Source organism: Leptolyngbya sp. AN02str (assembly GCF_050565595.1).
GTDB lineage: Bacteria > Cyanobacteriota > Cyanobacteriia > Elainellales > Elainellaceae > Kaiparowitsia.
On the sequence record NZ_JBNXVR010000043.1, the window covers coordinates 1 to 57,671 of the forward strand.

The 57,671-nt window shown below is 51.9% G+C and carries 48 protein-coding genes (1 of these 48 running past the window's edge); 31 read left to right on the forward strand and 17 right to left on the reverse strand.

The window, feature by feature from the left end; all coding sequences use genetic code 11:
* Nucleotides 1–75: 75 nt before the first annotated feature.
* Nucleotides 76–1,680 (reverse strand): gluconokinase, encoded by a 1,605-nt coding sequence (locus tag ACQ4M4_RS23365; protein ID WP_430686882.1) that lies wholly within the window; start codon nucleotides 1,678–1,680, stop codon nucleotides 76–78.
* A 258-nt stretch (nucleotides 1,681–1,938) separates the two neighbouring features.
* Between ACQ4M4_RS23365 and msrB the strand changes: the two genes are divergently transcribed.
* From msrB to ACQ4M4_RS23405, 8 genes are all read left to right on the forward strand, one after another.
* Complete coding sequence (msrB, locus tag ACQ4M4_RS23370) at nucleotides 1,939–2,352, forward strand: peptide-methionine (R)-S-oxide reductase MsrB (RefSeq protein WP_430686883.1); 414 nt, start codon at nucleotides 1,939–1,941, stop codon at nucleotides 2,350–2,352.
* A gap of 388 nt (nucleotides 2,353–2,740) precedes the next feature.
* A complete protein-coding gene (gene purB, locus ACQ4M4_RS23375; protein ID WP_430686884.1) occupies nucleotides 2,741–4,036 on the forward strand; it encodes an adenylosuccinate lyase in 1,296 nt (431 codons plus the stop codon).
* A gap of 373 nt (nucleotides 4,037–4,409) precedes the next feature.
* Nucleotides 4,410–5,555: a tetratricopeptide repeat protein gene (locus ACQ4M4_RS23380; protein WP_430686885.1), complete on the forward strand. Its 1,146-nt coding sequence runs from the start codon at nucleotides 4,410–4,412 to the stop codon at nucleotides 5,553–5,555.
* Nucleotides 5,556–5,757: 202 nt separating this feature from the next.
* Nucleotides 5,758–6,825, forward strand: a complete 1,068-nt coding sequence (locus tag ACQ4M4_RS23385) for a hypothetical protein (RefSeq protein ID WP_430686886.1) — start codon at nucleotides 5,758–5,760, stop codon at nucleotides 6,823–6,825.
* Nucleotides 6,826–7,102: 277 nt separating this feature from the next.
* On the forward strand, nucleotides 7,103–7,891 hold the full coding sequence (locus tag ACQ4M4_RS23390) for a histidine phosphatase family protein (protein ID WP_430686887.1): 789 nt from the start codon (nucleotides 7,103–7,105) through the stop codon (nucleotides 7,889–7,891).
* 268 nt (nucleotides 7,892–8,159) lie between these two features.
* Nucleotides 8,160–8,660, forward strand: coding sequence for a cytochrome b (locus tag ACQ4M4_RS23395; protein WP_430686888.1), 501 nt, complete (start codon nucleotides 8,160–8,162; stop codon nucleotides 8,658–8,660).
* Nucleotides 8,647–8,829, forward strand: coding sequence for a hypothetical protein (locus ACQ4M4_RS23400; RefSeq protein ID WP_430686889.1), 183 nt, complete (start codon nucleotides 8,647–8,649; stop codon nucleotides 8,827–8,829). The genes ACQ4M4_RS23395 and ACQ4M4_RS23400 overlap by 14 nt, the downstream gene beginning before the upstream one ends.
* Nucleotides 8,802–9,056, forward strand: a complete 255-nt coding sequence (locus tag ACQ4M4_RS23405) for a hypothetical protein (protein WP_430686890.1) — start codon at nucleotides 8,802–8,804, stop codon at nucleotides 9,054–9,056. The genes ACQ4M4_RS23400 and ACQ4M4_RS23405 overlap by 28 nt, the downstream gene beginning before the upstream one ends.
* Nucleotides 9,057–9,415: 359 nt before the next feature.
* Here ACQ4M4_RS23405 and acs read toward each other — a convergent pair whose 3' ends face one another.
* Both acs and ACQ4M4_RS23415 read right to left on the reverse strand, forming a co-directional pair.
* A complete protein-coding gene (gene acs, locus ACQ4M4_RS23410) occupies nucleotides 9,416–11,386 on the reverse strand; it encodes an acetate--CoA ligase (RefSeq protein ID WP_430686891.1) in 1,971 nt (656 codons plus the stop codon).
* A gap of 486 nt (nucleotides 11,387–11,872) precedes the next feature.
* Nucleotides 11,873–12,655 (reverse strand): ABC transporter permease, encoded by a 783-nt coding sequence (locus ACQ4M4_RS23415; protein ID WP_430686892.1) that lies wholly within the window; start codon nucleotides 12,653–12,655, stop codon nucleotides 11,873–11,875.
* Between the two features lie 1,098 nt (nucleotides 12,656–13,753).
* Between ACQ4M4_RS23415 and ACQ4M4_RS23420 the strand changes: the two genes are divergently transcribed.
* Nucleotides 13,754–15,424, forward strand: a complete 1,671-nt coding sequence (locus ACQ4M4_RS23420; RefSeq protein ID WP_430686893.1) for a heparin lyase I family protein — start codon at nucleotides 13,754–13,756, stop codon at nucleotides 15,422–15,424.
* Nucleotides 15,425–15,608: 184 nt separating this feature from the next.
* Here ACQ4M4_RS23420 and ACQ4M4_RS23425 read toward each other — a convergent pair whose 3' ends face one another.
* Nucleotides 15,609–15,944, reverse strand: coding sequence for a hypothetical protein (locus tag ACQ4M4_RS23425; RefSeq protein WP_430686894.1), 336 nt, complete (start codon nucleotides 15,942–15,944; stop codon nucleotides 15,609–15,611).
* 154 nt (nucleotides 15,945–16,098) lie between these two features.
* Between ACQ4M4_RS23425 and ACQ4M4_RS23430 the strand changes: the two genes are divergently transcribed.
* A complete protein-coding gene (locus ACQ4M4_RS23430; RefSeq protein WP_430686895.1) occupies nucleotides 16,099–16,575 on the forward strand; it encodes an Lrp/AsnC family transcriptional regulator in 477 nt (158 codons plus the stop codon).
* On the opposite strand, the gene ACQ4M4_RS23435 is transcribed toward ACQ4M4_RS23430, so the two are convergent.
* On the reverse strand, nucleotides 16,572–17,894 hold the full coding sequence (locus ACQ4M4_RS23435; RefSeq protein WP_430686896.1) for a hemolysin family protein: 1,323 nt from the start codon (nucleotides 17,892–17,894) through the stop codon (nucleotides 16,572–16,574). The genes ACQ4M4_RS23430 and ACQ4M4_RS23435 overlap by 4 nt on opposite strands.
* A gap of 72 nt (nucleotides 17,895–17,966) precedes the next feature.
* On the opposite strand from ACQ4M4_RS23435, the gene ACQ4M4_RS23440 reads away from it, so the two are divergent.
* Entirely contained in the window at nucleotides 17,967–18,152 is a 186-nt protein-coding gene (locus tag ACQ4M4_RS23440) for a hypothetical protein (protein WP_430686897.1), read from the forward strand.
* Nucleotides 18,153–18,214: 62 nt separating this feature from the next.
* On the forward strand, nucleotides 18,215–21,694 hold the full coding sequence (gene mfd / locus ACQ4M4_RS23445) for a transcription-repair coupling factor (RefSeq protein ID WP_430686898.1): 3,480 nt from the start codon (nucleotides 18,215–18,217) through the stop codon (nucleotides 21,692–21,694).
* Nucleotides 21,695–21,777: 83 nt separating this feature from the next.
* Here mfd and ACQ4M4_RS23450 read toward each other — a convergent pair whose 3' ends face one another.
* The 3 genes from ACQ4M4_RS23450 to ACQ4M4_RS23460 form a co-directional block, all read right to left on the reverse strand.
* Complete coding sequence (locus ACQ4M4_RS23450) at nucleotides 21,778–22,986, reverse strand: ferrochelatase (protein ID WP_430686899.1); 1,209 nt, start codon at nucleotides 22,984–22,986, stop codon at nucleotides 21,778–21,780.
* A gap of 300 nt (nucleotides 22,987–23,286) precedes the next feature.
* Nucleotides 23,287–24,414, reverse strand: a complete 1,128-nt coding sequence (locus ACQ4M4_RS23455; protein WP_430686900.1) for an aldo/keto reductase — start codon at nucleotides 24,412–24,414, stop codon at nucleotides 23,287–23,289.
* A gap of 95 nt (nucleotides 24,415–24,509) precedes the next feature.
* Nucleotides 24,510–25,013 carry a bifunctional nuclease family protein gene (locus ACQ4M4_RS23460; RefSeq protein WP_430686901.1) on the reverse strand — a complete coding sequence of 168 codons (504 nt, stop codon included), beginning with the start codon at nucleotides 25,011–25,013 and terminating at the stop codon, nucleotides 24,510–24,512.
* Nucleotides 25,014–25,589: 576 nt separating this feature from the next.
* Here ACQ4M4_RS23460 and ribE point away from each other — a divergent pair.
* Entirely contained in the window at nucleotides 25,590–26,291 is a 702-nt protein-coding gene (gene ribE / locus ACQ4M4_RS23465) for a riboflavin synthase (RefSeq protein WP_430686902.1), read from the forward strand.
* A 195-nt stretch (nucleotides 26,292–26,486) separates the two neighbouring features.
* Here the strand turns inward: ribE and ACQ4M4_RS23470 are convergent, their stop codons facing one another.
* Nucleotides 26,487–28,046 carry a peptidoglycan DD-metalloendopeptidase family protein gene (locus ACQ4M4_RS23470; protein WP_430686903.1) on the reverse strand — a complete coding sequence of 520 codons (1,560 nt, stop codon included), beginning with the start codon at nucleotides 28,044–28,046 and terminating at the stop codon, nucleotides 26,487–26,489.
* Nucleotides 28,047–28,392: 346 nt separating this feature from the next.
* Nucleotides 28,393–29,211, reverse strand: coding sequence for a biotin--[acetyl-CoA-carboxylase] ligase (locus ACQ4M4_RS23475; protein ID WP_430686904.1), 819 nt, complete (start codon nucleotides 29,209–29,211; stop codon nucleotides 28,393–28,395).
* A 252-nt stretch (nucleotides 29,212–29,463) separates the two neighbouring features.
* On the opposite strand from ACQ4M4_RS23475, the gene pgeF reads away from it, so the two are divergent.
* From pgeF to ACQ4M4_RS23500, 5 genes are all read left to right on the forward strand, one after another.
* Nucleotides 29,464–30,300 (forward strand): peptidoglycan editing factor PgeF, encoded by an 837-nt coding sequence (pgeF, locus tag ACQ4M4_RS23480; RefSeq protein WP_430686905.1) that lies wholly within the window; start codon nucleotides 29,464–29,466, stop codon nucleotides 30,298–30,300.
* A 197-nt stretch (nucleotides 30,301–30,497) separates the two neighbouring features.
* Nucleotides 30,498–34,598 (forward strand): PAS domain S-box protein, encoded by a 4,101-nt coding sequence (locus ACQ4M4_RS23485; protein ID WP_430686906.1) that lies wholly within the window; start codon nucleotides 30,498–30,500, stop codon nucleotides 34,596–34,598.
* 574 nt (nucleotides 34,599–35,172) lie between these two features.
* Nucleotides 35,173–35,628: a response regulator gene (locus ACQ4M4_RS23490; protein WP_430686907.1), complete on the forward strand. Its 456-nt coding sequence runs from the start codon at nucleotides 35,173–35,175 to the stop codon at nucleotides 35,626–35,628.
* A 378-nt stretch (nucleotides 35,629–36,006) separates the two neighbouring features.
* Complete coding sequence (locus tag ACQ4M4_RS23495; RefSeq protein WP_430686908.1) at nucleotides 36,007–38,226, forward strand: GAF domain-containing protein; 2,220 nt, start codon at nucleotides 36,007–36,009, stop codon at nucleotides 38,224–38,226.
* A gap of 45 nt (nucleotides 38,227–38,271) precedes the next feature.
* Nucleotides 38,272–38,508 carry a hypothetical protein gene (locus tag ACQ4M4_RS23500; protein ID WP_430686909.1) on the forward strand — a complete coding sequence of 79 codons (237 nt, stop codon included), beginning with the start codon at nucleotides 38,272–38,274 and terminating at the stop codon, nucleotides 38,506–38,508.
* Nucleotides 38,509–38,670: 162 nt separating this feature from the next.
* Here the strand turns inward: ACQ4M4_RS23500 and ACQ4M4_RS23505 are convergent, their stop codons facing one another.
* Nucleotides 38,671–42,051 (reverse strand): phycobilisome rod-core linker polypeptide, encoded by a 3,381-nt coding sequence (locus tag ACQ4M4_RS23505; protein WP_430686910.1) that lies wholly within the window; start codon nucleotides 42,049–42,051, stop codon nucleotides 38,671–38,673.
* A 531-nt stretch (nucleotides 42,052–42,582) separates the two neighbouring features.
* Here ACQ4M4_RS23505 and ACQ4M4_RS23510 point away from each other — a divergent pair.
* The 12 genes from ACQ4M4_RS23510 to ACQ4M4_RS23565 all read left to right on the forward strand — a co-directional run bounded on the left by ACQ4M4_RS23510 (nucleotide 42,583) and on the right by ACQ4M4_RS23565 (nucleotide 52,274).
* Nucleotides 42,583–43,125, forward strand: a complete 543-nt coding sequence (locus ACQ4M4_RS23510; RefSeq protein ID WP_430686911.1) for a hypothetical protein — start codon at nucleotides 42,583–42,585, stop codon at nucleotides 43,123–43,125.
* Between the two features lie 2 nt (nucleotides 43,126–43,127).
* Nucleotides 43,128–43,694, forward strand: a complete 567-nt coding sequence (locus ACQ4M4_RS23515; RefSeq protein ID WP_430686912.1) for a hypothetical protein — start codon at nucleotides 43,128–43,130, stop codon at nucleotides 43,692–43,694.
* A gap of 582 nt (nucleotides 43,695–44,276) precedes the next feature.
* On the forward strand, nucleotides 44,277–44,549 hold the full coding sequence (locus tag ACQ4M4_RS23520; RefSeq protein ID WP_430686913.1) for a hypothetical protein: 273 nt from the start codon (nucleotides 44,277–44,279) through the stop codon (nucleotides 44,547–44,549).
* A gap of 374 nt (nucleotides 44,550–44,923) precedes the next feature.
* A complete protein-coding gene (locus tag ACQ4M4_RS23525) occupies nucleotides 44,924–46,141 on the forward strand; it encodes a class I SAM-dependent methyltransferase (protein ID WP_430686914.1) in 1,218 nt (405 codons plus the stop codon).
* An 86-nt stretch (nucleotides 46,142–46,227) separates the two neighbouring features.
* Nucleotides 46,228–46,665, forward strand: a complete 438-nt coding sequence (locus ACQ4M4_RS23530; protein WP_430686915.1) for an ATP synthase subunit I — start codon at nucleotides 46,228–46,230, stop codon at nucleotides 46,663–46,665.
* A 52-nt stretch (nucleotides 46,666–46,717) separates the two neighbouring features.
* Nucleotides 46,718–47,473, forward strand: coding sequence for a F0F1 ATP synthase subunit A (gene atpB / locus ACQ4M4_RS23535; RefSeq protein WP_430686916.1), 756 nt, complete (start codon nucleotides 46,718–46,720; stop codon nucleotides 47,471–47,473).
* A 174-nt stretch (nucleotides 47,474–47,647) separates the two neighbouring features.
* A complete protein-coding gene (atpE, locus tag ACQ4M4_RS23540) occupies nucleotides 47,648–47,893 on the forward strand; it encodes an ATP synthase F0 subunit C (protein WP_088893994.1) in 246 nt (81 codons plus the stop codon).
* A gap of 97 nt (nucleotides 47,894–47,990) precedes the next feature.
* Entirely contained in the window at nucleotides 47,991–48,482 is a 492-nt protein-coding gene (locus ACQ4M4_RS23545) for a F0F1 ATP synthase subunit B' (RefSeq protein ID WP_430686917.1), read from the forward strand.
* A gap of 25 nt (nucleotides 48,483–48,507) precedes the next feature.
* Nucleotides 48,508–49,089 carry a F0F1 ATP synthase subunit B gene (locus ACQ4M4_RS23550; RefSeq protein ID WP_430686918.1) on the forward strand — a complete coding sequence of 194 codons (582 nt, stop codon included), beginning with the start codon at nucleotides 48,508–48,510 and terminating at the stop codon, nucleotides 49,087–49,089.
* Nucleotides 49,086–49,643, forward strand: a complete 558-nt coding sequence (gene atpH / locus ACQ4M4_RS23555; RefSeq protein ID WP_430686919.1) for an ATP synthase F1 subunit delta — start codon at nucleotides 49,086–49,088, stop codon at nucleotides 49,641–49,643. Before ACQ4M4_RS23550 ends, atpH begins: the two co-directional genes overlap by 4 nt.
* Before the next feature lie 79 nt (nucleotides 49,644–49,722).
* Nucleotides 49,723–51,240 (forward strand): F0F1 ATP synthase subunit alpha, encoded by a 1,518-nt coding sequence (gene atpA, locus ACQ4M4_RS23560; RefSeq protein WP_430686920.1) that lies wholly within the window; start codon nucleotides 49,723–49,725, stop codon nucleotides 51,238–51,240.
* Between the two features lie 83 nt (nucleotides 51,241–51,323).
* The gene (locus ACQ4M4_RS23565) at nucleotides 51,324–52,274 is read left to right on the forward strand and encodes a F0F1 ATP synthase subunit gamma (RefSeq protein ID WP_430686921.1); all 951 of its coding nucleotides are present in this window, start codon (nucleotides 51,324–51,326) and stop codon (nucleotides 52,272–52,274) included.
* 327 nt (nucleotides 52,275–52,601) lie between these two features.
* On the opposite strand, the gene ACQ4M4_RS23570 is transcribed toward ACQ4M4_RS23565, so the two are convergent.
* The 6 genes from ACQ4M4_RS23570 to ACQ4M4_RS23595 form a co-directional block, all read right to left on the reverse strand.
* On the reverse strand, nucleotides 52,602–53,339 hold the full coding sequence (locus tag ACQ4M4_RS23570; RefSeq protein ID WP_430686922.1) for a cobyrinic acid a,c-diamide synthase: 738 nt from the start codon (nucleotides 53,337–53,339) through the stop codon (nucleotides 52,602–52,604).
* Between the two features lie 575 nt (nucleotides 53,340–53,914).
* Entirely contained in the window at nucleotides 53,915–55,078 is a 1,164-nt protein-coding gene (gene mutY, locus ACQ4M4_RS23575) for an A/G-specific adenine glycosylase (RefSeq protein ID WP_430686923.1), read from the reverse strand.
* Nucleotides 55,079–55,100: 22 nt separating this feature from the next.
* Nucleotides 55,101–55,451, reverse strand: a complete 351-nt coding sequence (locus ACQ4M4_RS23580) for a DUF760 domain-containing protein (protein ID WP_430686924.1) — start codon at nucleotides 55,449–55,451, stop codon at nucleotides 55,101–55,103.
* A gap of 130 nt (nucleotides 55,452–55,581) precedes the next feature.
* A complete protein-coding gene (locus ACQ4M4_RS23585) occupies nucleotides 55,582–55,974 on the reverse strand; it encodes a RidA family protein (RefSeq protein ID WP_430686925.1) in 393 nt (130 codons plus the stop codon).
* Between the two features lie 77 nt (nucleotides 55,975–56,051).
* The gene (locus ACQ4M4_RS23590) at nucleotides 56,052–56,483 is read right to left on the reverse strand and encodes an NUDIX domain-containing protein (RefSeq protein ID WP_430686926.1); all 432 of its coding nucleotides are present in this window, start codon (nucleotides 56,481–56,483) and stop codon (nucleotides 56,052–56,054) included.
* A gap of 165 nt (nucleotides 56,484–56,648) precedes the next feature.
* On the reverse strand, nucleotides 56,649–57,014 hold the full coding sequence (locus ACQ4M4_RS23595) for a response regulator transcription factor (protein ID WP_430686927.1): 366 nt from the start codon (nucleotides 57,012–57,014) through the stop codon (nucleotides 56,649–56,651).
* Nucleotides 57,015–57,608: 594 nt separating this feature from the next.
* Between ACQ4M4_RS23595 and psbV the strand changes: the two genes are divergently transcribed.
* Nucleotides 57,609–57,671, forward strand: the beginning of a protein-coding gene (psbV, locus tag ACQ4M4_RS23600; RefSeq protein ID WP_430686928.1) for a photosystem II cytochrome c-550. 429 nt of this gene lie beyond the right edge of the window; only the first 63 of its 492 coding nucleotides appear in the window; it begins with the start codon at nucleotides 57,609–57,611; its stop codon lies off the right edge, out of view.

Consider the following 57,671-nt stretch of genomic DNA (forward strand, 5'->3'; position numbering starts at 1 on the left):
CCCCCCCCCCCCCACAACACCAACACACCAGATTTAGTGGGCTTGTGTAAGTTCTGCGTTAGTTAAACCAACGGTTTAACCAACAGTTCTTTGAAACTGGGCGATCGCGCTAAATTCCTCCACCAGATTGGCATATAGCCTACGGTAAATCGGGTGTAGCGTTTGATAAATGAGCATTGCTTCTGGAGTGGGGCGATGGCGATGGGCATGATTTTGTGGCGATCGCCCATCCTCCAGGTTGGCTATGGCTCCAACGGCTAGCATGGCCAGCTGAGCTGCACCCAGGCCGCTCGCTTCATACACTTCTGGAATGATGACCTCATAGCCAAAGACATCGGCCATCATTTGCCGCCACAGGCTGGATTGAGCAAAGCCGCCTGATGCCCAAATTTGAGGAGATCGCTCGGCATCATCCACCAAAATTGACACAACATCGTACACGCTAAAAAGAATGCCTTCTAATACGGCACGTGCCACATGATGACGGCGATGGTGATATGCCAGGCCGAATAGAACTGCTCGTGCATCGGCGTTCCAATGGGGAGCCCGCTCTCCGGTTAAAAACGGGAGAAAAATTAAGCCATTGGCTCCAGCGGGTGCTTGTTCTGCTAAGGCCATGATCAGGGGATAAACGCTAAGGTTTTGCTGTTGAGCCTGGATTTGCTCAGGTTCACAAAAGCGATCGCCAAACCAGCGCAAGGCCAACCCGCCGTTGTTGGTGGCTCCTCCCACCAACCATTGGTGATCGGTAACGGCATAGCAAAAGGTGCGACCGTTGGCGTCAAATATGGGGGTTGGGCGCAACTGCCGTACGGCTCCACTGGTGCCAATGGTGACGGAAATGGTATTGGGAGCGATCGCCCCAACCCCAATGTTGGCGCAGGCTCCATCGCTACTTCCAACCACAATCGGCATATCGCAACACAGACCCATCACCCTAGCTAGGTCGGGTTGAAGCCCAATCAACCTATGAGTTGGAGCGACCACCTCGCTCAGCTGCTGACGGTGAATCCCTGCCACATCCAGAGCGATCGCATCCCAGGTGCGCTCTTCCACATGCAGCAACCCCGACGCCGACGCCGTGGCGTAATCCACCACATACGCTCCACACAGGCGATGCAAAATATACTCTTTGATGGAAATCCATTTAGCTGCTTTTGCTAGCGTTTCGGGCTGGTGTTGGTGAAACCACAGCAGCTTGGTGAGGGGCGACATGGGGTGAATGGGCGTTCCGGTGTGGTGGTAGAGCGTAATGGCTGCATTGGTTTGCTTGAGCTGGGCGGCTTGCTCGGCACTGCGGGTATCGGCCCAGGTTAGGCAAGGGGTTAGCGGTTGGTGGTGCTCGTCTACCGCGATGAGGCTGTGCATAGCAGTGCTAAATCCCAAGGCGGCGATCGCACTTGAGGCGACATTGGCTTGCTGCACCGCCTGCCGCACGGTCTTAACCACTGCCGCAAAAATAGCGTCGGGCTCTTGCTCGGCCCAGCCTGGATACGGAACTTGGAGCGTGTAGCCCTGAGCCGCCATGCTGATCACATTGCCCCGCGTATCCACAACCAAGGCTTTGGTGCTTGTGGTGCCCACATCTACCCCGACAAACAAGGGCAACTGGATTGGGGTTGGGGTAGAGATTGATGGGATTGGGTTGGGGGTTCGCTTGGGCGTTGGGGGTGTCGGCATTGTGCGGCCAGCTCTCATCCTCCCCACAGCTTACGTTAAGTTAGAAGACGTAAGGTCTGTAGTAGGTGAGATGCGATCTCGCACCTCGCTCCCCTACAGCCCGTAACAGAACACTCAATGAACCGACGAAAACTCCTCGAGGCGAGCGCGTTTGTATTGGGCGGAACCTGGTTGCTGAGCAAGCTCGTAACCGAGATGGCCGCTTCTAACTCAACCGAATTCGCGACTCTCCCATCAACCTCAACTACTGACACTGATATGACAACGTCGAACGAACAATTTGCAGTCAACAAAACTGAGCAAGAGTGGCGCGAAATCCTCACCCCAGAACAGTTTCATGTGTTGCGCAAGCACGGTACTGAGCGCGCTGGCACTAGCCCGCTCGACAAAGTGTACGAACCCGGTATCTATAAGTGCTCGGGCTGTGGCACGCCGCTGTTTAAATCGGAAACTAAGTTTAACAGTGGTACTGGCTGGCCCAGCTTTTATGCACCGATTGATGGGGCGATCGCCACAACCGTCGATCGCTCTCTGTTCATGACTCGGGTAGAAGTTCACTGCGCTACTTGCGGCGGACACCTGGGCCACGTCTTTCCCGATGGCCCTGCCCCCACCGGACAACGCTACTGCATGAACGGCGTTTCGCTAGAATTCGTTCCTGCCGAAAGCTAAGTTTCCTAAGCAGGTGTTTACTCAAAACTGGGTTGCACCATGGTGGCAAAGGATGGGTGATTGCCCATCCTTTGCTGTTTTTGGGCTAAATTCTGCGGTGTTCAGCAATCGGAATTATCGGAATTTCATCATCTGTTTGATTGCTTTCAGAGCCATTTTACGGGTTGGGCAATGCCGATCGCTAGTCAAGAAATTGCCGCTGATTGAGTACTCAGGCTAGGGCTGGAAATTTGGCTCCAAGCGACTGGTGAGGCCAGCGCAATCGCTTAGCAACCTTAAGTTCGCTATCAAAAATTGGGGGAGAAATCGCATAGCCCGGATATCCCCATCCTTAATCGTTGCCTTGCAGTAGTAAAATGTATCGGTTGTTTTTGTTAAGTGATTAGCCTTGATTGAGCGGTATACTCTGCCCGAAATGGGCAACCTTTGGACTGATGACTATAAGCTGCAAACCTGGCTGCAAGTAGAGATTGCGGTTTGCGAAGCCCAGGCAGAGTTGGGATACATCCCCCAAGACGCAGTCGATACCATCAAGGCAAAGGCAAAATTTGACCGGGCGCGTGTGCTGGAAATTGAAGCCGAAGTCCGCCACGATGTGATCGCCTTTTTGACCAATGTGAATGAGTACGTGGGTGAAGCGGGTCGTTATATCCACTTGGGGATGACCAGTTCGGATGTGCTGGATACGGCGCTGTCGCTGCAAATGGTGGCTAGCCTGGATGTGATCATGACTCATGTAGAGAACCTGATTCAGGCGATTCGCTACCAGGCGCAAAAGCACCGCGATACGATTATGGTGGGACGATCGCACGGCATTCATGCGGAACCGATCACCTTTGGCTTTAAGCTGGCGGGTTGGCTGGCGGAAATGTTGCGCCATCGCGATCGCCTGTGCCGTTTGCAAAAGCAAATTGCAGTTGGCAAAATTTCGGGTGCAGTGGGTACCTATGCCAACGTGGATCCCCGCATTGAGGCGATCGCTTGCCAGAAGTTGGGTCTGGAACCGGATACGGCTTCGACTCAGGTGATCTCGCGCGATCGCCATGCCGACTATGTGCAGGTATTGGCGCTGGTGACGGCCTCCATTGAGCGGTTCGCGGTGGAAATTCGTAACTTGCAGCGGACGGATGTGCTGGAGGTTGAGGAGTTCTTTGCTAAAGGGCAAAAGGGATCTTCGGCAATGCCCCACAAGCGCAATCCCATTCGTTCAGAGCGGTTGACGGGAATGGCTCGCCTTGTGCGGGGTCATGCGGTGGCCATGATTGAGAATGTGGCGCTATGGCATGAGCGCGATATTTCCCATAGCTCGGTGGAGCGGGTGGCACTGCCGGATTGCTGCATTCTGACGCACTTCATGCTGGTGGAAACGACAGATCTGATCAAGAATCTGCTGGTGTACCCCGAAAATATGAAGCGCAATATGAATGTGTATGGTGGGGTGATCTTTAGCCAGAAGGTGCTGTTGGCGCTGGTGGATAAGGGGTTGAGCCGCGAGGAGGCTTACGCCATTGTACAGTCGAATGCTCATGCGGCGTGGAATACGCTAGATGGGGATTTTCGCGCGTTGATTGAACAGGATGAGCGGGTGACGAAGCACTTGTCGCCTGAGGCGATCGCCACCTGTTTTGATCCGCAGCAGCATCTCAAGCATTTGGATGTGATTTACCAGCGGCTCAATATTTAAGCTCGCAGGGAAATTACATTTCTAAGATTTTTGGCCTCTTTTTCGCGGTTTTAGCGCTGAAAAAGAGGCCAATTGCGTTAGTTATGATGCCAATCCGCCCACTGGGTTAGGGCTGGGGCGATGTACCACACGGGCGCGGATTGGGGCTTACACTCGACCCCTCCCTCCCTCTAGCTCTTCCCGATTCCCTGCTCCCGACTTCCCATTCCCTCCCTAGCCCCTAGCCCCTAGCCCCTAACCCCTCCCTCTCTTCCTCGGCGCATTCCTGCTCCACCTTGTACAGTGAAGCTAGTGTTTTCGCGGGCGGCACAGGTGAGGTGCTTGAGCGGCCGATCGCTGTAGGTTGCAGTGTTGTAGGGGCATGCGTTCACTGATGAGTAGTTTTTCGGGATCATTTAACCTGATTGGGTTGATTGGGCTGGCGGGGGCTGTTCAAGCTCTGTTGCGGCTGCGAAAAAACTGGCAAGAATTTTGGAGCGATCGCATTACGCCAGAAGATCGAGTGTTGGCCCAACAAATCGCTTTCTTTTGGCTGGTGCCGTTGGGAGTGCTGCTGCATGAGGTGGGGCACAGCCTTGCCACCTGGCAAGTTGGCGGCATTGTTCAAGAATTTTATTGGGGTTTCTTTTGGGGCTATATTCTGCCGGTGGGCAATTTTCGTCCGATGGAGCTGTGGTGGATTGCCCTAAGTGGCAACTTGGTGTCGGTTGCCGTTGGCCTGGTGGTGGTTCCGTTCATTCCCCGAGTACGCCGCACGCTGGCAGAAATTCTCTATGCCTTTGCTCGCATTCAGTTGGTGTATGCGCTGATTGGCTATCCGCTGTTTTCGCTGCTGCTGCGTCGGGGAGATTGGCTCATTATTTACAACGTGATTACGCATCCCTATGCGTGGCTGTTGTTGGTGGCGCATGTGGGATTGGTGTGGGGGTTGTGGTGGCTGGATCGCAGTCCACAAGCGCTGAACTGGCGGCTGGCGCGATCTCCCCGCGTGGTGGATGAATGGCGATCGCTACGAGACAAGGCGGTCGCCCATCCTGACGAGGCTTCGAGGTATATGGACGTGGTCGATTTTTTGCTGCGCCACCAAGAGGTGCAGGCGGCACAACAGGCCATGCAGCGAGTGCGACAGTTGGCCCCAACCGATGCGCGATCGCAGGTGTTAGAGTTGGCGATTGAGTACAGTCGGCAAAAATTTCGCCAACTTGTTCGGCGTGGCAAACCGTTGTTGGAGCTGGATTTGCACCCGGCGGATCGGCTGCGGCTGCATCGGTTGCTGGCGGCATCCCTATTTCAGCTACGGCAACCTACCGAAGGGCTGCGCTATGCCTCGGCTGGCTTGGAGCAAGACCCGAATGATTATCGGTTGCGCTACATGCGATCGCGCTTATATATGGCGCTACGACGACCCGAAGAGGCCCGCCTGGATTTGGAAGCTGCGTTGGAAAGTGCTCCAGAGGATATGCAGCCCGAATTGCAGCGGTTGCTTGCCCAGGGGAAGGGGCGATCGCCCGCTCCATGACTCTGGATGGGGCTCTAATTTGATTTCCTCAGAGTGTGTAACGCTATTTAGCGGTTACGTAACGTTGGGTAAGGCAGTGCAAGGAAATATCAAAAATTCCTTAAATCCGCACAGTCGGTTCCCTGGATAAGAAGAAGCTCCGCATAATAGACCCATGCCATAGTGCTGCGGGCGCTAAAGTGTTCGTGATTGTTCGATAGGTTTGGGCGGCCCTCGCTACGTTAAGGGCTGGCAAACATCAATTTCGTTAACGGTGCGATCGCTACCACCTGCATCAGTACCACCTGTATCAGTTGGTGCATCGCTTGCCCCGGTGTTATGGCACCACCAAGCCCCGTGTTGGGATTTTCTGGCTATGCTCGATGCCACATTGACCCGCTGGTTTGAAGAGCCGTCTGATGTGATCTCGATACGCGATCGCGTTCAAATTGCTCTTGCAACTGCCGAAGAAGATATTCTGAAGTCGCTGTTGCTCAACTGCACACCGCCCCTCACGCAGCCCCACCGCCTGGGCTCGGTATCGGCCAAGGTTGGGGTGCCGATGGAGTCTCACCGTACGGCAGATGGCGTGATCTCGTTTGAAGCGGTGAACTGCGTTTTGGCGCGATCGCCCGATGAAATTGAGGAATATGTGGCCGCAACTGCCGAGCCGCATTTGCGTCAGCGTGAATACCTGATGCTGACCCGCTACGAGTCCGAAACCTACACGCTGGGCCAAAATGTATCGCTGGCCCAGGCGATCGCGCTGCTGGCCCAGTCGGGCTTTTCTCCCCAGCAAATTGACGACATCACCCACCTCCCCACCGAGGCATGGCATCGCTCGTGGTGGTATGTGGTGGATGCGTTGGGGAATTTTTCGGTGCCATTTTTGCGCACCATGCGCACGCTGCATTACCCCGATGGTACCCTCACGCTGCAATACAAAGACTTCTATTCGCAAGACAAACCGCCCTGTTTTGCCCGCCACGAACAGCGAGTGCTAGTAGAGGTTCGCTCCGAGCAGCGCAGCTTCCGAAAAACGTTGGAGCGCATCAACCTATTTCGGGAGCACTTGGGCACCACCCATGCCATTCTCATTTGCGATGAGCTGAGCGATTTAGAAACTCGCGGCTTTATGAGCCAAGGCATTAGCATTTACAGCACGAAAGAAATCACGGTTCACACGCGCGCCAACTGTGCCCACTGTGCCAACTCTGGCTGCGCTTTGAATGGAAATACTGACACAGGCGTACTCATGTGCGATCGCTTTTGCCTGAATGAATTGGGCTAATCCCTGAACTTCGAGCAGCACAAAGTGTGTGACTGGGCGCAGCCAAACAATGCTTCGACCCAACGATTCCCTGCAAGCTTGGTGCGGTGGAATTGAATTCTTGTTTGCGCGATCGCCCAAAGTTGTTCACAATGGGAACTGTTTGCGCCAATGTAAAGACTTGTAAAGAGGGCGATCGCGCTCATCGATTCGAGACGTCTGTTTAGGGCGATGTCGTTCAGCTTGTTTGGCGATTGTCCAAATGTGCATTCGTTGAAGTCGCTTTTATGTCGCTTTCATGTTGAGATCCCATCAAAAGGAGCAATCGGTGGCAGTCGGCGATCGCTCTATACCTACTCAAGGTTGGACTGATGCGCGCAGTTGTGGGCGTGTGTTTGTGCTGGCGATCGCCGTTTTGCTGTCTGGATGTGCTGGACTGCCAGCGGACTTATCCCCCTCATCTACCTCTGTTTCACCGACCCAAACGCCTGCCCCTCAGGTTTCACCTCGGGTTGAGCCTACCGCTTCTGCTCCCCAGGTGATCGCCGCCACCTCTGCCGATCCCGTTCCTGCAACATCGGCAGAACTGTGGGCTTTGCTGCAACAAGCCCAAACTCGCAGCTACGCCCTGCTGTTGCGCCATGCGATCGCTCCTGGAACTGGAGACCCGGCCAATTTTCAGCTCAACGACTGCTCAACCCAACGCAATTTATCGGAGGAAGGACGACAGCAGGCGAGGCAGCTTGGGCAAGCGATGCGCGATCGCGCAATTCCGGTAGCGCGTGTGCTATCGAGCCAGTGGTGTCGTAGTTTAGAAACCGCAGAACTGTTGGATGTGGGAGGGGTTGAGCCGTTTCCTGTGATCAATTCGTTCTTCCAAGATCGCAGCAATGCCACTCCACAAACCAACCAACTGCGCCAATTTTTGATAGAAAACCAGGCAACGCCGGGAGTCATTGTTTTGGTCACTCATCAGGTCAATATTACTGAGCTAAGCCAGATTGTGCCGCAGTCGGGTGAAGCCGTCGTGATGCGCGTCGTAGATGGCGATCGCTTGCAAGTATTGGGACGCCTGCCTCCGCCCTAGTTGGTCTGCCATGTGGACGTTTTGAGCCTTTTAGAGGTTTCAAGATTTTCCAGATTCAGCTGTTTGTGTATGTTCCCTGGTTTGACGTTTTCGATTCAGCCTTTGAGTGAACTTCATCGCTCACCTCCAGCACCATCCTGTTCACCTGAATATTCATCCGACTATGAGCCACACTATCCTTCCTCCATCTTCCAAACATCAGTCACCAAAATCTCCCAAGCCTCAGTGGAACCATGCATTCAAACGCCTTTGGAGCGTTCATTGGGTGATGGCTGGTATCTTCCTGGCAATTTATGGCCTGGGTATTGTGATGACTCGGTTGCCACGTGAAATCATCATTCGTGGTTCCATGTACAATTTGCACAAATCTCTAGGAGTGGTTATCCTCGCGTTGTTGTTGTTGCGGGTATTGACACTGCTACAGGTCTATCGCGGCAAGTATTTCAACCGCAAACCCAAGGCAACTACGACTTGGCTGCGCAATGTGCTGCTGCATACGTTGCTGTATGGTTTGATGCTGGTGGTGCCTGTGAGCGGAATTTGGCTCTCAAATTCCGCAGGACGACCGATTCCGCTGTTTTTCTTCAAGTTGCCCGGCTGGTTCCCGACAAACCCTGTGGTGACAGACTTTGCGCGGGATATGCACTTTTGGCTGGCGTACATGCTGTTAACGCTGGTGGCGGCTCATGGGCTGGTGCAGCATAAGTATGTGCTCAAGCAGTGGAAGAAGTGGACGAAAGGCTTTTCACAGCTTGGTGAAAGATTCTAGACTAGAGCTAAGCCAATGGGCTGAAGCGGTGGGTGAACGGCACAGTGCTGCTCAATGCATTGCTCCGCTTGGCGTTGGCCGATGCGATAACCGAAGTATGCGCATCTTTTTTTCAAACTGTTACTCGAAGGCGATCGCCCCATGGCACGACACACCCAAGCCCACTTAACTCGCAAAATTGAGCGATTTCGCTCCGAAGATTACAAGCAGCTCAAAAAAGAGCAAATGGAATATTACATGGGTGCCAAACTCCTGGAGGTTGGTGTTGATCCCAAGTCGGTGATTTACCGATGGAGCATGGAGCATAAGGGGAAAGACGAAGAGTGGACGATCAGCGCTTATTGGGGAGATTCCAAAGATAAAGTGCTGCAAGAGGAACAGGAATCGAACGCTTAAACGCAAAATCAATCCCGGCTCCCTCCTTCACAACATATGATTTGGGATGAGTGCTGGTTACCGATTGCTGCTTGGCAATTGCTGGTTTGCGATAAGGGTGCACGTTGATGATGCGATGATGATGCGATCGCCATGTTCAGCCAAAAAAACGAGCACAGAAGAATGGCTTCTGCACTCGTTTATGAGCAACTGTTGTGGTAAATGTGAGTTTTGAATACGCGAAAGCCCCATGATTGCGTGCGCGTTACGCCCCAGTCATGGGACTTTTTTGAGGTTTGTGCATTGCGTAAACCTCAAAAAAGCCCTTAACCGAATCTCAGGTCGGTTCAATCGGCTTGAGCCGTGTGCAGTTGGCAGGTTTAGCTGCCTTCACGCAGCTTATCCAGCACAGAGCGGTCTTCTAGCGTTGAGGTATCACCCGAAACTTCTTGCCCCGATGCCAGGTTACGTAACAAACGCCGCATAATCTTGCCCGAGCGCGTCTTGGGTAGCGCATCGCTAAAGCGAATTTCGGCAGGACGAGCCAACGCCCCAATTTCGCCTACTACATGTTGCTTCAGTGCCTTAACCAAGTCGTCGTTAGGAGCGGCTGTTCCTTCTAAGGTGACAAAGGCGACAATTTCTTCACCCTTCAGTTCATCGGGCTTGCCCACTACCGCAGCCTCGGCCACTGCTGGATGCGACACCAACGCTGACTCAATTTCCATCGTGCCCAAGCGATGACCCGATACGTTGATTACGTCATCGACCCGGCCCATAATCCAGAAGTAGCCATCCTCATCACGCCGAGCGCCATCCCCGGCAAAGTAGAGGTATTGGCCATCTACCGGGGCAATGTGCTCCCAATAGGTGCGGCGGAAACGATCATCATCGCCAAAGACGGTGCGCATCATTCCCGGCCAGGGATGACGCACCACCAAATAGCCACCCTCGTTTGTCCCAACAGAGTTGCCATCCAAATCCACCACATCGGCCAAAATGCCAGGGAAGGGGAACGTGGCAGAACCCGGCTTGGTGGGAACGGCACCCGGCAGGGACGTGATCATGTGGCCGCCAGTTTCGGTTTGCCACCAGGTATCTACAATGGGGCAGCGCTCGCCACCAATCACTCGGTGATACCACATCCAGGCTTCGGGGTTGATGGGTTCGCCCACGGTGCCCAATAGCCGTAGCGATGACAGATCGCGAGCATTGGGATGCTCTTCGCCCATTTTGATAAAGGCGCGAATGGCGGTGGGTGCGGTATAAAACACCGTTACACCATACTTTTCAATCACATCCCAAAAGCAGCCCGGATTGGATGCGCGGGGTGCGCCTTCATACATGAGCGTGGTGGCACCGTTGGACAAAGGGCCGTAAACGATGTAGCTGTGGCCGGTAATCCAGCCAACATCGGCGGTACACCAGTACACGTCGGTATCTTGAATATCGAAGACCCACTTGGTGGTCATGTGAGTGTACAGGTTGTAGCCGCCTGTGGTGTGAACCACGCCTTTGGGCTTGCCGGTGCTACCCGAGGTGTACAGCACAAAGAGCAAGTCTTCGCTGTTCATGGGTTCGGCGGGGCAATCGGCAGAGGCCTGTTTTTGCAGCTCGTGCCACCAGTGGTCGCGGCCCGATTCCATGTGTACGCCTTGCTTGGTGCGCTCTACCACCAGCACATTTTTGACGGTGGGCACGACCCCATCAGCCAATGCTTTATCCACCTGATCTTTTAACGGAACGATCGCATCTTTGCGCCAACCACCATCTGCGGTGATGACGGCAGTTGCTTTGCCATCAATCAAGCGATCGCGCAATGCCTCGGCACTAAAGCCCCCAAACACCACCGTGTGAGCAGCCCCAATGCGAGCACAGGCCAACATGGCGATCGCTGCTTCGGGAATCATTGGCATGTAAATGCCAACCACATCCCCCTTTTGCACCCCCAGATGCTTGAGCACATTAGCAAACTGGCAAACTTCGCGATGCAGCTGAGCATAGGTGAGCGTGCGAGAATCACCCGGTTCGCCCTCCCAAATCAGCGCCGCTTTGTTTTTGCGCCAGGTAGTGAGGTGCCGATCCAAACAGTTGTAGGAAATGTTGATCTTGCCACCATCAAACCATTTGGCAAATGGGGGCTGCCAATCGAGTACGGTGTGCCATTTCTCAAACCAGTGCAGCTCTTTGGTGGCCAGATCTTCCCAAAACTTTGTGGGGTTGGCCTTGGCCCGATCAAATAACTGTTGATACTCCTCCAGACTTTTGATGTAGGCCTGTTGGGAGAACGCCGCCGGGGGATTGAAGACGCGGCCTTCGTGAAGAATAGATTCGATCGTGGGTTGCGACATAGCGTAGGGTCAATGAAAATCTAGCAACGATAGTCTGGCCAAGGGTTCTTGTAGCTGAAGTTACCCTTTCAAAACCATACGTTTTCTCGGTACCTCAAGGCTAGTCTGGTAGTTTTTCTTTATTTTTTAGTGGAGGTCGGGCTAGGGGCTAGAGAGGGAGTGGGAAATGGGGAGTCGGGAGTGGGGGAAAGGGTTAGGAGTTAGGGGCTCGGGAGGGCTCGGGCATAAACCCCAATCCGCGCCCGTGTGGTACATCGCCCCAGCCCTAACCCGGTGGGCGGATTGGCATGGAGCGGTTAACCCCTTGCGGGGGGGGCTGGGGGAGTCGAGTCCCCCAGAAAGCGGGGGAACGGGGGGAAGTCCCCCGAAGCAAGGTTTTTCGCTGTTTAGGAAAGTGCGAAGTGGGACGGTTACGCAGGTCGAGAGCTAGTTACTGCCTATCGAGCAAGACTATATATATGTATGTTGGGATAAATACCGCAGTGGTTAGCTAGAGGCGCTGGTGTAAAAGCGGAGGGCAAAGTTCCAAAAGGTGCGAGATACAAAGAAAAGGGCGATCGCCAATCCAGCAGCAGCGATAATCCAGGTCAACTCGGTGCGACCCAGCAGGGTTTCTGCCGGAATCGATGTGAGAAACGCCACCGGAACAATAAACGTGAAAAAGAAGCGATAGGCCACAGGGTAAGCCACCATCGGAAACCGCCCCGCCTCAATGAGCCCACGCAGCACTTCAGTAACGTTGTAGATTTTGACAAACCAAATGCTGGTCGCACCCAACATAAACCACAGACTATACAAACTGATGAGCCCAAATGCGAGGGGAACCGCCCCAGCAAAATAGGCATACCAGGGAATGTCTAGCCGACTGCCCGCATAGCCCAGCACGATCGCCCCAAATAATAGATCGGGAAATCCCCAGGGTGATATGGTGCGCGCCGATAGCCAAAACTGCGAGCTAATGGGCTTGAGCAGCACAAAATCCAGCGTACCTTCCTGCACCTGCTTCACAATTTGGTTCAGGTTGGGGCTAAGAAACGTAGCCGCAAATCCCTGCAACATGGTGAATACGCCCAGCACCACCAGCGCCTCATCCCAGCTCCAACCGTCAAACGTATAGTTTGTCCGGTAGAACAAAAACAGCCCAAACAAGCTACCCGACAAGCTGCCCAGGCTACTGAGTGCCGCCACTACAAAGTTGATGCGGTACTCTAGCTCGGCGGCGATCGCCGTTCCCCAAAACAACCGCAATACCCGCAAATATCGCTCCATGGATGCTTGCCCTTGTAATTTCCGTGGTTGTACGTAGCTTTCGCAATTCCTCTATTGTGCCTTGAATCAGCTAGCCCTGGCAGGCCCCAGTATCCCAAAGCTTTGGCTCGTCTGCTGTTGCGATGCCTTGAGATGAATTAAGGCTTGAAATTGCCCTTTGTTTGGGCGATCGCTAGCTTCAAAGTGCATCCGTATGAACTCTGAAATACCGCCAATTCCTTTCAGGTTCTTCTTCGGTTTTAAGGCAGATTCAAAATCGCAATACGGAAATTACGGAGCTTGCGATTGAATAAGATAACCTCACGTATAAGCGGTGCTAATTATGCAAAAGTGTCATTTTTCAAATTACGTTTAACTCTGAGTAATCGCTTCGAAATCATTCAATCTAATTTGCCCGTATGTATTGAATAAAAGGCTGTTTTTGTAAGGCAAACTACGGATATTTGCCGAAATCTCAGTTTTTTCAAAATGGCTGTAATCCTTTTGTAGTAATAGTTTTGGGTTGTAAATTGGTCAATTCGACAGTAAGAATACGGAACTTTGATAAGGCCGATCTGTGCTCTTAAAAATCAATTCCGTAGTTACAACCAAATTTCTAATCTTTTGAAGATTCGCTCACAAAAGCCTCCGGTCGAACCCAGAACTTCATGAAAGCTTAATTGGAAATCATCGGAAGATTACACAAAAAAGTTGCCTTCCGGTGAGTGCCTGGAGTTAGTTCAGAGGCTTGTGAATATGAACACAAATACCGTGATCGATCAGTCTGGAATTGGAGCAATATCCACCGATAATTTGACTCCGAAGCTTCCAAGTGATCCATCGAAATTAGGTGCCTCAATCAATTCTGATGTGGATCAAGCGATCGCCCTGCTATCGCAACCAACCTCCGGCTCCGAAGAAAACTCCTTTGGACAATTCAGTTCTTCATCTGTTCCACAAGCAAGCTCAAGTACCTCTCTGTACGCGAGCAGCAAAGAGTTGACGGGAAATAGCACAGTAGGAACACCATCCTCAACCGATGGTTTAGGCAGCAGCACGAGCTCAAGCAAATTTTCGGTAAGCTCGCTTCTCTCCCCCATTCGCCTAGAAGCAGAGAACATGAAGCTTAGCTCGTACTGGGTCGAGCAATCTTCGGTGGCCAGCGGCGGCAAGATGGCAAGCTTGCTCGGTGGCGCAGAAAACCAAACTGGAAAAGCCACAGGCAAGTTTCAAGGGCCATCCGGCACATACGACGTCGTTCTGGCCTACTTCGATGAAAGTGATGGTGTAGGCTCCATCGAAGCCAAAGTAAACGGCAAAACCATCAGCAAAACCGTGATGGATGCCAACTTGGATTGGAGAGCTAACTCCCAGAGCTATACCTCCAAGGTGGTCGCCAAAGGCGTTTATCTCAAAGCTGGTGACACCATTGAGCTGGCTGGCCAAGAGAACAGTGGAGAGCACGCCCGGATTGACTATGTTGACTTTGTGCCGACAAAAACTCAGGCTGTCGCCTCACCGCAGCCTGTCATCGCCCCCAAATCCACGACCTCATCCTCTCCGCTAACAGCCACCCGCATTGAAGCTGAATCGATGCAACTCAAGGGATTTCGTACCGAGAAAACCTCGGCAGCCAGTGGCGGTAGCTTGGTTGGGCTGCTGGGTGGCAATAGCAACGAGGTTGGAGAAGCAACCGCGACCTTTAATGGTGCTGCGGGCAAGTACAAAGTCGTTCTCTCACATTTTGACGAAGACGACGGCATTAGCTCTGTAGAAGTCAAAATTGACGGCAAAACCGTCAACACCTTTAGCTTTGACAAGCAGCTTGATTGGGCCGCTACCTCCAAGAGCAAAACCGACAGAGTGGTCGCCGCAGACGTTTATTTGCAGAAGGGTTCCACCATTCAAATCATTGGCAAAGAAAACGGTGGGGAACCCGTGCGGATTGACTATATCGATATCCTGCCATCGAATGGTAGCTCAACCGATAATTCGTCGGGCTCGGGTGGCTCCGGCTCCAGTGGCTCTGGTAGCTCTGGTGGTTCGACGGGGAGTACAGGTGGTTCTGTAACACCTCCACCACCTCCGGTCGTGGCTCCTTCCAAGCCATCGTCGGGCAGCAGCATTATTCCCAGCAGTGCCAAGCTGCTATTCTCGAGCGATTTCAGCAACAGCAGTGCGTCGGAGTGGAAGAAGGAACAGGGAGCTTCTCACCAGTTCCGGGTTGAAAATGGTGCCGGTCGATTTGAGCTGCGCAAAGATGATCCAATTGCTGCGCGGGGCAAGCGGGTGGAATACAACACCTATGGTTTGAATACTCTGTCGGGTTCTCACTGGTACACGTTTAAGCTTCAGCTACCTACCAGCTATTCCAAAGACCCAAGCCAAGAGCACATTGCTCAGTGGCAGGGTGCAGTAAATGGCAAGTGGACTTCGCCAAGCATGGCATTGGTCACACGCAATGGTGAGTTTGTGTTGGAGGGTGCCTGGTTTAGCGATAGTGGAGCAACCAAGGTCAATCGCATCAACTACTGGAAAGGTGCCTATGAGCCTGGAAAGTGGGTGGAGTTTACGATGAATGTGAACTTCTCATCGGGTAATGATGGCTTTGTGAAGGTCTGGAAGGATGGCAAGCAAATTGTTGACTTTAAGGGCAAGAACAGTGACCCCTACCGCGATGCGGTTGGCTTGAAGATTGGCATCTACAAGCAGGATTGGGCACGGGGCACATATTCGGCCACGAATACGCGAGTGCTTTACTACGATGATGTGAAAATCCTGAAGGGTTAAACCAATTTGCGGCTGTTTGCCAATGGCGCAAACAGCCGCAAGCTGAACACTTGGTTGTGTGAGTTCGTGATAGGGGCTGGCTGGAGTTTGCTGTTGTGCAGGCTCCAGCTTTTTTATTGAGGGTGTTCGGTGTGGATGGGCCAGCGGTTGAGCTAGGTGGCTGGCATGGGGAGTGAGGGGGGAATTAGCGAGCTAGGCTGGCCCAGAGGGGTGTTAAGTCTTTGGCTGTGGGGCTGGGTTGGTGGTAGGTTTGCTCAATCCAGCGGCGCATTTCGGTTTCGGTATCGCATACAAATGAGCGATCGCTCTGAGGGTCGTATGCGTGCCATTGCATGTGCCCCTGTTGGTTTGGCTTTCTCCAAACTCTTGGCTCTGGTTTTTGGGTCATCCAGCCAACAAGCTGATTGAGGGACTGGCTCCAGAAATGCCGCGTGGGCGATCGCCGAGAGCGCTGCGTTGAGAGGCGAGACGAAACATCAAAGCCAGGAGTGAGTTTTGAGGAAAAATTAAAGCGTGTCATTGGCATCTCCTTATGAATGACCCCGAAGAGCGGACAGTGTCTAGGAAACACCCTTCATTTACATTTCTATGCTAACGATTGCACCTTGATTTTAAGAAGGGTAAATGAACGGTTAAACCGAGATAGGCTTTAAAAAGAAAGTTATTTTTGCCCTATGACTTTAGAAAGCGATCGCCTGTTGGACGATATTGGTTGGGATTTGCTCGATGCCTTGCAGGAGGATGCTCGTTTGTCGTATCGGGAGCTGGGGCGGCGGGTGGGGCTTAGTTCGCCTGCGGTGGTAGAGCGCATTCGCCGTATGGAAGAGGCGGGCATCATTACCGGCTACCGGGTCGAGCTGGATCTCTCCAAGCTGGGATTTAGCATTATCGCGTTTATGCGAATTGAGGCGACTCCAGGCAACTTCGCCAACTTGGCCGATCGGCTCAAGGCCATGCCCGAAGTGCTGGAGTGTCATCGCGTGACGGGAAGTGACGACTATATTGCCAAAGTGGCCGTGTCATCGGTCACCCATTTAGAAGCATTGCTCGATCGCTTTACCGAAAGCCAACTCACAACGTTGATTGTGCTGTCATCGCCAGTGACTCGTCGGGCGATTCACCAACAGGCGCTCAGCGAACGGAGAAGTTAACCGTTGGGATGAATGATGCGATGATCGGCGGCTAAGAGAACTTTATCCACACGGTTGCCATCCATATCCATCACCTCAAACTGAAAGCCCTCCCACTCAAACGAGTCGGCTGAGCTGGGAATGCGCCCCAACTGAGTCACCACGAAGCCACCCAATGTTTGAAAGGTGCCGCGATCTTCTCCCGGAAGGGTCTCTAAATCCAACAGATCTTTGAGGCGATCGATGGGGAGCATGCCGTCCAGCAGCCAGGAGCCGTCGTCGCGCTGAATCATGGGCGATTCGAAGTTGTGATCGATAAAGGGCAGGTCGCCCATAATGATTTCCATCACGTCGTTGAGAGTGACGACACCCTGAATCACGCCATACTCATCCACGGCGATCGCCATGTGAGTTCCCGACTGCTTAAACAGCTCCAAAATTTTGAGTGCGGGAGTACTCTCGGGAATGTAGAGCGGCTGCCGCAAGCAATCGACAAAGTTGATGGGTTGGTTGGTTAGGGTGAGTGAGATTAAATCCGTGATGTGAACAATGCCCAGCACCGTATCCAGCGACCCCTGGCAAACGGGAAAGCGCGTGTGCCCATGTTCAATAATCTTGCGGCGGTTCTCGTCATCCGAGTCGTTGAGATCTAGCCACACCACATCTAAGCGAGGAGTCATGAGGCTGCTGGCTGATTGATCTCCCAGGTGAAACACTCGCTCGACCATGTCTTGCTCGGCTTCTTCAAACATGCCAGCTTCGGTGCCCTGGCGAATGAGCACTTTAATTTCATCTTCGGTCACCATGGGGTCGGTATGATGCGACTCGATGCCCAGCAGTTTCAGCACGGTATCGGTTGACCAGCTCAACAGTTTCACAACCGGATAAGCTACCGAGGATAAAACACTCATGGGCTGGGCGATGCTGGCAGCAATACGCTCAGGACTGCGAAGGGCCAAGCGCTTGGGCACTAATTCGCCAATGATCAGCGTGAAGTAAGTAATGCTAATGACCACAAGGGCAATGGCGATCGCTTGGCTGTATCGAGCGAGCTGCGGCACTTGCCTCATGATCTCGGCTAGGGGAGCGGCGATCGTTGCCCCGCCAAAGGTTCCCGTCAAAATGCCGATGAGCGTAATGCCAATTTGCACCGTTGACAAAAAGTGATTGGGCTCATTGGCTAAGGACAGTGCAGCTTCGGCTTTGAGATTGCCCCGTTCTGCCATTTCCTGGAGGCGGGCTTTGCGAGCCGAAACGACGGCCATTTCGGATAGGACAAATACAGCATTTGCCAAAATCAACAGGAGAACAATGAATACTTCGAGCGCGATCGTGGACATGCAGCAAGAACCATGACTTAGCATCCACTATATAAAGGATTTGGGCTTTCGCTGATCTGCCTCTTTGTAGACGTGTCGTGGATGTGGGTTGAAGCGACGGCTACGGGCTGGTTTGATACGTTACAAAATCTTTGCATAAGGAATTTTGAGGGCTGGCCCAGTGCGATGGGTGCGATGGGTGCGATGGAGTTGGTGGAGCAGATGCCAGGTGGCTATGATTCGGCTCTACCTGTGGAACGAGCCAACGAGCTGAGTTAAAGCCTTTAGAATCAATAAGGATGTATTTGTGACAGGCGATAGCCGAGTCGGGTTTAGCACCTATGGCGTTTTCTTCGATTGTGCGGGCAATGGGGCGATCGCCCCTGACTCAAGAACTGATAACGAAGCTGGCTCAACAGCGATCGCTCGAACTCAATGGCATTGCCCGCATCCCCAAGGGATTGGTGGCCTCGACCTTGGCGCAGGTCCAACAGCGCCCCATGCTCGTTGTGACTGCCACCCTGGAAGATGCCGGACGCTGGACCGCCCAACTCGACGCGATGGGCTGGCAAACGGTGCACTTCTATCCCACCTCTGAGGCATCGCCCTACGAACCGTTTGATCCAGAGTCGGAAATGACCTGGGGCCAACTGCAAGTATTGGCCGATTTGATCAAGAGCCAGGGTGCCGAACCTGCATCTATGGCGATTGTCACCACAGAGCGGGCGCTACAACCGCACTTACCCCCAACGCAGGCATTTCGTCCCTACTGCTTGTCTTTGACCAAGGGGATGGAGCTGGATTTAGAAGCCTTTAGTCGGCAGTTGGCTGATTTGGGCTATGAGCGGGTATCCCTCGTGGAAACGGAAGGCCAGTGGAGCCGTCGAGGGGACATTATCGACGTGTTCCCCGTATCGGCAGAGCTGCCTGTTCGGTTGGAACTGTTTGGGGATGAGCTAGACAAGATTCGGGAATTTGACCCAGCCAGCCAGCGATCGCTCGATAGCATTCCCCAATTGCTGCTGACGGCCACCGGCTTCGGCCCCATGATTACCAGCGCCTTTACCCCCGAGCAGCGGGAGCAGGTGAGCCAATATTTGTCCGATGAGGATCGGGAGCGCTGGCAGGAGGGCATAGTCCCAGATGGCATGCGGCGCTTTTTAGGATTGGCGTTCGACCAACCAGCCTCCATCTTGGACTACCTGCCAGCCAATACTCTGGTCGCCATTGATGAGGAAAACCAGTGCAGTGCCCATGGCGATCGCTGGTGTGACCATGCCGAGGAACATTGGCAGGAAGTGAGTCAGGGGACAGCATTTCCGCCGCCTACGCACCGTTCGTTTGCCGATTCGCTTCAGGCAACGGAAGCGTTTGAGCGGCTGTTGCTATCGGAGCTATCGGAGGCGGGAAGGGGTCTGAACCTGTCGAGCCGTCCGGTGCCATCGATGCCGCACCAGTTTGGCAAGCTGGCAGAGCTGATTCGGGAGGAGCGCGATCGCAGCTTTGCAATTTGGCTGGTATCAGCCCAACCGTCGCGATCGGTGGCCCTGCTGCAAGAGCATGACTGTCCTGCTCAGTTCGTGCCCAATCCCCACGACTACCCGGCGATCGATCGGTTGCAGTCCCAAAAGGTGCCCACCGCGGTGAAGTACACGGGGCTGGCGGAGCTAGAAGGCTTCATCCTGCCCACGTTCCGCCTGGTGGTCATCACCGACCGAGAATTCTTTGGGCAGCACACGCTGGCAACCCCCAGCTACGTACGCAAACGCCGCCGCGCCGCCTCCAAGCAGGTAGACCCTAATAAGCTGCAACCGGGCGATTTCGTCGTCCACAAAAACCACGGGGTGGGCAAGTTCATCAAGCTAGAAAGCCTGGTGCTCAACAACGAAACCCGCGAGTATCTGGTCATCCAGTACGCAGACGGACTGCTGCGGGTCGCTGCGGATCAGCTGAATTCTCTGTCGCGCTTTCGGGGTGTGGGCGAGGCCAAGCCCGAACTCAACAAAATGACGGGCAAAGCCTGGGAACGCACCAAGAACAAAGTTCGCAAGGCCGTCAAGAAGGTGGCGTTCGATCTGCTGCAACTCTACGCGCAGCGATCGCAGCAAGAGGGGTTTTCCTATCCGCTAGATATGCCCTGGCAGGAGGAAATGGAAGATTCCTTCCCCTACCAGCCCACCACCGACCAGCTCAAGGCCATTCAGGATGTGAAGCGGGATATGGAAAGCTCGCGCCCAATGGATCGGTTAGTGTGTGGCGACGTGGGCTTTGGCAAAACCGAAGTGGCGATTCGCGCCGTTTTCAAAGCGATCACCGCCGGGAAACAAGTCGCGTTGCTAGCTCCTACCACCATCCTGACGCAGCAGCACTACCACACGCTAAAAGAGCGATTTGCGCCCTATCCCATTCAGGTAGGCTTGCTCAACCGCTTTCGTTCCGCATCCGAACGGCAGGATATCCTCAAGCGGTTGCAAACGGGCGAGTTGGATGTGGTAGTGGGAACGCACCAGCTATTGGGCAAAGGCGTACAGTTTAAAGATCTGGGTCTGCTCGTGGTGGATGAGGAGCAGCGGTTTGGCGTGAACCAGAAGGAAAAAATTAAAACGTTGCGCACTCAGGTGGATGTGCTAACCCTCAGCGCCACGCCCATTCCCCGGACGCTGTACATGGCACTGTCGGGCGTACGCGAGATGAGCCTGATTACCACGCCGCCTCCGTCCCGTCGTCCGATTAAAACTCACTTGTCGCCCTACGATCCCGAAATGGTGCGTACGGCGATTCGGCAAGAGTTGGATCGAGGTGGCCAGGTGTTTTACGTGGTGCCACGCGTGGAGGGGATCGAAGAAGTTACTTTCAAGCTGCGGGAAATGATTCCCTCGGCCCGAATTGCGATCGCCCACGGTCAAATGCAGGAGGGTGAACTAGAGGCCACCATGCTCACCTTCAACAACGGCGAAGCAGAAATTTTGGTCTGTACCACCATCATTGAGTCGGGGCTGGATATTCCCCGAGTCAACACGATTTTGATTGAGGATGCGCAAAAGTTCGGGCTGTCGCAGCTGTACCAGTTGCGGGGCCGAGTCGGACGTGCGGGTATTCAGGCCCATGCGTGGCTGTTCTATCCCAAGCAGTCGCAGCTTACGGAAGTGGCCCGCCGCCGCCTACGAGCCATTCAGGAATTTACCCATTTGGGTTCGGGCTATCAGCTGGCCATGCGCGATATGGAAATTCGCGGCGTGGGAAATTTGCTGGGTGCAGAGCAATCCGGCCAAATGGATGCGATCGGCTTTGACCTGTACATGGAAATGTTGGAGGAAGCCATTCGCGAAATTCGCGGTCAGGAGATTCCGCAGGTGGACGACACCCAGATCGACCTGAACGTCACCGCCTTCATCCCCGCCGATTACATCCCCGATCTGGATCAAAAGATGAGCGCCTACCGGGCCGTGGCTACCGCTCAAACCCGGCAGGAGTTGACCCAGATTGCGGCAGATTGGAGCGATCGCTACGGCACCATTCCATCAGCGGCTCTCCAGCTGATTCGGGTCATGGAGCTAAAGCAAGTTGCGAAGAAACTTGGCTTTGCTCGTATCAAACCCGAAAACAAGCAGCATGTGGTGCTTGAAACGCCGATGGAAGAACCCGCCTGGAACCTGATGAGGGAAAAACTGCCGACCCATTTGCAAACGCGGTTTGTTTACACGCCGGGTAAGGTCACGGTGCGCGGTCTTGCGGCCCTCAGCGCCGAACTCCAGCTCGATAACCTGATTGACTGGCTCAACCGCATGCAGGGTGCAGTTCCCGAAGCTGTGTTCGCGTAATGTGAGTTCTACGCATGATTCGCAAAAAGCCCGATTTCCTGAATGAGGAAATCGGGCTATTCATCTGACGCGCTTTTACACGCTTAATGATGATGCCCACTATGGCTGTGGTGGTGACCATCGTGGCCATGATCGCTATGGTGATGGTGCCCATGGTCATGATGGTGACCGTGATCGTGGCTGTGGGTTTGAGCTTGCACCGCTGCCATTTGGGGATTGACCGACAGGGCCGTTTCTTCCAAGAGCGCTGCAATTTGCGCATCGGCCCAGTGAGCTGCCATGTGCAAAAACTCGGGACGGTCGTTGACGCAGGGCATTTGCACATAGGTGACTTCGGGGTGCTTGCGTCGTAGCCCGTGGATGATGTGATCGACGTCCAGTAGGGTTTCGTGGTTTTCGGTGGCAAAGCCGATGGGCATAAACACCAGCGCCGTGGCTCCCAGGTCAATTAGGTTGCGGGCGGCCAGATCGGCGTTGGGCTGCGTCCACTCAATCAGCGGCGTTTGGTGATTGAGCCAGCCCACCGAAATTAGGGGATAGCGATGAATCAGCTTTTCGCGCACTCGCTCATACAGCGCTTGGCTTTCGTCAATTCCTGAAGTGAAGCCCTTAGCCTTGTGGGGGCAACCGTGGTTCATGAGGATGATGCCTGTTTGGGATGGCAAGTGAGCCACGGCCAAATCCTTCTGGATCTTTTCCTCGACCATTTTGGCCATCAGGTCAATGTACTCAGGCTCGTTGTAAAACGAAGGAATGTAGCGCATTCCCTTAACCCAATGCTCGGTGCCTTCATACATGTGGGCTAGGGCTTTGTTTACCTGCTCTACGGCAATGCCGCTGGTAAAGATGGAATCGACCACCAGCAGGGGGTAGATCAGAATCTTGTCGAACCCTTCGGATTGGATTTGCTCCAGCACTTGCTCCGGCAGGAATGGCGCACAGAAGTTGAAGGCTTTGAAGACTTTGACCTTTTTGCCCCACTTGGCCTGAAGATTCTGCTCAATTCCCTCGCGCTGCTGCTCAAAGATGGCATTGTGCGGAGAAATGAAGTGGTCGTGCTGGTGTTGCCATTCGTGCAGGTCAAAAACGGCCAACAATTTTGCCAGGGGGGGATACAGCCACAACGGCACTGGGGCGAACTTGGCGGTGAGCAGGTTCAGCGCTTGTTCGTTGTAGTTTGCAAAGTCTTCGTAGCTTTCGACTTCACCATAGCCCATGAGCAATACAGCGATGCGATCGCCTGCTGCTGAATGAAGGGTAGATTCTTGCAGTTTTTCGGGGGTAGCAACCATGCAATGTGTCTCGCAGCGCGATGTTCTAATGTTAAGAGCGGATAGGCTCGTTTCTTTTTCATAGGTTAGCATCCCCCCCCTGGGCAGTGTCGTAAGATAGAAAACTTATCAGGACTTTATATCTTGAGGTATACGGGGCACCTGACAAAGCTTAAATTTTTTCTGAATTTGGCCTTCCCAAGATTGATGTTTTTTTAGCTCCATCAGGGTCTGCGCAGTTGAATGATGTTTGAAGCGCTTAGCGCTTCAAACATCACTGAATCCTCTGGTTTTTCGGATGAATTAGCGTAGGTCATAATCTCAACCCCAGAGGCGACGGCGAGCGGGGCCACTGAGCCGATGGTGAGTATCGCGCAAGAGGGTTGGAATATTGAGCCCTTCGGGGCAGCGCGGCAAACAGTCGCCACAGTCGGTGCAGCGATCGCCCCGGTTGCCAGGAAACCAATGGCCTGCATTCTCAAACATGCCATATCGGTACTTGCCATAGGTCGTCATGTCGTAGGCGATCGCCAAGTTCCGAAGGCGTAGCACCTCAGGGATATTAATCTCCACGGGGCAGGGCAAACATTTAAAGCACTGGCTGCACTGTTCCGTACCCAATACCGTTTGGCAATGTTGAGTGAGCTTGGCAAAAACGGCTTGCTCTTGCTGAGTTAACGGATTGCCCGAGTGCATGACTGGTTGCACAGGCTCTAGTTCCGCTGCGACGGCTGGGCCAATGCTGAGCGTGTGGATGCGAGGATCGCTCAGCAAAAAACGATAGGTGAGCGTCAGCGGATCGAACGGGGCACACAGCTGCTGCAAGCGCTCTGGCGGCGTGTACAGCATTCCGCCCTTATCAGCAGGGGAGATGATGAACACGCCCATATCGTGCTGGTGGGCTAGGTCTATTGCGGCGGCATTTCGCTGTTGAAAATAGTAGTAATGCAGATTGATAAAGGAAAATTGCTGTGTGGCGATCGCCTCCAAAATCACCTCTAGCGGCGCATGGGTAGAAAAGCCGACATGACGCACCTTGCCCTGAGCGATCGCCTGCTGTACTGCCGCCATACAGCCATTGGGGGCGGCAACCCAGCTCAAATGCTCCTTGGTATTGATCCCATGAATTGCAAAGCAATCCACATAATCCAACCCTAACCGTGCCAAAGATTCATCAATGGCTTGGGTAATGGCAGCGGGGTTGGGCGTGGGCGAAATTTTGGTCGTGATGCAAACTTGATCGCGGGGAACCGAGAGCGATCGCAGCGCGGCTCCTAAAAAAACTTCACTTTGGCCGTAGCCTCTGGCCGTTTCAAAGTGGTTGATGCCAAGCGATAGAGCCCGTTCCACAACGGCGATCGCGGCCTCTTGGGAGGCAAGGCACCGCATGGTTCCTAACGAAAATACCGACAAAGATAGATTGGTTTTGCCAAAGCGACGCGTCAACATACATACGTGGGAGTGTGTCTTCAAGGATATCCATGAGCCTGTCAGGCTACGATGCTCTATCCCAGAAGACAACCCCCAAAGTTTTGATGTTGGGCTTAGCTCTCGCTGCTTTTGGATTTGCCTTTTTGGGTAAAGTCCGACGGGCGCAAATCATTCAGAAAATCGCGAAATGCTTGGCGTTCGGCCTCATCCGCATCGCGATCGACGGGCACCGATGCGTCGGCAATGACCTCTTCCATCACCCAAATGGGGCTGCGAGTCCGCAGGGCAATGGCGATCGCATCGCTGGGGCGAGCATCGATTTCTTTGCGAGTTTCACCTTGGCGCACCGTCAAAATAGCGTAAAAAGTGCTGTCTTGAAGGGAATGAATGACAACCCGCTCCAGTGCCAGCTCCATTTCATCGAAAATATTGACGATCAAGTCGTGAGTGAGAGGGCGAGGTGGAGTTTGCCCTTCCAGCGCGCTAATAATCGCCCGAGCTTGATCTTGGCCGATATAGATGGGTAGCTGCCGACGTTCGGTGGAATCTCGCAACAGCACAATGGGGCTGCGGGTTGCTGCCTCTAGGGCAATTCCGGCGACCTTCATCTCAATCATTGCTTAGCCTCTAGAATCCAATGAGCGAACAGACATGGAACCCAATTGGTTAGTTGTAGTGTAATAGGAATGACCAGCAATTACGGATACAGCGTAACAATTGTCTCTAAGAACGAGGGCTTTCTTAGTGTTCTTACATACACACGGGCACGGACTCAGGATGTAACACAAAACCAAGTTCACATATCCTAGCGTTTGCCGTTTGGAAGTGCGATCGGTTTAAGTACCTATGTACTGCTTTCCGGGTTTTCTATCTCTATCCTTGAGAGGGGTGAGTGCCTGAGCCGTCCTAATATTTTTCTTTTGAAACAGCGCTTTTGAAAGAGCGCTAAGGGGTCTCAGGCTTGAACTCCAGTATGCCCTGTTCTCGACAGGATGCACCCGAAAAAATCTGAAAGTTTGACTAAGACTTGTCAAAACTTGCTAAGCCTATTTGAATGCTGTGGCCTGGAGCGATCGCTGTATTTCCAGGATAGGCGGTGTTCTCAATCTTGTGGTTGTCGTTTCTAGGGTTTGGGTCGATTTTGTAGACCCCCGGTTGATTACAATCAAATCATCCTCCTCAACAGTTGACTTGTGTTTACAGGCTTAATTCAAACAACAGGGACGTTGCAGCGCATCAGTGGCCATGAGCTTTTGGTGCAGTGCGATCGCTGGGCAGAGCGCATTCTCACCGGGTTGGAATTGGGCGATAGTGTGTCGGTCGATGGGGTATGCCTCACGGTGGTTCAAATCCGCAGCAACGGGTTTGTAGCCGATGCCTCCCCCGAAACCTTGGAGCGCTCAACTTTGGGTCGCAGCATGGTTGGCAACCGACCCGTCAATTTAGAACCCTCGCTTCGGGTGGGTAGCAAGCTGGGAGGCCATTTTGTCACGGGCCATGTCGATGGTTTGGGCTATTTGGAGTCAGCCGTGGCGGATGCCACCTCTTGGCAAATGCGGTTTCGGGTTGCCGATTCCAAAGTATCGCGGTACATCGTGTCGAAGGGCAGTATCGCGATTAATGGCATTAGCCTGACGGTGGCCGACTGCAATGCTTCGGGCAGTGAGTTTATGGTGGCGGTGATTCCCCTCACCTATGCCGAAACAAATTTGAGCTTGCTCCAGCCTGGAGATGCGGTGAATTTGGAAGGGGATGTGTTGGGCAAATACGTGGAGAAGTTTTTGCGGTTGGGCGATCGCCCCCATAGCGATTCGGTAGCACAGTTAGAAGACCTGCTCGTACCCGGCGGCATGGCGGTCTCGTCGGACTTTTTGGCTGAGCATGGCTACCTTTAGCGCTGACTCATCAAGGCCAACTGCTAGAAGGCAGCAGAGCGATCGCTCTGCTGCCTTCTGGTTTTGGATGAGTTGATTTGCAAGCCTCTTGCACGAAAGCCGTTTTCGGCATGAAATGTTGCGCGGCGTATCTGCGCAACATTTCATGCCGGAGGTTCACTGTTCGCCAACGGTTAATTGGCAGTTAATTGGCAGTTAATTGGCAATAGATGCCTGTACCCGCACCTCAGGTAGGTCGTCCACTGGCGGAGCTTGAGGCAGGTCACTGGCCTGTGGAGCCTGTTGAATGGCTGGTGCTGTGGCGGGCTGGGCGGTTTCCTTGGCGGTTGCTGGTGCCGCAATGGTTCCTGGAGCGGCGATCGCCACCTCAGGCAACACACCACCAGCCAGCTTGCCAAAGTCTTGTAGTTGACTAATCGCCAGCGTGGGCAACACTTTTGCCTCGACATCAAAATTGGGACTGAACTGAGGCGCAGGCAGTTGAGCCAATCGGAAGCCACTGACAAACTGAGCCAGGGCCGTTTGCAAAGCCAAGCCTGCATCCAGCGCAACCCAACCTTCCGAGGTCAGCTCACGAAACTCGAAGTGCAGGTGCGGTCCGGTTGAATTTCCAGTGCTGCCAACTCGACCAATTACGTCGCCTTGATTCACCTCTTCGCCTGGTCGGACAAAGATTTCCGACATGTGAGCATACAAACTTTGCTCTCGCCCATTGCTGTGGTTGAGCACCACGGTTAAGCCGTAGCCACCCATAAAGCCAGCGACATCTACTTTGCCAGATTTAGCCGCTACGATGGGAGTGCCCGTTGGTGCAGCCAGGTCTGTTCCCGTATGGAAGCGGCGATCGCCCGAAATTGGGTGCACTCGCCAGCCAAACACCGAAGTAATGGCCGCTGGAATGGAGAGGGGATATAGCAGTGTGACGTTTCCGTTGCCGGACACGGCTAAAGGCCGTAGGGTGCGATTGTAAAACGATTGAAGCGAGAGGGGATTGGACACACCTGCCGATCCAGAACCACCTGCCCCGCGAGTGGCGATCGCTTGTGGGGTCGCTTGGCCAGCTGCTCCGGGGACATCGCCATTTTGCTGCTGGGCCATCCGGCTTTGTACGGCGCGGCAAATACTAGCCGGAACTCCCTGACCAGGCTGCATGGCCTCTTCGCATCCGGTCGATCGTTCTGAGAACAGCACGGTAGGCTGGTTGCCCTCGGTTGCTCCGACACTGTAATCGGTGGTGTCAATGTAGAGTTCGCTAAAGTCGGTGAGGGCGCGATCGCCTCGGTTGCCATTAGGAGAAATCACCGGAACCTCAGTCACTTGCGGTACCTGAGGAGCCGTGGGCGATCGCTCCGGTGCTGGCTGAGCCACAGTGGGGGTTTCATTAGTCGATTCTTGGGCTGCTGCAGGAGCTTGGGGCGCAGGTTGGGAGCGAACCACCGGCTCGGCCTGCGGTTCTGCGGCTCGCTGGGGTGCTGGTTCGGCAACAGGTTGGGGTGCTGGCTCTGCTGCCCGCTCAACCGGAGCCGGGGCAGGTTCAGGCTTGGGCGGCGTGTAGGCTGGTGCGGGCGGTACCGCCGGAGTGAGCAAATCTTGAGCGCTGGGAACGGCAGGTGCATCCCCTTCTGGAGAAGCCAGCGCAATGGATAGGCCGTTGATGAGGGTGCTGGTTCCTGCGAATAGAGTTAGCAACAGAACTGCAGACCATTGACTAGAGCCAGAGTGTGAGTTACGAGCTTTGCTAGGTTTCTGAGTCATCACCGTTCGTTCGCGTCACTAAATATAAAAGACACCGTTGGCAGCCTGTGTGAAATCACGGTCATGGCTCCACTGCTTCAAGGAATTGTACTGGATTCTTTACAGAATCAGAGTGAAAAGTGACGTTCTTTACCACGATTTCACCCACCTGGGGGATAGTTTATAAAGTTCACGTTGAGAAGCTGAGTGTTGCGTTTTTTCGTTAGTTCACAAAAAACAGCTTGCCAACCAAGAACACCGATCTCCCCAAAACTGCACGTTCCTCGCTGATCATAGTCGCTTCTGTCCTAGGTTATGTTCCGCAGAAATGCGATAAATCTGGAGTGGCGGCTGGGGAGCTATCGATTTAGGCATAACCGAGCTGAATTTCTCCTGGTGGAATCTGGATTTCTTGACCGGAGGAGCGTTTCACTCTTAAGCCTCCGGTTTCGGTAATGCCTACAATGGTGCAGACTCCATGTGCTACCTCTACGGGGTGTCCCATGTTGTAGAGCAGGGCTTCGTATTGGGGAATGAGCGCTGCAATGCCAGCCGCCCGCCAATAGGTATAGCCGCCCACGATGCCTCGAATGACGATCGCTGCTACGGCTTCCAGGGAGGCGATCGCCCAAGGCGACTCTGGAGGAACTTGAGGCAGTGCCGAGCGTAGGGTAATGCCGGGATCAGGCACGGGGTTGCACCAGTTGAGCCCGACCCCAATGACCGCATGGGCCACCTGCCCCTGTCGAATGCGAGTTTCGGCCAAAATGCCGCCCAGCTTGCGACCGTGAATCACCAAATCATTGAGCCATTTGATCTGTACGGGAACGCCGTAGCGATGCAGCACCGTAGCAATGCCCCATGCACTCATGAGGGTGAGCTGCATGGCTTCGGTTGCTGCGATGTGGGGGGCGATCGCCATGGATAGGTAGAGTCCGCCGGGTGCCGATTGCCATTGCCGTCCCCGCTGCCCCTTGCCTGCCGTTTGCTGAAGGGCGATCGCTACGGTGCCTTCGGGTGCGCCTTCCTCTATCTGTTGCCAGACCAAAGCATTGGTGGATGGCACCACGTCGTAAATCTGGATTGGCGCATTTGGCAAGGGCTGGCAAAACCAGGGAGCATCTTCAAAGGGGAAATCTTGGAAATGCTGCAAATGCTGAGTTAGCTGAGTGAGATCAAATGTCATTCACACCCTCTATCATTCACACCCTCAAATTGAGCCAGGACTTACGCAAGCCCACTAAATCTGGTGTGTTGATGTTGTGGGTAGAGTGCTTCGTACCCTACCCACAACATCAATGTATGAGTCCAGTGAGCAAAACGGTGGCGCGGTTGCACTGCCGATGTGCTTCCAATGCAAGAAGTGCTGTAGCCACCTTTCGCATCGGAAACGATAAAGCTAAGATCCACGTGGCACGCTTACCCGTTTGGTGTACTTATGAGTCTTCACCCTACCTGGCAATGGCAATCTTGGGAAGAATTGCCGTATTTGACATGCAGCTTGTTGCAGGAGTTTCCCCACGGTTTTTTTACGCAGCAGTGTTCGCCGCGCTTGCCCGAAGACTTGACCCATGCGCTGCATCCTGAGGCGGCCGTATATCGAGTAAAGCAAGTGCATGGTAACCGAGTTCTTAGCCCCGATGAGATTGAGGGCCATGCGGCGATCGCAAAACCCGATGAAAGTCTGCCCTCGGCAGATGGGGTGGTGGTACATCAGCCCGCCCAGGCCGCGTGGGTGTGCTCGGCAGATTGTGTACCTGCGCTCATTGCCGATGTGAGAACGGGGCAAGTGGCTGCGGTGCATGCCGGTTGGCGAGGGACTGCGGCCAAGATTGTGCCAGAGGCGATCGCCCGATTACAGCAATCCGGCAGTTGCCTGTCTGATTTGCGGGTGGCATTGGGGCCAGCGATCGCTGGAGAAGTGTATCAGGTCTCTACCACGGTGGCGGCTGAAGTCGGGGCTAGTGTGGTTAAGAGCGTGGCAACCTCAGCGGGCAATGGTTTGCGCGATCGCCCAGAGCTAGATGTAGCGGCTATTTTAAACGAGTTGCGACAGTTTCCTCAGCCTCCCATTTTGCCCGACGAGCAGCCCGGTCGTGTACGGCTGGATGTGCGGCAAATTAATCTTCTGCAATTGATGCGGTTGGGGTTTACCGAGGCTCAAGTGGCGATCGCCCCCTATTGCACCTATCAAACCCCTGAGCACTTCTATTCTTACCGTCGCAATCCCCAAAAAAAGGTGCAATGGTCTGGAATTGTTAGCCTTGCGGCTTAGTCCGTTGCTGCGTAGGTTTCCGGGATGATTGGTCGTCGCTAAAGCTTAGGTGCAGGCCCTGAGCACCAGCAAGGGCGAACAACCGTGGGATATTGACACCGTGGGACATTGGCGAGGTTAAAGATTTGCCTCCCAGCTGGCCGAAGAATTGGTGGATGATTTAGCCTTGAGCGATAGCTCCTTCTCACCTGGGCCACATGAACGATTTGGCATCTCTTCCTGCCGTTGTCATTCTCAGTTGGAGTGCTGCCCTGCGGCAGGCAAGTGCTGTGGCCCACACTCCAGAAGCCATAATGCGGCATGTAGCCCATTACCTATTTGAGCAGCTGAGTGGCGAATTAGGGCCTGCGGCTGATGGTCGAGCGAATCATCGAGCGAATCATCGAGCGAATCGACAAGCTGACTGTCGATCCGTAGAGGGATGGGTGCTACGGCCAACAATGACGGATGGTGAAGCGCTTCGGGATCATCCGCCAACCTGGAGTTTAGCGTCTATTGCTTGGGTCGGAGACGAAACTAATGCGGCCTCTCTGTTTCCTCAACCTGGGCCAAATCATGCGATCGCTCTGGGATCACTATCTCCAGCGTGCCATGCAAGGTTGGGGGAGCTGGTTCGAGGATTCGGTCTGGAAACGGATAGGGACGGCTGTCCGCGACTGGGGGCTGAACCTGTTGCACCCTGCGATGTTGTTGTGCTGCGGCGATCGCCCCATCAGCCATGCGTTGTTGGGATTGGTTGCCTTGTGCCATCGGGTGAGCTGTGGTTTTTGCTGCTGTACTGCCAAACAGAGGTTTTGCCTCAGCAGGCCACCCGGCTAAAACCGTGGGGACTCAGCCTCAACGTCGCGCTACAACAGTGCCAAACTCCTGCAACCGTCGATCCTCAACTGCTGAGTCAGCTGCTGCATGCCTATGAATGGCTGGCAACTCAGGCTTCACAGGTTCCAATTGGGCAAAAAACTACCGAATTGGGCTTGGCTGAATCGACCCCAACGGAGCGGGCGATCGCCCCGCCTGAAAGTGGTTCAGCCAAAGTGCAGTCCTACCTGCCGATTTCCTCACCTACCTCTTCCAAGCCTGTTGAAGACACCATCCCCGACCGTACCGGGGCTCAGCTATTTGAGCAAATTTTTAATCAAGCCGCCGTGGGCATTTTGCAGTCTTCGTTAACAGGACTGTATATCAGAACCAATCAGCGCTTTGTGGATATGGTGCAGTACACCGCAGATGAGCTACAGCATATCCACTATGCCTCCATTACCCATCCCGACGACGTGGATACAGATTTAGCTGCTAGCCAAGAGGTGGCAAACGGCATCAGATCTCACTTCTCTTTGGAAAAGCGCTATATCCGCAAAGATGGTTCCTTCATCTGGGTTCATTTAACCCTATCGCTCTTGCGAGATGAGGAGGGGCAACCGGAGTCGGTGATTGGGGTCGTGCAGGATATTCATGATCGCAAAATGGCCGAAGCCGCACTGCTGCGAAATGAAGCTCGTTTGCGCATCTTATTTGAGAACATTCCTGTGCTGGTGAATGCTAAGGATGACGCTGGCAACATTATTGTTTGGAATCAAGAGTGTGAGCGGACAACGGGGTATGCGGCGGAAGAAGTGGTAGGCAAGCCGGATATCTGGGCCAAGCTGTATCCCAATGCAGATTACTTAGCGCAGCAGATGGCTCTGTGGCAACAGCGGGGAAATATGTACCGCAACTGGGAATGGGATCTGGTTGGTAAAGATGGTCGTGTGAAAACGATCTCTTGGTCGAGCGTGAGTGATGTGTGGCCCATTCCCGGTTGGGCGGCTTGGGGCATTGGGGTAGATGTGAGCGATCGCAAACAGGGTGAGCAGTTGCTGCGGTTGCGCACTCAGCAGCAGCGCATTGTTGCTCAACTCAGTCAACAGGCTTTGGCTGGAGCTGCCCTGCAAGAGCTGATGCAGGCGGCTGCCCAGTTTGTTGCTCAGGGGCTACAGGTGGAGTACTGCAAAATTTTGGAGCTGTGTGATGAACATACGCTTGTGTTTCGGGCGGTGCAGGGTTGGCCGTGGCAAGAGTTGGTCGGGACCCACATGCCCATTAGCCAGGAATCGCTGTCTGGCTATGTGTTGCTCCACAATGGCCAACGTTCGGCTAGGGAAAAGGCGGAACATGGTGCGCTTGCGCCTATCGTGCTGGAGGATCTCCAGCGCGATCACCCATTTTTAGGGTCTCGTTTGTTTCAAGATTACGGCATTGTCAGCGGCATCAGCATTGCGATTTCGGGGCGCGATCGCCCAGTTGGGGTAATTACAGCCTGTTCTCCCCAGCCCAAAAACTTCGCTGATGAAGATCAAGATTTTTTGCAGGCGATCGCAAATATTTTGGCGACGGCGGTACATCGACAGCAGCGCGATCGGGAACTCGAAAATCAAGCAGAAATTCTACAGGCCATTATCGATCATGTTCCGGTCATGCTGCTGTTTATCTCTAGCACTGGTAAGGTTGAGCTCATCAATGCTGCGCTAGAACAAACCTTAGGATGGACCAAGGAAGAATATATCCATAACGATATTCTTTATTATTGCTACCCAAATCTACAGGAATATGAACGCAGTCTTGCATGGGTTAGTGAATCAACAGGCCAATGGATGGATTTCAAAACGGTAACGCGCGATCGCCGAGTGTTAGATACATCCTGGGCCAATATTCGTTTGGCCGATGGAAGTGTGATTGGAATTGGGCAAGACATTACAGCCCGCAAACAGGTAGAAGAACAGCTACGACGCAACCAAGCACAGCTTTCTGAAGCTCTTAGCATGGCCCAGCTAGGCTACTGGGAATACTATCCTGAATCTCAAACCGTGTGTTTGAGCGTTCAGTTTCAAACGCTTTTGGGAATCAACCCAAGCTCGGTTGAGCCTCTCATTCTCTCCTTTTCAGAGTTTTTGCATCAATGCATTCACCCATTGGATAGGGCTTTGTTTGTGGTGAAAATTGGTGCCGCCCTTCAGCAGCCCAATGTTGGCAGTTTTGATGAGTTTGAACACCGTGCCCTGCATGTTGATGACTACGAACTTGATGTTTTGGTGCGGCTGCGCTGGCTGCATGATGATGCCACCAAACTTAAGCTCTACGGCACCATGCAAAATATTAGCGATCGCAAGCTGGCTGAACGCGAAATTCGACGGTTGAATACTCAGCTTGAATTATTGGTTGAACAACGTACCGCCGAGCTAACTACCTTTTTTAATGCGCTGCCCGATTACATCATGGTTGTTGAGCGCGATACCATGACGATTCCATTTTGTAATGATTTGATGGCCCGGGCTGTTGGTGCCCAAAGCCGCAAAGAGCTGGAAGGTAAGACGATTCGTGACTGGTTTTCATCAGAAGAGCTGGCCCATATTCTGGAGCAAAACCGCCACGTCTTTGAAACTGGGGAGACGCTTCATCTGCAAGAGGCCGTCGATCTTCCCGAAGGCAAAGGCCATCTCGACACGTACAAAATTCCGCTCAAGCGTCCAAATGGTCAGGTCTACGCCTTGATCGCATCCTCTCGAAATATTACCGAATTGGTCGAGGCCCGTCGCACGCTGACTGAGCGCACCATTCAGCTAGAGGCAATTAACCACGAGTTGGAATCTTTTTCCTACTCGGTTTCTCACGATTTGCGTGCTCCGCTTCGCCACATTAACGGGTTTGTGATGGCATTGCGCGGCCAACTGGCAACAACTGATGCGATCGCCAATCCCAAAGTGCTTCACTATCTCAATATTATTGAGCAAAGCAGTCACAAAATGGGACAGTTAATTGATGGGTTGCTGACCCTATCGCGGATTGGTCGCCGTCGTATGGGCTACCAACCTGTGGCTCTCAATCCCCTGGTGACCCGAGCGATCGCGCTCAGCAATCGACATGCGCCCGATACAGCTGAAACGACGATTGATGAGCCAATATTCATCGTGGCACCTTTACCCACCGTTTTGGGTGATGAAGATCTGCTGCAACAGGTGTTTACCAACCTACTCAGCAATGCTGTCAAATTTAGTCGTGGGGCGATGCCTCCCTGCATTGAAGTAGGAAGCTTAGACGACAACACAATTTTTGTGCGGGACAATGGCGTAGGCTTTTCCATGGAGTACGCCGATGAAATTTTTGGCGCGTTTCAACGTTTGCACTCCCAGCAGGGATTTGAAGGGAATGGCATTGGGCTGGCGATCGTACAGCGAATTGTTCATCGGCATGGGGGCCATATTTGGGTTGAAAGTGAACCCCAAAAAGGGACTTGCTTTTACCTAAGACTCACCGTAATCTAATGTTTTCCATGGCACGCTCTTCTGCAAAAGGAGGGACAAAAAATCAAAGATTTAGGCCAAGCCAAAATTTTTCAAACGAAAGATGATTTTAATCAGGTGATTTCATACACCTAAATGAGTGTTTGATAAGTAACTATTTTTTGGTTTTTACGAGTTATTGCGAGTCGTGCGATTTCGCGAATGATATTCCATTAACGTTATTCTTAATGAATCACCTGATGACTCTATTGCATTTAAAAAGACAGGTAAATTGGTGCTTGGCCTTTTTCGCCTAGTCAAAGTCCATTGATTTGACAGGTTTCGATGGTTTACCTGGCTGGTGGAATGTGAGAGATGCAGCGATCGCAGCGATCGCCCCAGTATCGATCTAAACCAGGAGAGCGTAGGATAAATCTCTACAAGAGGCGATACATCATTTTCAATTGCTAAATTAACGCTTCAAAGGGCACATCGTGGCGCATTGTTGGCTTAATCAGTGAGCGCAAACCTGTCAGTTATTCTGTAGATAGATTCGGTGGGTGATATTTTTATTGCTGGATTCTAAAGTTATTCATAAGCTGTCAACCTAACTGATATGAGTTGTTTAGATATAGAACCTGCTCGTATTTTATTAGTAGAAGATGATCCAAACGATGTTGAGCTAATACGCCTTGCTTTTAGTGATAGCAACCTGATTGAACAGTTAGATGTTGCATATGATGGCGAGCAAGCTCTACAGTACTTGTTGGGCCGCGAAGGACAGTCGCCTCAGTCACCGTTGCCCCGACTGCTCCTTCTCGACTTAAAGTTGCCAAAGATCAATGGCATTCGAGTGTTGCAAACGCTGCGAACACACCCGCGCACTCAAAACATGGTTGTGGTGGTGATGACATCTTCTCAAGAAGATCGAGATTTGAATGCTTGCTATGAATTAGGAGTGAATAGCTATATCGTTAAACCATTAGATTTTCAGCAGTTCACTGAAGTTGCAAGCCAGGTTGGTCTGTACTGGATGCTGCTAAATCGGCCTCCTCTGCCAATTCGCTCATAGCTTGGTTGACTTAGCGTGTGGACTTGCTTTTCCCAACCAAAACCCAACGATTTATTTAATTAACTAGGCCGCCATTATCAAACACAAAATCCCAAAGCTCTGTGCCGCCTGCACAGCGGGCGGCACAGAGCTTTGGGGTCTGGGTTTTCATGGTGTCGAGGTCCTTACGATGTCGTAAGATAACCTGTGATTTCTCCTTGCAAATCTACGGATCTTTTATCTGAAGGGTCGGACTATCCTGTAGGTTGTTATGATGGTTTATCCAGGCTTTATACCTGTTTGGACGATTTGTGCAATTCTATCGTTGTCCAACCTTGAGCTATGGTTTTGTCGCGCCCACGGTCAGAAAATACTAGCCACCTCACGCAACAGCCAACGATGTCACCGCTTCGTCTTCTGTTTGTAGAAGATTCTTTGTTGGATGTAGAGCTGATGAGCATGGCGCTTGAAGCTGCTCAGATTGACTTTGAATTTGATGTGGTTGACCGCATTGAGGTCTGCCGTGAGTATTTGGCATCTCGCTCGTATGATGCGGTGCTGAGCGATTATCGGCTACAGGGCTTTACTGCTTACCAAACGCTCAAGCTGTTGAGAGAGGCTCGACAAGAAATTCCGCTCATTTTGGTGACGGGTAATTTAGAAGATGATGCGGCGGTTGAGTGCATTAAGGCTGGTATGACAGACTATGTCATGAAAGATCGCCTGTTTCGGTTGCCGATGGTGCTGCGGCGATCGCTCGATGAATTTTCGCTGCGACGGCAGCAGCAAGCCATTAGCCGTCGGTTGCAGCAGCAACTTAAGCGTGAGGCTTTGGTGAATCAAATTGTGCGGGCGATGCGGGAGACATTGCAGCTAGATGAGGTGATGCAAACTACGGCTGATATGTTGCATGAGGCCCTCCAGGTTGAGCGTTGCTGCTTGTTTACCCTAGAGCCACAATCGGGAGTTTATGTTCGCCAAGTTAGCCAGGAGTCAAGAGATCGCGACGTGCTCCATCATAGGGTTGTGCAATGTCCCATCTTTGAACACTACTATGAACAGATGAGGGCAGGGCAACCGGTCGTCATTATGGATGTGAATGCAAATCACTCTGAAGTGTTGCCCCGCGTGGCTTACTCCTACGCTGCTACAAACAATATTCGTGCGTTTGCGATGTTTCCGCTGTTGCATCAAGGTAATTTGCTGGGCGGCATTATTGTTCACCAATGCGATCGCCCGCGTATGTGGACGGATGATGATTGCGATTTGGCATCTGCGGTGGCTGATCAATGTGCGATTGCGGTTCACCAAGCTCGACTGTTTGAACAGGTGCAGCGCCATGCTCAGCACGAACAATTGCTGAACCACATTAGCCAGTCCATCAACTCCAGCCTCGATCCAACCTTTATCTTGCAAGAGATTGTACGGCTGACTGGCGAAACCTTCCAGGTTGATCGGGTCATCATTTACAACACCCATGCTGATTCAATTCAAACCAAGTGTGAATGGTTGGCCGATGCCAATGTGCCTTCTATGGCAACGTTTACTGCACCAGCTTGCCACTGGTTTGATGCGGCCGTTTGTCCGGGAGAGATGCCTGTTGATTGGGTGTTGCATGTGCCGCACTACAGTACGCTTCCAGCTAACTCTACTCGCCAAGAGATGATCACTCAGTATTGGTTGCAGTCGGTGTTGGCCGTTCCGATCTTTATGCACGATGTTTTTATGGGCGGTTTGGAATTGCATACGGTTGTGGCTCCCCGCATGTTTACCCCAACCGAGATTCAGCTCCTCCAGCAAATTGCCAACCAAGCGGCGATCGCCTTGTGTAACGCCCAAAGCTATGCCCAACTCGAAGCGCTTGTGCAAAAGCGGACGAAAGAGCTGGTTCACGAAAAATATTTGTCAGAAGCAGCCAACCGGGCCAAAAGCGAGTTTTTGGCCCATATGAGTCACGAGCTTAGAACGCCCCTAACAGGGATTCTTGGATTTACGAATATCCTGACCGATCAATTGGAGAGTGTGCTCAATCCAGAGCAGCAAAAATATATTGAAGCGATCGCCTCCTGCGGACAGCATTTGCTCGATCTTATTAATGACCTGCTCGACTTATCGAAGATAGAAGCCGGACGAGAGGAATTATTTTTAGAACCAGTGGTGGTTCAAGAAGTTTGTGATGCTTGCGTCGGCATGGTACAAGAAACGGCACGTCAGCGCAATTTGCCATTACATTTAGATATTGAACCAGACTTAACCGTATGTGTTGCTGATAAGCGTCGATTAAAGCAAATCCTCTCGAATTTGTTATCCAACGCGGTTAAGTTTACGAATGAAGGATACGTTCGCTTGAGCGTTTGCGCTGTCGGTCGGGCGATTCATTTCATTGTTACTGATACGGGGATTGGCATTGCTCCTGCCGATCAGGAAAAACTGTTTCAAGCATTTTTGCAGCTTGATAGTGGTCTCAGTCGTCGCTATGAGGGGACGGGTTTGGGGCTGGTTCTTGCTCGCAAACTGGCTCAACTCCACGGTGGAGATATTGTGGTTCAGTCGGAGTTGGGCAAAGGCAGCCAATTTACGCTCATCTTGCCTGATACCGAACAGGACTTACGCAGTTGAATGATGAGTTGATGATGTTTGGAGCGCTTATCCCTGGTTTTTTGGATGAAATGCGTAAGCCCCAACCGAAGTTTGGGAATGGTGCTGGCATGGGCATCGGCCACGATTCGATTCCGGGGCTGCTCTAGATCTGTGCACTACAAGCGTGAATCGAAAATTCAGGCAGTCTGTCAGGTTCATGAATGTGGAGACTACCACATGTTGGGGTGGCTATTATTCTGGCGCGATCGCGCCACGTTTCCTGATCCCACGGTGCGAGTTGAAATGTTGCCACCTGGTTAAAAACCGTCAGTTTTGGATAAGCTGAAACACCCATAACCGAAACTGTCGTTAAAAAAACTCCCGAACATTGTCCGGGAGCTTTCTTTGCGGATGACTCGACCAACCTAGAACTAATGGGGTCTATTTCAGGTTGATGGTTGTCTCTGACTCACCTATTTGCACTTATCGATTCGACTCGCCTTGGTTGAGCAAATCGACGTCTGCCAAGCTGCTGTCTACCGAACCATCTGTCGTGGAAGGAAAGCGCTTGTATGGAACCACATCATCTCCAAAGTAGCGAGCATACTCTGCACTGTTGACGAGCGCCGCAACGGCAGCCTTCAAACCGCGATCGCTCAACAGAATCGAGTATTCACGAGTTTCGGCTTGGGTTGCAGGTGCCCGACCCAACAGATGGCGGAACAAGAATTCCACACCTTTCGCTTGGGGATAGTGCGCCAAGAAGCGCTGGCTATAAGCCTCAGACGATGCCAAGCTCTGAACAAACTCACGCACCGAAATTTCCCGGTTCATCAGCTTGTTTTCCAGCTCAACGTAGCGGAACTCTGCGGGCACTTGACCGCTAAAGACTTCCATCACCTGAACGTAGATTGCATCTACCACCATGGCCAAATCATATTGATTGGTGGAAGGGCTCACTCGAAAAATACGAGCAGGCTTACGACGCATACCGCTGAGGTTGGCTTCCATCGCCTCACGCTCTGCTTCAGTAGAGAGCGATCGCCCAGAGTCTACATAAGTATTCTGGCTCGCTGCCATATCAGCGATCGCCTTACCCATCAAGGGCATCTTCGAACCATCGATTTTAGATTTCGTTGGTTCAAAGCTGGGAACCACCAGATCCTTATTCTGCTTGGTCAGCGTATTATAGAGCTTCTGCGTGTTGGGATAGTTCGCCGCAGGCAACGTCAAGTAACGGTTGTAAGGAACCGTATCCTCGCCAAAGGCCTGAGCATACTCTTCCGTGCTCACCATTGCATTGATGAAGCCCTTCAAACCTTGGGTCGCCAAAATTTGGTTGTACTTGCGAATTTCAGCCTGATCCAACGGAGCCCGACCCAAGAAATGCTTTGTGCCCAGCTCAATCACTTTCGTATTGGGGTAAGGCGTGTAGAACTCCTTGGTGTACAGGTTCGACGTACCTAGTGCTTCAATAAACTCCCGCACTGTAATCTCACCATTGCCCAAGCGGCTCTCTAACTTAGAGAACTCATTCTGCACAATGTAAGGTGCCACATCCCGTTCAAAGATTTGACGATAGGCAGCTCCAATCAGGGTGTTCAACGCAGGCTTATCGTAGGTGTTGGTGAGCTTAAAGACCTTGCGCTGTTCGCGCTTCTTGGTCACACCTTGGCTAGAGCGGAACTGAATTCCAGGCTCAGAACGCTCTTCGCTCACTTCGCCCAACTGCACAAACATCGGAGCTTCTTCGTCAGCCTTCACCTTCAAGATGCCCTTGTCGCTAATGCTGCCCACACGGTTGCTCCGCAGTGACAGACCAGCCGGAGTCAGGTAGCGCTCGTACGGAACCGTATCCTCACCAAACACATCGCTATATTCCTGGCTGTTCAACATCGCTTCTACCAGGCCATACAAACCCTTCTTCGAGCAAATGTCGAAGTACTGGTTCATCTCCTGACGGCCATAGGTAGGACGACCCAACAACCGACGGTGGATATATTCCACCGCTTTGGTCACATACAGCGGAGTCCAATACAGCTTACGGAACAGCTCTGACTTCGCCAAGATGCGAACAAACTCACGTACGGTGATTTCGCCGTTCTCCAGCTTAATTTCGGCAACCTTTTGGCGCTGACCTTCGTACACGTCACGACCAAATATTTGGAGGTACGCCGCACGAATCACCGCCTGGGTTGAGCTTTCCGAAAACTTAACGCTAACGCCCTGAGTCCCGGTAGAAACAGAGCCGCGAGGCCCCTTGGCAAAAGTTTTGGTATTGCTCGGAATTTGATCGAGCTTGAATACTTTGGGACCGAGGGAACCAGGAGCAACACCCCGCGCACCGGGATTGCTGAGTTGGTTGTTAATGCCCGGGCCGCGGTTGATCAGAATACGGCGAGTATCTTTGCCAAAGGGCGCAGGTTTGGTGCTGGGGTTTTGAGTCTCTTTTGGAAAGATTGCTCCAAACTGAATTTCCAGCGGATCATTGCCAGAACCATACACGTGCTGATCGGGCAGCGGTTGGTTGTAGCGAGCAAAGGTCGTGATGAACTGAGGAATTTTGCGGAACGGCGCGCTGTATTTAAATAGATCCTGCTGAGGTCCCCAGTTGCGACATTCCTGAGCTTCTTGACCCAAACCACGCAGGTAAGGAACAGTCTCTTCTCCAAAATAGTCGGAATATTCTTTTGAATCGACCAGGGCATCAACCAATGCCGACAAACCACCATTGGACACGATGCTGAAGTACTTCTGCACTTCTTCGCGAGAGCTGGGGCCGCGTCCTAAAACGTGACGGAAGGCTAGCTCTAGCGCGCGGCTGTTGATGTAAGGCTCGAAGAAATTCTTGCGGTACAGCGGAGACTTGGCCAAACGGCGAATGAACTCCTTCATGGAGATTTCGCCATTCTTCACCTTGGATTCCAAGTCAGAAATGCCGAGGGAGTAGGCGCGGGTGATGTCCCGCTCAAACACCTGGCGGTACGCTGCTTTAATAACTTCAATTTTTTCAACGGCCGATAAACCGGGCTTCATGGCGTACTTGGGCCGACGCTCGGAGGCATTGAAATAGATTTGAGGAAGCTGTAGGCCTTGCTGGTCGCTAGAAGGCCGCTGGCGCAGCTTGCTAGATGGGGTGGGCGCGACAAATTCGTTGATCAGAACTTCAAAGTATTGCGCAACAACTAGCGCTGCGTCGGCATCTTGGCGGAACAAGCCCAGGGCTGCAACTCGCATTTCTTGAAGAGCCACAATGGTGGCATCGCCAGAGCAGGCGTTCTCGATAATTTCCCGCAAGCCACGGGTATTGACCGCAATGATATTGGGGTCACCCGCCACAATTGCATAGGTAACGTAGCGCAGGAACCAGCTCAAGTCACGTAGGGACTTTTGCATGTTGCTGGGGCCGTAGCGTGCCACGTTGATGGGGCGAAACCCGGGAGGAGTAGGGCCACCGCTGGGCGTAGCAAATAGAGAGCGAATCCCATCTAGAAAACCGCTGCTGCCACCGGATACATAAGTGGTGGTGCCCAATTTCATGGCTTCGCGGGTGTCGAGCGCGACGCCGCCCATGGTCATGAGGACGGGTTCTTCTTCCCTCGGCTTTTCCAAAAATGCCATTGGAGAACCGCCTACAAAGATGCGGTTGGCAGCACGAGACACAATCAGTTCTGCATTTCGGGTAATTGTGTCGGCAATCTCAAGGCGCTTTAGCCCGGAGCTAAAGAAGCTGGAGAGTTCATTGAGTTCGCCCCGTCCCAAGAAGCGGTCTTGCTGTTCGGCTTGAGAGATGGTTGAAACGGGCAGAGTTTGATATAGGTTTGGCCGTGCGACAGAGCTTCCACCACTTGCCTTTACACTCATCGGATTTCAAAAGCTCCCTTCAATAAACAGTTGCTTTAGGTGATCGCGTCAGAATTTCCTGGTGTGGTTTGCTGAGGCTCGATGCTGTATCGCGAAGAACGGCATACGGCTGAGCGAGTTTACTAAACGACACATCCAGGGTCATCCAGCTTAATTAAATAGATTAGAACGTTTCGGCTTCTCAACACTGCTTTATTAAGAAGTGTATATACGACCTGACGCTGCTTTCCTAGCCAATCATACGAGACGGTGGTAAAAGGCTGAGAGGAGGTATAAGTTTTGTTACTTTCTGAATGAGGTTTAGGAGATTTGTTGCTGCTTTTGGCACGGATCAGGGTTGGATGATAAACGCTTTGTCTTACTTTCTTAAGAGCGATCGCTCTCTAAAAAATATCAGCGAATGGACTGGCTATGGCTGTGTTGAGTCTGAGGTGCATTCCTTTTTGTAATTTCGGGAATCTTGGGTTTGGGGTGAATTATCGGCATTCCATCTGCATCTGAATTTGATGTTTTGAGCATTCGTAAAATTTTATGAGACGACTCGATCGCAATCAATCTCAAGCAAGCTCGGTTCACGTTGGTTTGTACAACCAGGGGCTATTGCGACAGGAGCTAGAATCAACTCGCCAGCAAAATGATCAGCTCTGGCAACAGCTAGAGCAGTCTTCGGCAGAGGCGGAGCGCTTAAAGCAAGATGTTGAGACTAAGTCTGCGATCGCCAAAAAGAAGGATCAAGAAAAACAGGGTATCTTGCAAAAATTATTAGCAGCGATCGCCTCTCGCAACTCTATGCGCGGCAAACTTGGCAACATGACGGCCCAGCGCAATCGCGCTTTACGCCAAGTGCAAACCTTGGTTGCCCAAAATGCTGAAGTGATGCAGCAGCTGAAGCAAACAACAGACAAACTGGGCGATGCTTACCAGCAAATCGAAATCATCCAAAAAGATATGGATGAAGACATGTTGGAATTGGCTCAAGCCTATCGGAATATGGAAATTGAGCAGCGGGCGCTCCTTCCTGCCCCGCTGAAAGTGCTGCTAGATCAAATCGAACAAGACTACATGACCGTCTAGCCATGAAACGTAGAGCCGATCGCAACCGCGAGCTTGAAGCGGTCAAAAACACCTTGTTTGAATCTGGAGTTTCTGTGGTTAAGGCCGCTAAGGCCCATGAGGAAATGTTTATGACCTCGATGCAAATGCTGACAGACGCAATGTCCTTAGACGAGCCTGAATCGCAACTTCAGAGTGCCGACTCTACCCTTTTGCTGCAAGGGGCAGCGCCGTCCAACTCCTTTTATTTTGAATATTTGCAACAGCGCCAAGCTGCAGAACAGGCAATGGATTTTGACGCCTATCTGGAAGCAGAACACAAGCTCAAAGAGCTTGAGGAGCTAGAAATTGGACGGTTAGAGAGAAATGCTCGCAAACTAGAAGCCCAACTTCGGATTGAGCAGGCTCAGCGCCAACTCCAGCACATGCAGCACTCTGAGTCGGAAGTATCAGTATCATCAAGGTCATCCAAGCTCTGGACAGAGGAAACTCTAAAAGCAACCTATAAAACTTTGGGGGGCGTAGCTCAAGCCCTAGATATTTCTGCTAAGAGCTGGAAAGAAGCGGTAAAAAAGGCAAACCTGCTCTGAGCGCACAATTGGTAAGCGCACAATTGGCATCTGAACAAAGCTTTGGTAGTGGTTCACATTTGTGGATGTGAACCACTACCAAAGCTTTCTGCTGTCGTCCTCTTGAATAACGTGAGTATGGATAAGCTGAAGTGCCTATTGTATGCGCAACACGCACGCAATGGCCTTTTCTAAGGTTTGCGCAACGCGCAAACCTTAGAAAAGGTCTGAACCAAAACTGACGTTTGAATACTGCAGGGTCAGCTCTCGTCAGGATACAAATTCTGTGAGAACTGGCCCAAGCTCATGCCAACGGAGGGCTAAAGGCAGAATCTAATATCTCTTGCAAAAATGAATATGACGTAAAGATTAAAGATGCCTGTCAGGTTCAGCAAAATAAGCTAGAACTTCAGCTATGTAGCTTAAGGCGTTTTCTTGTTTAGCCTCTCATCATAGAAGAGAGAAGCTTAATAATTAAGTTGCGCTTCTTGTTCAGTTCTTCTTAGGTTATTCTGCGATCGACTCAGCATGTTGCCATATTTCGTTCGTACCAATCAGGTTCGTACTTTCAAATTTTTTGCAGACGGCACTCTGCATACTGGAATGACCTTTAAGCAGAAGCTGTATAAACTTCATCGACGGTACATGTCTGGTGAGCGTTTGGATGCAATGTGTTCTGCTACCGCGATCGCCAATCAGGGCTATCAAACCGTCGTTACCGTGTCTGACTCCGACCAAGAGTATGTCGTATGGGTCGATGTTTCGTTTGTCGAAGACCTAGGCGAGGAGCCTCCTGCCCCCACTCCAGGGTTTGAGCGATCCTCTCGTGAGCAAGTCGGTGTTCGTTCTCGGCTAGAGAATGTAGAACACCTTTAAACCCTCTGGCGGTTGGGTCATGAGGGTCTGCATGACCCGGATTCAGAAACAATCCCTTGGGTTATATCTAGTAATGCTCTGTCATTTTCACGTGGAGCGACCTACGGAGCTGATCGGCAACACAGATTGGCTGCTCTACAAGACCTTTGCTTTTTTAAGGACAGATTTTAGAATGCGCCTTGGCTAATTTGCTAGCCGGTTTGCCCAACTTTGGGGCAAACCAAACCATTCTTGAAAACCGTTCAGAATGGGCTCAGCCTGCAAGTGCACATACAAGTGCATATAAAACAAGACCCTTAACTTTGGGGCATGATGGCTCTGGGGTTGCGATAGACTCAAAAATGCCGCTTGAGCAACATTCAAAACGAGTTTTCATGACCAACCCGTCTTCAGATGCCCAACAGGTTAGTGCTGCGGTTGCTAGCCTTTACGATACCTATCCATTTCCGCCTGAACCTTTATTGGACGAACCGCCACCCGGCTACAACTGGCGGTGGAACTGGGTGGCGGCCCACAATTTTTGCTTGGGACGCAAGCCCGATCGCGACAATATTCGAATTTTAGATGCAGGATGTGGTACCGGAGTCGGCACGGAATATCTCGTGCACCTTAATCCGCATGCTGATGTGACCGGAATTGACCTGAGCGCTGGCGCATTGGCGGTTGCCAAAGAGCGCTGCCAGCGCTCGGGTGCTGATCGCGTTGAGTTTCATCACCTCAGCCTGTTTGATGCCGATCAGCTACCGGGCGAGTTTGATCTCATTAATTGCGTGGGCGTGCTACATCACACAGCCGACCCTATTCGGGGAATTCAAACTCTGGCTCGCAAGCTGGCTCCTGGTGGCCTCATGCACATTTTTGTGTATGGCGAGCTGGGCCGATGGGAAATTAAGTTGATGCAAGAGGCGATCGCACTTCTCCAAGGCGAGCAGCGGGGAAACTACCGCGACGGGGTGCAGTTAGGGCGTCAAATTTTTGCGGCTCTTCCTGAAGGTAACCGCATCGTCAAGCGTGAGAAGGAGCGTTGGTCGCTCGAAAATCAGCGTGACGAAAACTTTGCCGATATGTACGTTCATCCTCAAGAAATCGATTACTCTATCGATTCTCTGTTTGAGCTTATAGATGCCTCGGGGTTGGAGTTTCTGGGTTTCTCAAATCCGCGCGTGTGGGATATCCATCGCTTGTTGGGCTCTGCTCCAGAGGTATTGCAGCGGGTGGAGCACCTAACTGAGCGACAGCGCTATCGCCTTATTGAGCTGCTCGATCCGGATGCAGCAACGCACTATGAATTCTTTCTGGGGCGATCGCCCTTTGTGAAATCAGACTGGTCATCCGATGCGGCCCTGCTGAGCGCCATTCCTTTCCGCAACCCCTGCATGGATGGATGGGATAGTCGCTGTCTATTCAACTTCGATTATCAAATTGTGAATTTGAATGAAGCAGAATGGAAATTTCTCAAACTCTGCGACGAAAACCAACACAAAACCGTTGAGCAAATTGCTGTAGAAGCAGCTCTGGGAATAGAACAGGTGCGATCGCTCTTAAATAACCAGCTTATCTTGCTAGCCCCAGCCCAAGAAAATGCAAGTTGAGGCCATTAAGTATTGTTACCTGTCGGTGATATGATCTTTCATGGTCAACATTGATGTAGTCAACAGTCTGGAACGATTCTAAATCTGTGAACTCGCCAGATCTATCTCCTGAAACCCCACCTCAAAATGCCAACGAGGCTGGCGCCATGTCGCCCGAGCCTGATCCCTCTATGCAGGAGTATTACAAACTCCAGCAAGAATTATTTCGGCTCATTGTTCTGTTTACCGCAGTAGCCTTTGTTGCGGTGTGGGTTGTTTACTCAGCCAACACAGCCCTCAATTATCTGATTGGGGCGTGCACTGGTGTGGTTTACTTGAGAATGTTGGCTAGGAACGTTGAGCAGCTTGGCAGGGAGCGCAACTCTCTGAGTAAGACTCGGCTTGCCCTGCTGGTAGGTTTGATTTTAGTGGCATCTCGATGGGATCAGCTACAAATCTTGCCAATTTTTTTAGGTTTTTTAACCTATAAGGCTGCGGTTCTTTTCTACATGTTGCGAACGGCAATTTTGCCCGATTCCAACTAATGTCCGAGTTATTCACCCCTATCCAAACCGGGGAGACCTTGCTCGCATGGCGATGGTGAAATTATTAAACGTAATCGACTCTTTCCCCCTGGCTGAGCTAGAGGTTGGGAAGCAGTTTTACTGGCACATCGGCAACTTTAATATTCACGGGCAAGTCCTGCTAACCTCTTGGTTTGTCATTGGACTGCTAGTGATTTTCTCTGTCTTGGCAACACGAAGTGTTCAGATGGTGCCTTCAGGGGTGCAAAACCTCATGGAGTACGCCCTAGAGTTCATTCGTGACTTGGCAAAGACTCAGATTGGCGAGAAAGAATACCGTCCATGGGTTCCATTTGTCGGTACGCTTTTCTTGTTCATCTTTGTCTGTAATTGGTCAGGTGCGCTAATTCCGTGGAAGCTGATTCGCCTCCCGGAAGGCGAGCTGGCAGCACCCACCAGCGATATCAACACGACGATTGCGCTGGCCCTTTTGACCTCGCTGGCTTACTTCTACGCTGGCTTTCGCAAAAAGGGATTGGGTTACTTCGGTAACTATGTGCAGCCTGTTCCCTTTATGCTCCCTTTCAAAATTATCGAAGACTTCACCAAACCTCTCTCCCTCAGCTTCCGATTGTTCGGAAATATCTTGGCGGATGAGCTAGTGGTTGGCGTGTTGGTTTTTCTTGTTCCTCTATTTGTACCGTTGCCTGTTATGGCGTTGGGTTTGTTTACCAGTGCAATTCAGGCTCTGATTTTTGCCACTCTGGCGGCATCGTACATTGGGGAAGCTATGGAAGACCATCATGGCGAAGGTCATGAGGAGCACTAGCTTCTTATCTGAGTCGCTATCTATCAGCGTTGCTCAGTTCGTAAAAGTGTTTCGGTTTTAAGGTCTGCTTCTGTTTGAGAGGCTGTATCCGAAACGTGGTTCAGTTTGTTTGTTTTAGCGCTGAATCACTTCTTCTGTTCACTCGTTAGTTCACGAAAGGTAAGGAAAGACGTCATGAATCCAACGATTGCTGCTGCTTCTGTTTTGGCTGCTGCTCTGGCTGTGGGCTTGGGTGCAATTGGTCCTGGTATTGGTCAAGGTAACGCAGCTGGACAAGCTGTAGAAGGTATTGCTCGTCAGCCCGAAGCAGAAGGTAAGATTCGCGGTACCCTGCTGCTGAGCTTGGCCTTCATGGAAGCGCTAACCATCTACGGTCTGGTGGTTGCTCTGGTTCTTCTGTTCGCTAACCCCTTCGCATAGGGTTTGACAGTATCTAGAGAGGCGTGTTTCTTCACGTCTCTCTGTTTCCTGCTCATCTGTTGTCTAGCCCCAAATATAGTGTGGGGTCTTGGAACTTATGATTCATTCATTTTTTCTTCTGGTTGCCGAGGCTGCTGCTGAAGAGGCTAAAGGCGGGTTGTTTGATATTGATGCAACCCTCCCGTTGATGGCTATCCAATTTCTGATTTTGGTGGCATTGCTCAACGCTCTCTTCTATAAGCCATTGGGCAAGGTTCTGGATGATCGGGACAACTTTATTCGCACAAGTCAGGCTGAGGCAAAAGAGCGCCTGATGAAGGCAGAGGCTTTGGCTAAGCAATACGAGCAAGAACTGGCAGAAACGCGCCGTCAATCGCAGGCTGTGATTGCGGCTGCTCAGGATGATGCCCAAAAGATTGCGAACTCTAAGCTGGCAGAAGCTCAGCGTGAAGCTCAGGCTCAGCGTGAGCAAGCGCAGCAAGAGCTTGATCGGCAAAAGGCAGAGGCGATGCAGTCGCTTGAGCAACAGGTTGAAGCGTTGAGCCAGCAGATTTTGCAAAAGCTTTTGAGTGGCGTTTCTATAGGTTAGCTGTAATTCTGCGGGGCTGCCGTCAATGGATATTTTGGTTACATTATCGAGCTTTGTGGCGAGCGTAGACGGATCTACGATCGCCCCTCTGTTAGCCGAGGTTGAGGAAGGGCACCACGGGCTTGGCCTCAACTTCGACATTCTAGAAACCAATGTGATCAACCTGATCATTATTATTGGTGTTCTCATTTATTTTGGGCGTGGCTTCCTCGGCAAAACCCTTTCGGAGCGGCGATCGCAAATTGAGGTCGCCTTGAAGGATGCGGAGGAGCGTAAGAAGCAAGCTGCTTCGGCCCTCGCGGAAGAACAGCAAAAGTTGGCTCAGGCCAAGTCGGAGGCTGACCGCATTCGTGCTGCTGCTGAAGAGAGTGCAGTCAATGTTCGCAACTCTGTCTTGGCGCAGGCCGAAGAAGACATTGCCCGGATGCGCGATTCCGCTGCTCAAGACATCACCACTCAGCAAGAGCGGGTGATTCGCGAGCTACGTCAGCGGATTGCAGAACTTGCTGTATCTCGAGCTGAAGATCAGCTCAAGGCGCAATTAAATGAAGGTGCGCAACAGCAGTTGATTGATCGCAGTATTGCAACGCTAGGAGGTCGTTCATGACAGGCGCTTCTATCGCAAAGGAAATCGTCGAGCCCTATGCTCAGGCTTTGATGGCGATCGCTCAGTCTCAGGATTTAGTCGATCGCTTTAATGAGGATGCTTCCTCCCTAATCGAGCTGAGCAATGCTTCCGACGAGCTGAAGCAACTCTTAAGCAACCCCTTCGTTAAAGCTGGCAAGAAAAAGTCAATCCTGCGTCAAATTTTCGGTGAGCAGCTTCACCCGGTTATGACAAACTTTGTCATGCTGTTGGTAGATCGCGGACGAATTGCTTTTCTGGAAGGAGTTTGTAAGCAATATCAAGCCCTCGTTCGGCAACAGCGCCAAATCGTATTGGCAGAAGTTGCTTCTGCTGTTCCTCTTTCTGGCGAGCAGCAAGAAGCAGTCCGTCAAAAAGTTGTGGAATTGACCAACGCTCATCAGGTTGAACTGGCGACCTCCGTGAACCCTGATTTGCTAGGAGGGGTGGTAATTACAGTCGGTTCTCAAGTGTACGATGCTAGCCTGCGTGGGCAATTGCGCCGCCTGGGGCTGAGCCTTTCCACCACGGCCTAATTTTGGTTTTATTCATTTTTTTTGCAGTTTTGCATCCCCGGCGGTTTTTCACTCCTTAGTTAGCTAGAGAGAGACAATCATGGTAGCGATTAGACCCGACGAGATTAGCAGCATTATTCGGCAGCAAATCGAACAATACGATCAGGATGTTAAGGTTTCCAACGTTGGAACCGTCCTACAGGTGGGCGACGGTATTGCCCGCGTGTACGGTTTGGACAACGTCATGGCATCCGAACTTCTAGAGTTTGAAGATGGCACCGTAGGTATTGCCCAGAACCTTGAAGAAGACAACGTCGGTGTGGTGTTGTTTGGCCAAGGTTTGGGAATTCAAGAAGGCAGTGTAGTTCGCTCTACAGGGAAAATTGCTGCAATTCCCGTGGGTGATGGCATGATTGGCCGTGTGGTGGATGCGCTTGCTCGTCCTGTAGATGGCAAAGGCGAAGTTCAAGCCTCTGAGACCCGCCTGTTGGAATCTCCTGCCCCCGGAATTATTGCTCGTAAATCGGTATACGAGCCAATGGCGACTGGTATTACCGCAATTGACGCGATGATTCCGGTTGGCCGAGGCCAGCGCGAGCTGATCATCGGTGACCGTCAAACTGGTAAAACCTCGATCGCGGTTGACACAATTCTGAACCAGAAGGGACAGGATGTGATCTGCGTGTACGTGGCAATTGGCCAAAAGGCTTCGACCGTAGCCCAGGTTGTTCAGGTGTTGAGTGAGCGTGGTGCGATGGATTACACCATTGTGGTGGATGCCAACGCTAACGATGCTGCCGCTCTACAATACTTGGCCCCTTACACGGGTGCAACCTTGGCTGAGTACTTCATGTACAAGGGCAAGGCAACCTTGGTGGTTTACGATGACCTTTCCAAGCATGCTCAAGCCTATCGTCAGATGTCGTTGTTGCTGCGTCGTCCGCCCGGTCGTGAAGCTTATCCTGGGGACGTGTTTTACCTCCACTCTCGCTTGTTGGAGCGTGCGGCTAAGTTGAGTGCTGCGTTAGGAGAAGGCAGCATGACTGCTCTGCCTATCATTGAAACCCTGGCGGGTGATGTGTCGGCCTATATTCCTACCAACGTGATTTCGATTACGGATGGTCAGATCTTCTTATCTTCTGACCTGTTTAACTCGGGTATTCGTCCTGCCATTAACGCAGGTATTTCGGTATCCCGGGTGGGTTCGGCCGCGCAAACCAAGGCTATGAAGAAAGTGGCCGGTAAGCTCAAGCTGGAGCTGGCTCAGTATGACGAGCTAAAAGCGTTTGCACAGTTTGCTTCTGATTTGGATAAAGCGACCCAGAATCAGCTGGCTCGGGGTGCACGCTTACAGGAATTGTTGAAGCAACCTGCCTTCTCTCCCATTCCTGTGGAAGAGCAAGTTGCCCTCATCTATGCCGGTACGAACGGCTATATGGATGATGTTCCGGTTGAAAAAGTAACTTCGTTTACTAAGGGACTTCGGGAATATCTCAAGTCCAGTAAGCCTCAGTATGGCGACATTGTTCGCGCTGAAAAGCAACTGACGGATGAAGCGGTTAATCTGTTGAAAGAAGCGATCGCCGAATTCAAAAAGAACTTCTTGGCATCAGCCTAATGTAGATGGGTGATCTGGTCATTTGTTCAATCTGAAATAAATGACCAGGCTCCATCGCTACCCGCGACTAAAGGTGAGACCCTATGCCTAATCTCAAATTCATCCGCGATCGCATTCAATCTGTTAAAAATACGCGAAAAATTACCGAAGCGATGCGCTTAGTGGCGGCCGCAAAGGTACGCCGGGCACAAGAGCAAGTGTTGGCAACTCGTCCATTTGCTGATCGTTTGGCTCAAGTGCTTTACGGTTTGCAGGCTCGTCTCCGGTTTGAAGATGCTGACCTGCCTCTGCTCAAAAAGCGGGATGTGCAAACTGTTGGGTTGCTCGTTATTTCGGGCGATCGCGGTTTGTGTGGTGGTTACAACGCCAGCATCATCAAGCGTGCTGAGTCCCGTGCTAAAGAGCTTAAGGCCGAAGGCGTTGACTACAAATTTGTCATCGTGGGTCGTAAAGCCGCGCAGTACTTCCAGCGTCGCGATCAGCCCATTGAGGCTGTATTTGCTGGTCTGGAGCAAGTTCCTACCGCTGAAGAAGCCTCAAAAATTGCCGACGAACTCTTGTCTCTTTTCCTCTCGGAAGGGGTAGATCGCGTCGAGTTGATTTACACAAAGTTTGTGTCTTTGGTAAACTCTCGTCCCGTTGTGCAGACGTTGCTTCCTTTAGATCCGCAAGGATTAGAGCCTCAGGATGACGAAATCTTTCGTTTGACGACTGGTGCTGGTGGTTTCCAAGTGCAGCGCGACAAAGTTGCCGCTCCCGATCGGAGCAACTTGCCTCAAGATATGCTTTTTGAGCAAGATCCCGTGCAAATCTTAGATGCTCTGTTGCCCCTGTATCTCAATAACCAGTTGCTGCGGGCTCTGCAAGAATCTGCAGCAAGTGAACTGGCTGCTCGTATGACGGCTATGAACAACGCCAGCGACAACGCATCTCAGCTCATTTCATCTCTAACGATTACTTACAACAAAGCTCGCCAGGCCGCCATTACCCAAGAAATTTTGGAAGTGGTTGGTGGTGCCGAAGCATTGCAGTAAGCCTGCTGAGATACCCAAGGTCATTGCTAGAGCCTTTTCTGGTGACTCATCAACATAAGGGGCCTCTGTCGTTAGCATTGAGGCTCTTTGTGCTTGATAGACTTGATAGAGTTATATAGCGATCGCCAAGCACATGAGGACGAGTATTTTATGAGAACTTTTGCTCAGCAAGAGTTCTCATAAAAATCTCACCAACCAGCGCGCCCAGCGCTATAGCAATTGAGCCTCTTGGGTTTTTGCCCTGGACAAAACTTTGGTTTTGTTCAGGGTTTTTTGTAGGTATTTTGACTGCGAAGATGAATGCTTTGGCTTATCCAAACATGGGTATTAACGAACGTCAAAAATGACATCCTGCTCAGGCTTCATAATAAAGTCGTAGTCAAAAATAAGAGAGTTTGGATGGCGGATGAGGGAAAACCCAAAGTGAGAGACTACATCGGTATGAAATGTTGCGATTACCAATTCGACTAACTTGCGCTCTGAAATGTCAGGACGCTGTACAAAATAGTCTCTCTTTGCAAAGAAAACTCCCTCGTCCCGAGGAACGATGATACTGTTGACCCGGTGGGCGTGCTGAATGGGCCGAATGTAGAGGCCAATAAACTCTTCTTGATTACGCTGTAGACGATAGAGCCGCTCGTGTTGCAACCAGCTCATGCGAAACATCATTTTCAGCAGCTCGAAGCCCAAAATGTAGTTAAACACATTGTTGCGCTCCTCAGTGCTAAATACGAGACGCAACGCTGATTCTAAATACAAGTCGGGCTGGCGTCGGGCATCTTGGGCCGAATGAATATAGAACTGCCGAATGTACTCCCGCAGAACGAGAGCATTCAGCTCGGTGTTAATTCTGAACTCTTTAAGATAATCGCGGACGCGCTGTTCAGTATCCTTGTCTTCTAACTTCTTAGAAACGAGACCATCTGCAGTGTAGTCATCCAGAAACTCCGCCTGAGTTTCGGGTGAGGCTGCACAAATGAGGTAGCACAGCGACAAAACATAACGCCGCTGGTGCCAGGGCAAGCTCTCAACCCAAACCTTGGCCTCTGGTGGCAACTTACTCAAAATGCCATCAGCTGCTGATACTGACCTTGATTTGCCTTTTTTGCCCCTTGATTTTGCCATAGGTTAAGCACCAAGCCGGGTGTGGAAGAGTGTAGCGGCACCCAATAGCGCACCTACCCAATAACGCTCTGAAGAGGGGAGAGTGCATTGAGGCTTGGATGGGAGCGTTGGACTAGGGACGCGATGAGGACTGTGGCCGTAGTACATATACTGAGGATGGGGGAGGATTTCACACTAGTGTGCCCCTTCACTAGCGAGTTACACCATTGCGAAGATAAGTTTGTTGGGGCAGTAGAATTCTCCACTTACCAATTGAAATGCTAGTTCAATAACCATGTCATGCTTGCTCTCAACTTTGGAAGGTCGGTTGTGTTTCACAGGTGTGGATATGTGTTGTAGAAGGACGTTGGAGCCACTCTTCTACAACACATATCCATATGCCTAGGCCATCATCTGGAAAACCTTGAATGCTGGAAGTTGAGTTTTATGCATAGAGCAAGTATCGATTTTTGTTCTAGGTTCTTTATTGGGTGAGTTGGTTTGAGCCTTGTGTTTAGACCTAGGCCGATTTAATTTCAGGGGGAAGGGTTGACTGAGCTGGGTGGGCCGACCTGTTTTAATGCTTCGATGATGTGAATATTGGCCTTTGGAAATGGGTATTGATCGAGTTCATTGAGGGTAACCCAGCGAACTTCATCACATTCTAGAGGCTGAGGTATTCCGCTGACGTGGTGACAGTGGTGAACGTTGAGGGTCACTCTGAAATGAGAATATGTGTGATCGACAACTGTGAGGCGATCGCCCACTTCAATCTCGATTCCTAACTCTTCCTGAATTTCCCGTCGAATGCAGTGCTCAATCGTTTCGTTGGGTTCTACTTTGCCACCAGGAAATTCCCACAAACCGCCGAGCAATCCTTCTTGCCGACGCCGGTCAATCAAAATTTGCTGCGAATCGTTCCAAATGACGGCAACACCAATGACTTTGTGAGGAATGGGAGAACGAGTTTCGGAAACGGGTAGATCGTTTTGCATTGTAAGAGCGTAAGCACGGCAATGAGCAGACCACGGGCAGTGCCCGCAGTTGGGATGACGAGGAGTGCACAGAGTGGCTCCCAAATCCATCAGCGCTTGGTTAAAGTCGCGGGAATGAACTGGGTCGAGTAGGGTTGTAGAACACTGCCATAGCCACTCTAGGGAACGGTTTGGCGGTTTTTGAAGAGCCGTGAGCCGTGCGAGCACTCGCTTTACATTACCATCCAGGATGGGCACTGGTTGGTTAAATGCGGCACTGAGAATGCCTCCAGCTGTTGTACGACCAATGCCAGGGAGTGCGATCGCGGCTTCAAACTGGGTGGGGAATTGGCCATTGTGCTGGTGGGCGATCGCTTGGGCGGCCTTGTGCAAATTACGAGCCCGAGCGTAGTATCCCAGCCCCTCCCACTGTTTCAACACTTGTTCTTGCGATGCGGCTGCTAACGCTTCAACCGTTGGAAATGCCTGTAGCCATCGCTCGTAGTAAGGAATAACGGTTTTGACTTGAGTTTGTTGCAGCATAATTTCCGAAATCCAAATGTGGTAAGGATTTTGGTTACGCCGCCAGGGTAAGTCGCGTCCCTGCTTGGCATACCACTGCAACAAGCGATCGCGCAGCTCGGCCACAACAAAACTCGGCAAATCCTGGTTAGAACTTGCCGAGTTTTGTTGTGCTTTGGCGCTTGAAGTTGACTTTGCAGGCACGATCTAAAACTGATGCAAACTACTAGCTTTCCATACCGTTGTCAGAACCATCATCAGAGGCTAGCAGAGTATGCTCAAAAGCAAGGCGCTGCTCAGCGTTGCGCAGAAAATACCCACTCATCATGGCCGAAGCCAGCAAACGCCCTAGGTTCTCGCGACTCGTGGTAATGGCAACATCAAAGCCGTCGGATGGTAGGCCACCCAGTAAGCCAATAATGTTGCGCTCCATGACCTGAAAAACCTCTGCAGAGTCGGGTTTGGAAAGATGGGCGATCGCTTCAGGGCTTAACGACTGAACATACTGCCACAAGTGGTTGCCAGTCTCAGCACCACCACCAAACAGCTCTGAAGTTTTGTTCGATGCGTTGTTCACGATAGGAACCTCACTCGGGCTTTGTAAATCTCACTTAATGATTACTGTAACAACTGAACAACGCGAGCGGGAGTCGGCAGAGCCGAACCGTAGGGACGGGTTTCCCAACAATGTCCCCTTTGGGAGCAAATCATTCAGGCAATACAGCAATACAGTCAATTTCGACCCGTACATCTTTGGGCAGTCTTGCGACCTCAACACAAGCACGGGCTGGGGCGCTGTCTTCACCAAAAGCCGTTGCGTAAACCGTATTCATGGCGGCAAAGTCGTTCATATCTGCCAAAAAAACGGTCGTTTTAACTACGTCGGAAAAGCTCGCTCCTGCTTCTGCCAGAATGGCCTGGAGATTGCTTAAAACTTGTTGGGTTTGTTGAGTAACGTCGCCTTCTCCCACGATTTGGCCCGTTTGAGGATGGAGCGCAATTTGCCCTGCAACAAACAGCATTTTGCCGCTAGCTGCGATCGCCTGGTTGTAGGGACCCACGGGGGCAGGAGCTTGCTCAGTACGAATAATGCTTCTCATAAGATGCGGAAGATAAAACTAAGTTCAAGTAAGTTCAAGTTGCAATGAGGCAAGAGTGCGACCTATCGGCCTCTGCACTACAGCATTTTGGGACGGGAGCCATGCTCTCGGTAATATCGGTAATCGCGCAGGATGCGATCGTGATCGAAGCACAGGCTAGACGGCAGATCCCAAATCTCGAAAATGCTAACGGCTTTGGCATCGTCATTGGCGATCGGCTCGCCCGAGGCCGTTGCCAGAAATACAACACTCAGGGTGTGCATGCGGGGATCGCGTGCTGGGTCTGAATAAACCTGGAACTGTTCCATCAGCTTAACGCTGAGCCCGGTTTCTTCCCAGGCTTCGCGTTCGGCAGCCGTTTCTACCGATTCGCCATAGTCCACAAATCCCCCAGGCAGCGCCCACCCCAAAGGCGGGTTCATGCGCTCAATCAGCACAATCGGGCGATACGGGCGATCCAACAGCTCAATGATGATATCAACCGTAGGAATAGGATTGCGATAGCTCACGAGAACACATCAGGCTCAGTTGCTGTTAGCAGCATACCTTCTCTCTGCGCGATCGGCTATGGTTGGCAACACTCAACGGGCTTCCTCTTGTGGTGCATCCGAACCCATTTAGATGCAGCGTGCTTTTGGCATACTTTCAGGGCAGGGCCGTGCCAAACGCGCAAACTAACGGCGAAGCAACTGCTTTACGGTTTTTAGCATTTCGACCGGATGAAATGGCTTTGTAATGTAGGCATCGGCTCCTTGCTTCATGCCCCAATAGCGGTCAAATTCCTCGCTTTTGGTGGAGCAAATGAGGACGGGAATTGCTTGCATTGCAGGATTGTTCTTAATCCAACGGCATAGCTCGTAGCCGTTCATTTCAGGCATGACCAAGTCGGTAATGACTAGGTCAGGCGTATGCTGCTGCATTTGCGCCTTTGCCTCAATACCATTGGTCGCCATCAACACATCCATGTCGTTCTCATGCAATAGCTCTGAGAGCATTTGCCGCAGCGTTTGACTATCGTCCACAATCAGCACCGTGCTCATGTTTCACCCAACCCTGGATATGCATCAATAAATAAACGCTGGACTGACTCTGAGTGCATACGTCATCAGAATACAGATGGGTTTTTGGCAATTTGCCAGGTCTTGCTAGTTGCCACAGCCATGAACAGCAATGACTTAGACAAGCTTTAAAGATCGGTCGGTCAGTCGCCAAGATGCGCTAAGCACGGAGGATAAACCCCCAAGCTTGGCTAGTGCCGCTTAATATTATTCTGTCAATTTTCTGCCAAAAGAAGGCCAAACGCGATCGCTTTGACCAACGATGCTCGTAAGTACCCCGCAGGGCATTGTACCCAACTTTCGGTCGCCCTGACACGAGGATTCCCTCCCCTTGCGGACTTCGCTGTGGCGATCGCCTCTGTTTCCTAGGGCATTGGCCAGCTGCTTAATAGTTTGTAACGGATCATGAGGCCCGTTTTAATCTAAATAGTCATATAAATGCGCTTTTGGAAAGCATCCATTCGGTGGCATGATATTGAAAAAGAGGCGTTCTGCGCCGAGACCTCTGCTGCTGTGTTGCACTGCTGTTAAATGAGCGACCTGTTTTGATGTCTTTAAGGAAGGAGAACCTTATCTGTGCTTAAGAGAACCGTTTGGCTGGTTGCGGTCACCGTACTGTTTGTCTTTCAAATCTTTGGT

Coding starts and splice junctions, on each gene's coding strand:
- ACQ4M4_RS23475 (WP_430686904.1), bottom strand. CDS start 29,211: ATGACATTTGATCTCACTCAGCTAACTCAGCATTTGCAGCATTTCCAA.
- ACQ4M4_RS23550 (WP_430686918.1), top strand. CDS start 48,508: ATGGATATTTTGGTTACATTATCGAGCTTTGTGGCGAGCGTAGACGGA.
- ACQ4M4_RS23515 (WP_430686912.1), top strand. CDS start 43,128: ATGAAACGTAGAGCCGATCGCAACCGCGAGCTTGAAGCGGTCAAAAAC.
- atpH (WP_430686919.1), top strand. CDS start 49,086: ATGACAGGCGCTTCTATCGCAAAGGAAATCGTCGAGCCCTATGCTCAG.
- mfd (WP_430686898.1), top strand. CDS start 18,215: ATGGCGTTTTCTTCGATTGTGCGGGCAATGGGGCGATCGCCCCTGACT.
- ACQ4M4_RS23520 (WP_430686913.1), top strand. CDS start 44,277: ATGACCTTTAAGCAGAAGCTGTATAAACTTCATCGACGGTACATGTCT.
- ACQ4M4_RS23545 (WP_430686917.1), top strand. CDS start 47,991: ATGATTCATTCATTTTTTCTTCTGGTTGCCGAGGCTGCTGCTGAAGAG.
- ACQ4M4_RS23420 (WP_430686893.1), top strand. CDS start 13,754: ATGAAGCTTAGCTCGTACTGGGTCGAGCAATCTTCGGTGGCCAGCGGC.
- ACQ4M4_RS23595 (WP_430686927.1), bottom strand. CDS start 57,014: ATGAGCACGGTGCTGATTGTGGACGATAGTCAAACGCTGCGGCAAATG.
- ACQ4M4_RS23460 (WP_430686901.1), bottom strand. CDS start 25,013: ATGATTGAGATGAAGGTCGCCGGAATTGCCCTAGAGGCAGCAACCCGC.
- ACQ4M4_RS23380 (WP_430686885.1), top strand. CDS start 4,410: ATGAGTAGTTTTTCGGGATCATTTAACCTGATTGGGTTGATTGGGCTG.
- ACQ4M4_RS23435 (WP_430686896.1), bottom strand. CDS start 17,894: ATGTCCACGATCGCGCTCGAAGTATTCATTGTTCTCCTGTTGATTTTG.
- ACQ4M4_RS23525 (WP_430686914.1), top strand. CDS start 44,924: ATGACCAACCCGTCTTCAGATGCCCAACAGGTTAGTGCTGCGGTTGCT.
- ACQ4M4_RS23450 (WP_430686899.1), bottom strand. CDS start 22,986: ATGGTTGCTACCCCCGAAAAACTGCAAGAATCTACCCTTCATTCAGCA.
- ACQ4M4_RS23455 (WP_430686900.1), bottom strand. CDS start 24,414: ATGTTGACGCGTCGCTTTGGCAAAACCAATCTATCTTTGTCGGTATTT.
- ACQ4M4_RS23430 (WP_430686895.1), top strand. CDS start 16,099: ATGACTTTAGAAAGCGATCGCCTGTTGGACGATATTGGTTGGGATTTG.
- ACQ4M4_RS23415 (WP_430686892.1), bottom strand. CDS start 12,655: ATGGAGCGATATTTGCGGGTATTGCGGTTGTTTTGGGGAACGGCGATC.
- atpB (WP_430686916.1), top strand. CDS start 46,718: ATGGTGAAATTATTAAACGTAATCGACTCTTTCCCCCTGGCTGAGCTA.
- ACQ4M4_RS23390 (WP_430686887.1), top strand. CDS start 7,103: ATGTTGAGATCCCATCAAAAGGAGCAATCGGTGGCAGTCGGCGATCGC.
- acs (WP_430686891.1), bottom strand. CDS start 11,386: ATGTCGCAACCCACGATCGAATCTATTCTTCACGAAGGCCGCGTCTTC.
- ACQ4M4_RS23495 (WP_430686908.1), top strand. CDS start 36,007: ATGTCACCGCTTCGTCTTCTGTTTGTAGAAGATTCTTTGTTGGATGTA.
- ACQ4M4_RS23425 (WP_430686894.1), bottom strand. CDS start 15,944: ATGACACGCTTTAATTTTTCCTCAAAACTCACTCCTGGCTTTGATGTT.
- ACQ4M4_RS23500 (WP_430686909.1), top strand. CDS start 38,272: ATGAAATGCGTAAGCCCCAACCGAAGTTTGGGAATGGTGCTGGCATGG.
- atpE (WP_088893994.1), top strand. CDS start 47,648: ATGAATCCAACGATTGCTGCTGCTTCTGTTTTGGCTGCTGCTCTGGCT.
- ACQ4M4_RS23405 (WP_430686890.1), top strand. CDS start 8,802: ATGGCACGACACACCCAAGCCCACTTAACTCGCAAAATTGAGCGATTT.
- ACQ4M4_RS23485 (WP_430686906.1), top strand. CDS start 30,498: ATGAACGATTTGGCATCTCTTCCTGCCGTTGTCATTCTCAGTTGGAGT.
- ACQ4M4_RS23365 (WP_430686882.1), bottom strand. CDS start 1,680: ATGCCGACACCCCCAACGCCCAAGCGAACCCCCAACCCAATCCCATCA.
- atpA (WP_430686920.1), top strand. CDS start 49,723: ATGGTAGCGATTAGACCCGACGAGATTAGCAGCATTATTCGGCAGCAA.
- ACQ4M4_RS23505 (WP_430686910.1), bottom strand. CDS start 42,051: ATGAGTGTAAAGGCAAGTGGTGGAAGCTCTGTCGCACGGCCAAACCTA.
- ACQ4M4_RS23510 (WP_430686911.1), top strand. CDS start 42,583: ATGAGACGACTCGATCGCAATCAATCTCAAGCAAGCTCGGTTCACGTT.
- pgeF (WP_430686905.1), top strand. CDS start 29,464: ATGAGTCTTCACCCTACCTGGCAATGGCAATCTTGGGAAGAATTGCCG.
- ACQ4M4_RS23490 (WP_430686907.1), top strand. CDS start 35,173: ATGAGTTGTTTAGATATAGAACCTGCTCGTATTTTATTAGTAGAAGAT.
- ACQ4M4_RS23470 (WP_430686903.1), bottom strand. CDS start 28,046: ATGACTCAGAAACCTAGCAAAGCTCGTAACTCACACTCTGGCTCTAGT.
- ACQ4M4_RS23585 (WP_430686925.1), bottom strand. CDS start 55,974: ATGAGAAGCATTATTCGTACTGAGCAAGCTCCTGCCCCCGTGGGTCCC.
- msrB (WP_430686883.1), top strand. CDS start 1,939: ATGACAACGTCGAACGAACAATTTGCAGTCAACAAAACTGAGCAAGAG.
- ACQ4M4_RS23565 (WP_430686921.1), top strand. CDS start 51,324: ATGCCTAATCTCAAATTCATCCGCGATCGCATTCAATCTGTTAAAAAT.
- ACQ4M4_RS23395 (WP_430686888.1), top strand. CDS start 8,160: ATGGCTGGTATCTTCCTGGCAATTTATGGCCTGGGTATTGTGATGACT.